Below are 55421 nucleotides of genomic sequence, written 5' to 3' on the forward strand. Positions count from 1 at the left end.
CCCGGCTTCGGCGTTGAGAACGACGTCGAGCTGAGCGAGTTCCGCCTTGCCGGCGCCCGGTCGCACCGACGCGACACCGGGCACCTCTTTCACGGCTTGTGTCACGGCGCCGGCCGCCTTGGCCGCGGTGATGACGGTGACCGGTTCGGTCGTACCGGCGGGGAAGGCAGCGGCCAGCGTTTTCGCGCCTCGGACGGCCTCGGGCTCGGCACGGAACTGCTCGTTCTGAGCCAGTCCGGTGTTCAGCCCCATGATTCCCGCGCTCATGATGCCGAGGGCAAGTATCGAACCGGCCAGTACCGCCACCGGACGCTTCTCCACCGCCCGGCCGAGCCGTCCCCACACCCTGCCCTCGCGCCCGGCCTCGCCCTGGCGTGGAACGAAGGGCCAGAACACGCCGCGGCCGAACAAGCGCAGCCCGGCAGGCAGAATCACGAGCGCTGAGATGACAGCCAGGACGACGCCGATGATGCAGGCGATGGCGATGCCCTGCAGGGTCTCGGTGCTGGCGAGCAGGAGGATCAGTAGGGCCCCGATGACAGTTCCGCCACTGGCCAGGACCGGCTCGGCGATCCGGCGTACGGCGGTCTGGACCGCCAGCCGGGAATCCTCGGTCAGCCGAAGCTGCTCGCGGTAGCGCGCTATCAGCAGCAAGGCATAGTCGGTGGCCGCGCCGAACACGAGGACGCTCGCGATCCCCGTCACCTGGCCGCCGGCGGGGATACCGGTCGCGGCCAGGGCGAACTCCGCGAGTTTCAGTGTCGTCTGCTCAGTGGCGGCCACGATCACCAGCGGGATCGCTACCAGTGCCGGGCTCCGATAGGTGAGCAGGAGAAGGAGCGCGACGACCGCGGCAGTGACGATCAGCAGACGAGTGTCGGCGCCGTCGAACACTCTGGTCAGGTCGGTCGTGAAGCCTGCCGGTCCGGTGACGGCGATCGTCAGCGCGTCGTCGCCCTGCGGCTTGAGAGCGGAGCGGAGGTTGTCGACCGCCGCGATGACGGCGTCGTCGTTCTCAGCGGCCAGGACCACGGTCGCCAAGGCCACCGTCTTGTCGTCGGACAACCTGGCCGGCGGGATCGGGGCGGCGGATTTGAGGGCGTCGAGCTTGGTTGCGAGGGTCCGCTGATCGGCGTCGGTCAAGGCGCCGCCGTCGGTGCGCGAGGCGACCAGCAGTGCGACCGACCGGTCGTTGTCCGCGAGCTGTTGCTGGAGCTTCTCGACCTTGACCGACTCGACCTCTGTGGAGAGCCCGGTCGCCGAGCGCGGGACGGCGGTGGTCGGCGGCGGGGCCAAGAACACCCCGACGGCCACGGCCACCGCCGCGAGTACGATCACCAGCGCGGACCACCGCGACCCGGCGCCCCGCCTGGCCGTCCGCATCGACCCTGACATCTCGACTCCTAGCGACGACAATTAGCTCGATGGTCAATAATCTTGATGATCGAGACAATAAGGCGGCATGATGGATCCACGCAAGCCGGAGCAGGACGACGTCACCCGGCTGCTCCAGCTCCTGGTGGCGGAAGGCCAGCGCATCGGTCACCGGTTCGCGCAGCTGCACGACGCGCACTCGACGGATCTGGAGGCGCTGGTCCGGGTGCTGCAGGCCGGGTCCGACGGCGTTCCGCTGACAGCGGGGGAGCTGGGCAGCGATCTGGGTCTGACCTCCGGCACCGTGACGGCTCTGCTGGATCGTCTCGAGCGAGCAGGTCATGTACGACGCGAGCGCGACCCATCGGACCGTCGTCGCGTGCTGATCCACTACGGCGAGGCCGGCTATCAGCTAGCGCGAGATTTCTTCCTGCCGTTGGGCGAGCTGCACCGCGACGCCACCAGTGACTTCACCGCGGGCGAGGTCGAGACCGTCCGTCGCTACCTCACGGCCACGCTGGACTCCTACCGCCGCTATCGCGAGCAACTCGAGCAGTCCTGAGGAACGCGGTCTCAGAGGGAGATCATCGCGGCGGCCGGGAGGGTCGGGCGGCCCGAACCACCGGCCGGCTCGACGGTGAGACCGAAGGTGATCTTGCCGGTGAGTCCGCCGCTGATCACCCGGGTCACGTCCCGGCCGGAGTCGCCCGGGACAAGGCCGACAGAGTGCGCGAGCTGTGCGTCGTCGACGAGCCACAGTTGCCAGGTCTGATCCGACGGAAGCTTGCGGATCCCGTGCAGTGCCACCACAGCACTGTCCGCTGTGCGTGAGGTCACGACGGTGGCTTGGCCGCCACCGGCGACGGCTGACCGGACGGTCCGCGCGGCGGGATCGGCGAGGACGTCGGCGATCCGATCGGCCGCGCGCTGGGAGGTGGCACTCTTCCGGTACTGGTCAAGGGCGATGCCGCCGCTCGTGACGGCAGCCAAGGCAGCGGCGGCGAGCGTCAGCATCGACCGCCTTCCGAACCTCCGGTACGGCGGGATCACCGACGGCTCGAGCTCGGGAACCAGCGGCGGGAGCTGGCGGACGTGGTCGATCGCAGCCAGCACGCTTGCCCTGAGCGCGGGCGGCGGTGCGGTGGAGACCTGGCCGGCGAGCTTGATCGCGGCCCCTCGCAGCTCATCGATCTCGATGGCACACGACTCGCACTCGGCGAGGTGCAGTTCGAAGCTGACACGTTCGTCGTCCGGGAGCGCGTCGAGAACGTAGGGCCCGGTCAAGGCGTGCACATCAGGCGTTGTCATGGGCATCACGTCTCTGCGATTCCGAGGCCGTGACCGGCCTTGACTGGTCCCGCGCGACCAGCACCCTCCCTTCGCAGCCGATCGGCCTTCGGATAGGTCGATCCGGCGACCACCGTGGACAGCCGGCGTACCCATCCGGCGGTGCGGCGGAAACGAAGTCAGGGTGTCTCATTCGTTTTCGTCCTGGGAGTCTCCCGATGCTCACACTGGCCTTCATCGGATTGGTAGGCGGTCTGATCACCGGGGTCTCTCCCTGTGTCCTGCCGATGCTTCCGATCATCTTCTTCGCCGGCACGGCCGGTAAGAAGGAAACCGTTCCTGCCACGACCGTCCACGCCGACGGCGACGTCCTGGTCGAGGAGGTCGAGATCGCCAAGCCCCGCAGGGATTTCCGGCCGCTGAAGATCATCGGCGGGATCGTGGTCAGCTTCAGTCTGTTCACGCTGACGGGATCGGTGATCTTGTCCGCGCTGGGTCTGCCGGACAGCTTCCTGCGCTGGGGCGGCCTGACCATTTTGACGCTGGTCGGCCTCGGCCTGATCTTCCCCGCACTGGGGCATTGGATCGAGAAGCCGTTCTACCGGTTGCCGAAGATCAACAAGAACAACAACGGGGCCTTCGTTCTGGGTCTTGGGCTCGGCACTTTGTATGTCCCGTGTGCGGGTCCGGTGCTGGCGGCGATCACGGTGGCTGGTGCTACGGGCAACGTGGGTTGGCGGACGGTCGTATTGACGGTGTCGTTCGCGATGGGTGCGGCGTTGCCGCTGCTGATTTTCGCGTCGGCGGGTTCGCGGATCTCGCAGCGGGTGAAGGCTTATCGCGATCACCAGAAGGGTTTCCGGATCGGTGGCGGGATCGTGATGATCCTGCTTGCGATCGCGTTGGCGTTCAATATCACTGACGTGATCCAGCGTTCGCTGCCGTCGTACACGAGTGGTCTGGAGAAGAAGGTCGCGGAGAACAAGACGGTTCAGGGGGTGCTCGCGCCGGCGCTCGGTCAGGGTGGTCAGGAGCTGGTGAAGTGCACGCCGGGTGCGGCCGAGTTGGCGATGTGTGGCGCGGCGCCGGAGTTCACTGGGACGCAGAAGTGGTTCAACACCCCGGGCGACAAGCCGGCGACGCTGGCTGAGCTGAAGGGCAAGGTCGTGCTGGTCGACTTCTGGGCCTACTCCTGCATCAACTGCCAGCGCGCCACACCGCACCTGCTCGCCTGGAACAAGGCCTACCAGTCCCTGGGGCTGCAGATCGTCGGCATCCACTCGCCGGAGTTCGCGTTCGAGAAGAGCGCCGGGAATGTCGAGGCCGCGATCCGCAAGGAGGGCATCACGTATCCGGTCGGGCAGGACAACAACCTGGCGACGTGGACGGAGTACCGCAACCAGTACTGGCCGGCCAAATATCTCATCGACGCCACCGGCACCGTCCGGTCGATCAAGTTCGGCGAGGGCAGCTACGCCCAGACCGAGAACCAGATCCGCCAACTGCTCAAGGACGCGAACCCGAACGTCCAGCTGCCCGCGCCGGTGGACGGCACGGTGAAGGCCGACTCGATCGGTGCTGCCGGGACCACGCCCGAGACCTACCTGGGCTACTCCCGCGCCGCCAACCTGAACGGCAGCGGCAAGCTCACCCCGAACAAGACTGTTGCCTTTGGCCTCAATCCCGAACAGCCCGGTGACACCTACAGCCTCGGCGGTGACTGGAAGGTCGGCACCCAAAGCGTCACCTCCACCCAGGGCTCGCAGAGCCGGCTGAACTTCAACGCCGCCAAGGTCTTCCACGTCCTGTCCGGTGAAGGCACCGTCACCGTGTCGATTCCGGGCCTGCCCGACAAGACCATCAAGGTCTCCGGCACGCCGAACGCCTACCAGCTGGTCGACCTGCCCAGCCAGCAACGCAAGACGATGACGCTGACCTACAGCCCCGGCCTCACCGCCTTCACCTACAGCTTCGGCTGAGCCGGCACTCCTACCAGCAGAATCGGACAGATTCTTATGAGCAACTCCGTGGTTCGTAATGTGATCGTCGTGGGCTCCGGCCCGGCCGGTTACACGGCCGCCGTGTACGCCGCGCGTGCGCAGCTGGAGCCGTTGGTGTTCGAGGGTTCGGTGACCGCGGGTGGTGCGTTGATGAACACGACCGAGGTGGAGAACTTCCCGGGCTTCGCGCAGGGCATCATGGGTCCGGCGTTGATGGACGAGATGCGCACCCAGGCGGAGCGTTTCGGCGCCGAGCTGGTCGCTGACGACATCGTCGCGATGGACCTGACCGGTGAGATCAAGTCGGTCACGGACTCCGCGGGGACCGTGCACCAGGCGCGCTCGGTGATCCTGGCGATGGGCTCGGGGTACCGCAAGCTGGGTGTGGAGCACGAGGACCGGATGTCGGGCCACGGCGTTTCGTGGTGTGCGACCTGTGACGGGTTCTTCTTCCGTCAGCAGGAGATCGCCGTCGTGGGTGGTGGTGACTCCGCGATCGAGGAGGCCACGTTCCTGACCCGGTTCGCGTCGAAGGTGACGCTGGTGCACCGTCGTGGTGAGTTGCGCGCGTCGAAGATCATGGCCGAGCGGGCGTTCGCGAACGACAAGATCGAGTTCGCGTGGAACTCCGAGGTGGCCGAGATCCAGGGCAGCGACAAGCTGACCGGCGTGGTGCTGCGCGACACCGAGACCGGCCAGACGCGTGAGTTGCCGGTCACGGGTTTGTTCATCGCGATCGGGCACGACCCGCGGTCGGAGCTGATCCACGGTCAGATTCGTCTGGACGAGGAAGGGTACGTGCTGACCCGTGAGGGAAGCACCGAGACCAACCAGCCGGGCGTGTTCGCGGCCGGCGATCTGGTCGACCACACCTACCGCCAGGCGATCACGGCGGCCGGCAGCGGCTGCGCCGCGGCCCTGGACGCCGAGCACTTCCTAGCTGCCCTCAATGACCTAGTAACCACTGGAGCGATCGCATCATGAGCAACCACCTGAACGACGTCACCGACGCCGACTTCGACAGCGTCGTCCTGAAGAGTGACAAGCCCGTCGTCGTCGACTTCTGGGCCGAATGGTGCGGTCCCTGCAAGCAGGTCACCCCGATCCTCGAGGCCCTCGCCGCGGAACATGCCGACCAGCTCAGCTTCGTCAAGCTCAACATCGACGAGAACCCGGCAACTCCGGGCATGTACGGCGTGATCAGCATCCCGACCATCAACGTCTACGTGAACGGCGAGCTGGTCAAGTCGATCGTCGGCGCCAAGCCCAAAGCCGCCCTCCTGAAAGACCTGCAGCCCTTCGCCGATCTCAGCTGACGGTCAGCCCCTGCGCCTCGTCGCGCAGTCCCTTGCTCAGAAGACTCGCCACGGTCGCCGCGGAGAAGCCGGTCAGCTCGGCGACCTGGCGGTAGTCCAGCCGGCCGTGGCGAACCAGGGAAATCACCTGGCGCGGTCCGTTGTCACCCTTCGCGGCCAGCGCGCAGGCGCACCTGAGATAGACCTGCCGAGCCAGCTCTTGCCGCACCCCACTCGACTGCCGTCCCGCTCCCGGCCTGGCCGCCGCGGCACAGATCGAACTGGTCACCACGGCTTGCGCTTCGGACGGATCACGCACCAGATCCAGCGCCAGCGAGTGCAGCGCCCCACCGTGCTCGTCACACCAGCCGACCGCGGTGCTCCGCCGGTCGGCAGTACTTGATTCCCGCACGAACCTGACTCCTTCAGGCTCTTACTGCACGAACACCGCCTCAGGGCCGAAACGGTGAGCTGGACCAGCAAGGACCACTGGATGTGGCGATGCTACTACTGTGCGTCCCGGCGCTGGGACCACCCCTCATCGACGGCCTCCTGGCAGGGGCAGCAGCACCGGCGTGCGCGTCCTGTAGCCGGACCAGCCAGGCTTACGCTCGGCGCGGCGTTCCGCGGGAGGTATCCCGGAGACGAACACGATCAGCACTGTCAGGGTGCCCGCGCCGACGAGGCCGATCCAACCGTCCGGGGTCGCTAGCGCCATCACGGCCAGCCCCCACCACAGCGTGAGTTCACCGAGGTAGTTCGGGTGCCGCGAATAGCGCCACAAACCGGTGGTCATCAGTTGGCCCCGGTTCCCGGCGGGCGCCAGGAACGCGGCGAGCTGCCGATCGGCGACGACCTCCAGCGCGAAGCCGATGGCCCACAACGTCAGGCCGGCGTACACCAGCGCGTTGGCATCGGGCTGTGCCTTCAGGAGAGCGATGACGGGTAGCGAGACAACGCACGCGAGCACGGCCTGCACCAGATAGACGCGCAGATACATCTGCAGCGGCAGCCATCGCTGAGACCAGTTCCGGCGGAGTACGACGTAACGCGGATCCTCGTCGGGTGCGCGTAACCAGCGCCTGAAGATGTGGCTCGCGAGGCGGATGCTCCAGCTCGAGACCGCGGCGACAGCGATCCAACCCACCGGCTGGCGGTTCGGCGAGGTGATGAACGAGTAGAGGGCAACCGCCAGGAACAGGAGTCCCCAGCCACTGTCGATCACGTCGTACCGTCTGCCGCGGAGCAACGCGACCACGAAGAACACTGTCACCAAGCCGACGCAGAGCACCACACACTGGACGAACAGCAGTAACAGAGCCATACAGCAGCTTATCCTCGGCGTCCCCGGGCGAGGCGGCCGTTCGGGGTAGGTGCATCTGATCGTGGTGGTCGCGCGGAAGAGTGGATCAAAGCCTGTACCGAGTGGTGCTGGGCGGTCAGGTCGACAGTCGTGAGTTCGGCGTCGTCCGCTGGTCCGGCTGTGGCGGACCCTACGATGCGAAGAGCGGGGGCTATCAGGACAACCTGGTCGTGACCGCCGAACCGATGCCGTGAAGTTGTCGCTGTCCGCCCGGACTGGAGGTTGTTGATCGTGGGTCTGAAGCATTCGAGCGTCGTCGCGGCACCGCGGGCCGAGGTCTACGCGTGGCACGAACGGCCCGGCGCCGTCGTCCGGCTGACGCCGCCGTGGATGCCGGTCACCGTCAAGCAGGAGGCCGACGACCTGTCCGACGGCGTCGCCGTCCTGGGGTTCCCGCTGGGCTTCGACTGGATCGCCCGGCACAGCTCGGCGGAGGTGTCGAAGCAGTTCGTCGACGAGCTGGACACCCCAGTGGTCCGGCAGCTCGTGAGGTGGCGACACACCCATTCCTTCACGGCGGAAGGCGAGTCCGCGACAAGGATCTCGGACGAGATCGACAGCAATGTCCCCGCGTTCCTGCTGCGGTCCATGCTCGACTACCGGCACCGGCAACTGGCCGACGACCTCGCCGCGCGTCAGCGAGCGGTCGACGCGGGCATGCGCCCGCTGACGGTCGCGGTCACCGGGACACACGGCACGATCGGTACGGCGTTGACGGCGCTGCTCAGCACCATGGGGCACACCGTCATCAAGCTGGTACGGCGGCCCGCCGGCAACCCTGATGAACGCCAGTGGGACCCGGCCGATCCCGACCGGGCGCTCCTGAACGGCGTCGACGCCGTGATCCATCTGGCCGGCGCGTCGATCGCGGGCCGGTTCACACCGGCGCACAAGCGCGGACTGCGGGACTCCCGGCTCGGCCCGACGCGAGCTCTGGCCGAGCTTGCCGCCGGCACCGATGACGGCCCCAAGGTCTTCGTCAGTGCGTCCGCCATCGGCTACTACGGTGCCGATCGAGGCGATGAGGTTCTGACGGAGCAGAGCGCGCGGGGAGAAGGTTTCCTGGCCGAGCTCGTGGAGGACTGGGAGGAGGCCACCGAGCCCGCGCAAGCCGGTGGTCTGCGGGTGGTCAAGGTCCGGACCGGGCTGGTGCAGACCCCGGCGGGCGGCATCCTGAAGGCGCAGTACCCTCTGTTCGCCGCCGGTCTCGGCGGCCGTCTGGGATCAGGGGACCAGTGGCAGGCCTGGATCGGGATCGACGATCTGCTCGACATCTACCACCGTGCCCTGTACGACGCGAACCTGTCCGGGCCGGTCAACGCGGCTGCCCCGGAGCCGGTCCGCAACCGCGACTACGCGGCGACCTTGGCCCATGTTCTGCACCGGCCCGCGTTGCTTCCGGTTCCCTCCTTCGGACCCCAGTTGCTCTTGGGCGCGGAAGGCGCGCGCGAAATCGCCGAGGCCTCGCAACGCGTCGTCCCCGCGCGGCTGGAAGAACTCGGGCACACCTTCCGGTACGACGGCCTCGAACCGGCCCTTCGGCACCTGCTGGGCCGGGTCTAGGGAGCGCTGTCCGGGCGGTTCTGCTCCTGGTCGACGACCGCGGGCAGATCCGCCAGGCGGTGCCGTGCCGACAGCGACCGGGCGATGCGGTGGTTGCCCTCCAACCGGGAGGCGTTGCGGTCCAGGAACCACCAGTACCCCGCGGTGAACGGGCAGGCGTCAGGACCGACGCGCTTCTTCGGGTTGTAGCGGCAGCTACCGCAGAAGTCGCTCATCTTGTCGATGTACGCGCCGCCGGCGGCGTACGGCTTGGTGGCCAGCAGGCCGCCGTCCGCATGCTGCGACATGCCCACCACGTTGGGCACCATCACCCAGTCGTACCCGTCGACGAACGATCGGTGGAACCAGTCGGTGACCGCTTCCGGGTTCCACCCGCGCTGCATCGCGTAGTTGCCGAGCACCATCAGCCGCGGGATGTGGTGCACCCAGCCGTTCGTACGGACGCCTCGCAAGGTCTCGGACAGGCAGCGCGCCTGCACCTCACCGTCCTGGTCCAGCTCCGCGAACCAGTCGGGGATCGACTCGTCGGCGGCCAGGGCGTTCTGGTGGCGGTAGTCCGCACCGAAGTGCCAGTAGAGGTGCCAGATGTAGTCCCGCCAGCCGATGATTTGGCGGATGAATCCCTCGACCGACTGCAGCGGCGCGTCACCGCTGCGGTACGCCGCCTCGGCGCGCTCCGCGACTTCGACCGGGTCCAGCAAGCCGAGGTTGATAGGGGCTGACAGCAACGAGTGGGACATCCAGTCGTCCCCGGCGAGCATCGCGTCCTCGTGCGGGCCGAAGCCGGGCAGCCGGTGGTCGACGAAATCGGTCAGTGCCGACAACGCCTCCGCCCGCGTCGCGGCGAATCTCCGGGGCCCGTCGTCGCCGACGAAGCGAACCTGACCGTCGCGTTCCCACCGGTCGAGATCGGCCCGGACCTCCGCGTCGATCTCGTCCTCGACTGGCCACCAGGGTTCGACGGCACCGAGAGTGGGCTGTTTCGGCGGGCTCTCGCGGTTGTCGGCATCGAAGTTCCACCGCCCGCCGGCTGGGACCGAACCGTCCATCAACAGGTCGAGCCGGACCCGCGCCTCGCGGTAGAAGTCCTCGAGCAGCAGCCGTTGCCGGCCGCGCCGAGCGGCCCACTCGCCGAAGACCTCCCGGCTGGAAGCGAATCCCCGCGCAGGCAGCACCTGGACCCGCGGCAGCCCCCGGACGAACCTGTCCGCGGCGTAACTCGTCGGCTGGCAGACGGTCAACGGCCGGTCCGGCAGCGCCTCACGGTAGTTGCCGACCTGCCGGTAGTCGACGCGCGCACCAAGCTCGGCCGCGCGGTGCCGCATGGCGGACAAGACCAGATGCGCCTTCTGCCGGTGGAAACGGCGCCGGGCGAAAACGCTCCGCGACTCGATCATGAGCACCGGTTGCTCCGGATCGTCCACGAAGTGCGGACCCAACTGGTCGCCGAAGAGCCAGCGTTCTGTCATGTTCTCAGCCTCGCACGACGGCACCCGGTCGTGAACAGGGTCAGATGTCCAGAGGACGCAGGACCAGCAGGATGCCGTGCGCGATCTGCTTGTTGCCCTTGTTGAGGTCGAGCGCGCAGGGGTTGAGCAACGGGTCCGAGTCGTTGCGGTCGGCATCGATCAGCCGGATCAGCCGGTAGCGCCTGCTGAGGACGTCGACCTTGATCGTTGCGCCGGGCAGCGCCGTGGTCAGCTTGGCGCCGTCGGAGGCGAGTGCCGCCTTGCTGTCGATGGTCGCGCCCGGGATCACGTGGTACAGCAGCACGGCCTCGATGGTGTCGACGCCGAGCAGACCGGCGAGTCCGGTGAACAGCTGGCTCTCCGAGCGGTACCACTTGCCGGTGAGGTCCTTGGCGAGCAGCTGGAAGGCGCGGTCGGTGGGCAGGAAGGCCGTGAGCGCGACGTTCCCGTCCGCCAGGACCTTCACCGGGCTGTTCGGCTTGGCGGCCAGGACAGCGCCGACCGCCTGGGTCAGTACGTCGTAGTCGTTCCAGTTCCGGTCGAACGTGTCGCCGTCGGACGCGAGTACGGCCGCGAGACTGCGAGTGCCGAGATGACGAGCGGCGGAGGCCTGTGTCGTCGTGGCGATCGTGCTGGCGAGCAGTACGGCCGCGGCGGCGACACCGGTCGTCAAGGTGCGGGTCAGGCGTTTGCGCATCGGACAAGCCTTCCAGGGGCGCGGTCGCTCCGTTGCAACCGCTGTCAGCAACACTTCCGGCGCCGTCAGCGAGTTGGATGCAGACCTGGCCGAGATCAGGTCAGATCCGGACGGTCCGGCCGAGGAGGTTCCGTGATGGGTGCCGCGGGACGATGATGGGTCGTCATGGACGTGCCAACGGGCGACGGTGGTGATCTGGCCGAGGCACGCGAGAACCTGCCCGAAGGGTGCCGATGCTCGCCTGGAGAGCATCGCCGAGATCACCTCCGCAGTCGCGGCAGCCCGCTCGGCCGAGCTCGACGGGTCGGTCTGGTTCGAGAGTGACTTCCGCTTCATGCAAGCCCTGGAGCTCCCAGGTCTGCGATTTCTCATCAAGCTGGCCGACACTGGCGTCGCGATCTTCACTCATCCGGACGGCTCGTGGGCGCGCATAGAGGATGGAACCGTCGCCCAGGCTGGTCCGCAGTGTGTGTGGGACGTCGTGGAAGCCGCGCATCGACGGTGGGACGAGCTGGGGCGACCGACCCGGGACAAGTTCGGCATCGACGTCGCGCCCGGCGTACAGCAGGTGCGTCTCGATGGAAGCGATGCAACCTGGCGACTCCCGGCGATGCCCTAGCAAACTACCTTTCTTCTTTGCGATCTCCAGCCGCGTTCGCGAGCGACTGGAGTTGCTGTGCGAGTCGGCGCCGATCGGTTCCTGGCTGGATGTATCCGCCCGGCTGCATTTGCATCGTCACCGCCGACATGACGAGATCCTGATCAAGCGGTCGGAGTTCGCCCCAGGCACTCACTGCCAGGCGCAACGCCTGGAATTGCTCGAAGGCCGAGCGTGAGCCAGAGATGGCGGCCACGATCGCACCGGCATCGACCAACCTGTGGTTGCCTTGCATCATGCCGAGAGCGGCGATCCGTTCGCCGTCCTGACCAGACCTGAACAACTCCGACACCTCCGCCGCAGTGTGTCGCCCATGCCTTGCCTGATCTCGTGCTTCGGCAACTTTTCGTTCTAGCGTCGCCGTGCGGCTGAGGCCCGCTGCTTCGGTCTGTCGTGCGCGTTCGTACCCCCGTGAGATGGAATCCATCTCGGCGCGAAGATCGGTCAACTTCTGCCGTACTTGACTGAGCTGACGCTCGATGTAGAGGACTGGGACAACCAGCAGCGCTGTCGAACCCAGCTGCAGAAGAAGATCAGCGAGATAGCCACTGTCCTCAACCAGCCATCCAACGAAGATCAGTGCTGCGCCAACGAACACCATCGTGGCGGCCAAGGTGTATCGACGAAACATGTCAGCTGTCCTCTTTCTTGCGGAGGCGGAGGGCTCGCTCGGTGAGTTTGCTGGTCACTGACTTGGCGCGGTCCAATGTCTCGGTGCCGAGGCGTTTCGCGGCGTCGACGCCGTCTGAACCTGTTTCGAGGGCTTTGGCTTTCACGTCAGTGGCTGCGGCGGACCAGGGGCGCGCCTCTAGGGATGGTCGGTCGTGGTCGATGCCAAGACGCGCGTGGAAGTCGGCGACGGCGCTGGCGACGTGGTTGCTGGACTGGACGACCTCTCGGGAGGCAGACGGGTGAAGGAGGACCTTCGCGTTGGCGGTGCCGGCGGAGGCGTCCATGCGCGCCAGAAGTTGTGACGTGCTTTGTGTGATGAGGTGAAGCCGGTTGGTTCGCGCGGTCCGGAGCGCCATCCGGTGCCGGTCGAGTTCGTCGGGCGAGGAATCCAGTACTCGGTCGAGTTCGAGTACGGCGATCGCGTCCTGGAGCTTGACACAGCGGGCGAGGACGGCGAGCCATTCGTGAACCCGTGACTCGGCGGTTTTGGTCAGCGTGGCAAGCTCGCCGACGCTGGACTCGTGCCCCGCTTTTTCGGCGAGCGCGTCGAGTTGGAGCAGCGCGTACGCCTGGGTTCGGGCGAGCGTCATGGTGGTGGCCTGCACCTTCGACCAGGTGACGTCCGAGACCCGACCTACCTGGTCCCGGATGGTGAGGGCCTCTTCGATGACGAGGTCCACGCCCATCACGTCCGCGAAGACAGCGTCTTTCTGGCCTCGGAGGACGTCGTCGACTTTCTGGTCGATCGTGGCCAGGTAGTCGGTGATGTCGTCCATCGCCTGCTGCATGGCGAGTTGAGCCATGATGCCTGCCGCGCCCGCCAGGAGCGCGGGGTTGGCCAGCAGTGTTGATGGGCCTTTGGCGAACTCGACGAACCCTTTGATCTGGCCGTGGTTGCCTTTCAAGGCTCCGGTGTCGAGACCGGTTTTGCCGCTTCCCCGCAGCCCGTGCTTGTGGGCGAGCTGGGCGGACTCCTTGGTCAGCTTCACCCAGCGGCCCGAGTTGGCCGCTAGCTCAGACCCTGCCCGTACGGCGGCAGCCGCCGTACTGAGGGAAGGCTTGAGCCGGTGCAGGCCGAGGTCTTGCGATGTCAGTCCTTCGGACCGGAGGAAGCGGTCGACGGCCGCCGGATCGCCGATGACCGCCAGTCCGTCACCGTCGCTGATCAGCTCAATCTCGTCGGGCATCGATAGCTCCTGAAGGTGTGCGCAGAGAACGCGGGCTCGCACAGACAGAGCGCGGGGATTCGAGCGTGATACGTAGCGCTCCGTAACGAAAGGCCTCTCCGTCACGATGTGGTCGGCAAGGCGAGGGGAAAATACGATGGGGTGGATGGATCGGCTGCGTGGCCGAGGGGGAAGTCGCGAGACTGGGCGGGTGGCTCCGAGTGGGGGACTGCCGGTTCGGATGCTGGCTGGTGACGACGATCTTGAGGTCGTGGGGGAGAGTCACTATCAAGACGCTCTCTGGGGGATCGCCGGCGCGCGCGTGGGTCAGAGTGTGCGGTGCACGGTTGAAGCGGTGCTGGTGCCTGAGCCGCAGAACGCGTACGACCCCAACGCGATTGCCGTTGTGATCCACGGGCACCTCGTCGGCTATCTGGATCGGCAGACGGCAGGACTGTATGCGGCCGGCCTCAACGAGCTCATGCGGTTGCATGGAGCGCATATCGGGCTGTCGGGCGTGATCGTGGGCGGCGGGTATTACGACGATGGGCCGGGCAGGCTCGGGGTTTGGCTCGAGCATCGGCCGAGTGACTTCGGAGTGGTGCGGCGGGCTGCGGGGCCACGCGGGCGGCCCGTGCTCGCCGAGTCGACGATGCGGACCGGGTTCAGCGAGGCCTGGCTGACGGATGCGGAGGACGACTCGTACGACCTGTCCTGGTACGACGAGCTGCCGGAGGGCGACCGGCGTGCGATTGCCATGCTGCAGAACCTGCTGGCACACGATCCCGACCCGATTGATCGGCACTTCCAGTTCGCCGAACTGGAGTCGCGGTTGTACCGATGCCGCGATCTGTACGACTCCGCGCTGGACGAGTTCGACGACGTCTGCAAGCGGCATGACGCCGAGATGGACACGATCTGCCAGGCCTTCATGGCGAAGTGGAGCAAGGTACCGCTGCTCGAGACCTATCGTCAGATGGCGATCCGGCAGCAGAAGAAGCAGGACTGGGCGGAGTGCCTGCGGTGGGCCGAGCGCGGCATCGCCCTGTACGGCGCGGCGCCGGCTCGCGAGGACGCGGTGGAGGATCTGCAGAAGCGGCGGGCTCGAGCGCTGCAAAAGCTGGTAGCGCCGGTGCCCGCGAAGGCCAAGGTAGCTGCAACTGCACGTGCGGTCGCAGCGCACCCGAAGCAGACAGTCGCTCCGGCCGCCGGTGTCGCTCTGGAGATCCTCGTTTGTGGATCCTGCGAGGCTCGCTTCGAGCGGCTGCTGGTGCGCGGTCGCAAACCGAAGCTCTGCCCGACCTGCCGAGCGATCGAAATCTGAGCGCGAGCGGCCGGGGCCGGGTGACGAGTGTGATCAGGTCGCTTGGCTAGTCCTGCGGTGGGTGTCGATCTCGGCCATGTGGGATTCGGCCCAGTTGCGGAGGATGGCTAGGGGTTGGTCGAGGCTGAGGCCTAGTGGGGTTGCGCCGTACCAGACTGCTGGTGGGACGGTTGCTTCTACGCGGCGGGTGAGTAGGCCGTCGGCCACTAGGGCTTGCAGGGTCTGGGACAGCATTTTGGACGAGATGCCGGGGATGCGGCGGCGGAGGTCGGCGAAGCGGACCTCGTCGGGGTGGGCCTGGGCGAGGACCTTTATTGCCATGGCGGTCCACTTGTCGCCGATGCGGTCCAGTAGGTGCCTGGTTGGGCAGTTGGGGTCGAAGAGGTCGCCGCGAGGTGGCGGCGAGGTGGTTACCCGGGGCTCACCACGTGTGGGCAAGGTGCCTCCTTGTTGCGGACAACTTCGGTCACCAAGATAGAGCAGGTATCTATCGGTTACCACGGAAGGAGTCGACGTGGAGTTGTCCACCGCAGTGAACGGAACTGAGCTCAACGTTGCCGTGACCGGCAGCGGCCCGGCCGTTGTGCTGTTGCATGGTTGGCCGCATACGTGGCGGGTGTGGGAAGCGGTCATTGGCCGGCTGGCCGAGCAGTACACCGTGATCGCGCCCGACCTCCGCGGTCTGGGCGACAGCGCCCGGCCGGAATCCGGGTACGACGCCTCGACCATCGCTGACGACATCAACGGTCTGCTCGACAGGTTCGCCGTACCGGATGCGTCCGTCGTCGCCCTGGACGCGTCCGTACCTGCAGCCTTCCTGCTGGCCATGGGTTCTCCCGAGCGTGTACGACGCCTGGTGCTGATGGAGTCGCTGCTCACGCCGCTGCCAGGCGCGGAGGCGTTTGGAACACCGTGGTGGTTCGGTTTTCATGCCGTGCCAGGACTGGCTGAAACGGTTCTTGCCGGGCATGAACGTGAGTACGTCGAGTGGTTCCTCCGCGCCGGAACGCATGATGGGCAAGGCGTCGATCCGGCGACAAGCGATGCATTCGTCAGCGCCTATACCGGCGAGGACTCATTGCGCTGCGGCTTCGAGTACTACCGGGCCTTTCCAACCAATGCCGCCCAGATCCGGGTCGCCACAGCGACGAGTCGGCTGACCGTCCCTACGCTGGCCATCGGGGCCAACTCCGTCGGCGATGCACTCCAGCGGCAGCTCGAGCCGATCACCGACACGCTCACTGGACACGTCATCCCCAACTGCGGACACATCATCCCGCTCGATCAGCCCAACGCGCTGCTGGACCTCCTGATCCCGTTCCTAGCGAGCACCGAGCTAGAAGCGGAATCGGACGATGCGGGTGGACCGCCTCATGCCTGGCAGGAGGTTCAGGAGGCGGTAGATGCGGCGTACGTTCACGGGCGCCTTGGCCATCAGTAGCGGTGAGTCGTTCATCGGCGCCTCGTCGACGTACTGGAGACGTGGATGCCATGCGGCGATGGTTGCCGGGTCATCGAAGCCGCAGTGAAACCGGGTGCCGTACTTGCGCAGCGTGGGATCCCACTTCGAGGTGCGCCAGGCCCAGACCGACACCGTGTCGAACTGTATTTGGCCGGCCGGGAAGCTGTCGACGACGCTGGTGAGCAGTCGATGGAGGTCGGTCTCGCTGAGATAGGGGACCAACCCCTCGGCGATCATCAGGACCGGCCGGTCGTGGGGGACACGGTCCAGCCAGCCGAGGTCGGTGACGCTGGAAGCGATCAGGGTGTGATGCTCTCGCGGCGGCAGGAATTGCTTCCGCAGTTCGATGACGGAGGGATAGTCCAAGTCGTACCAGTCGACCGTGGCCGGTGGGTCGATCCGGTAGACCCGGGCGTCCAGACCGCAGCCGAGGTGGAGCACCACCGCATCGGGGTGCTCGCCGAGGAAGGCCCGGGCCCAGTCGTCGTGAGCCTTCGCCCGTACGACGGCCGCGAGCCCGATCTGGCTGGTACCGAACCGGCCGGTGTCATACCCGGGATCGAGGCGGCGCATGGCCTGCTCGGCGTACTTGTCGCCCAGAATCGGGTCCGGCAACCGGTTGTCCAAGGCCTTCGCCCTGAGGACCGGGCTGAGGGTCTTCTGCGCTCCGACGAGTTCGACGTCATCCACACCACCCAAACTACTCTCAGCCCGGCTGCGGCATGGCGATTCACCAGCCCGCGTGGTACGAACAGACCAAAACCGCAGTCCGGGGGGACGAGCATGAGTGGACAATTGCCGGGCAGGCCGATCGTCACCGACGGCGGCCTGGAGACTGACCTGATCTTTCATCACGGCCAGGACCTGCCGTACTTCGCGGCCTTTCCGCTGCTTGACAGCGCGCAGGGCAGGTCGCTGCTGACCGAGTACTACGACGGGTACGCCGCAATCGCGGAGCAGACCGGGACCGCCTTGATGTTGGAGTCCGCGACGTGGCGGGCCAGCAGCGATTGGGCGCACCTCCTCGGCTACTCCGACGAAGCGTTGGCGCGCACGAACCGGGACGCGATTGCGATGCTCGACGGTCTCCGCGACCGGTACCGCGCCACGGTGAAAGATGTGGTGGTCGGTGGTGCGGTCGGTCCGCGTGGAGACGGGTACAGCCCGGACCGGCAGCTCGATGCCGACGAGGCCGCTGAGTATCACGCTCCGCAGATCGACGCGTTCGCGCAGGCGGGTGCCGACGTCGTGACTGCGTACACGATGACCGGCACCGGTGAGGCGATCGGGATCGTCCGCGCCGCCCGCGCGAGCGGCGTACCGGTGGCGATCTCTTTCACGCTTGAAACCGACGGCCGGCTGCCGTCCGGCGAGTCGCTGAAGGATGCGGTGACTACCGTCGACGAGGCCGGCGGCCCGGACTACTTCCTGATCAATTGCGCGCATCCGACCCACATGAGCCCGGCCTTGGCCGAAGACGGCCCGTGGCGGGAGCGGATTGCCGGCCTGCGGTGCAACGCTTCCACCAGGAGCCACGCGGAACTCGACGAGGCGACAGAGCTGGACGAGGGTGACCTTCAGTTGCTCGCGAACACCCACGAGCAACTGAAGCCGTCACTGCCCAACCTGTCCATCGTCGGCGGCTGCTGCGGCACTGACGCCCGCCACGTGGCCGCCCTCTGGGGAGTCAGCTAGCGGAGTTGCTCGTTCATGATCAGGAAGGCGCCGAGGCCGTGGAAGTCGTTCGTGGCGCGCGTCCGGTCGACGTAGAACTGGTAGTCGCCGACGTTGGTGCCGACGCTGATGTCGTTGAGGTAGGTCCGCCCGTCGTTGCCGAGCGAGATCGTGGCCAGCACGCCTCGATAGCCGCGATCCGCGACGGCCTGGTACGACGGTTCGACGTACCCGCGTTGGACGGCTCGGGAGATGACGAAGGTGTACATCGACGAGCAGGACGTCTCGGTCCAGTTGTCGGTACGGTTGCCTTTGTCAACGACCTGGAACCACCGGCCGGTCTTCGGGTCCTGATACTGCGCATACCCGGCCACGAGCTTCCGCAGTACGTCGATCAGTTCGGCTCGCCGGGGTTGGTTGGTCGGTACCGCTTCGAGGACGTCGATGACCGCCATCCCGTACCAGCCCTCGGCGCGGCACCAGACCTCCGGGGCCAGCCCGGTGGTGGGATCCGCCCAGGTCTGGGCGCGAGCCTCGTCGTACGCGTGTCGTAAAAGGCCGTTGGGCTGTTGCAGGTGGCTGGCGTACGTGAGCAGCTGACTGACGGTCTCGCGAGCCGTGTACGTCGAGTCCCCGAACTCGCGACCGTATTCCGCGAGGAAGGGGTCGACCATGAAGACGCCGTCGCCCCAGAGTTGGTGCTGGCGGTAGGTGGCGGCGTGCCAGAAGCCGCCGTCGGCGGTGCGTGGGTAGGTGTTGAGTCTGGTACGAATCTTGCTGGCGGCAACCTTGTAGCGGTTGTCCCCGGTCTCGTGGTGGAGCGCGACCAGCAGTCGCCCGGAGAGCATGCTGTCGAGGTCGTTGAAGCTGTTGTTGATGTTCCCGGACGAGTCGACGAACCGGTCCACCCAGGTCTTGAGGTAGGTCAGGTACTTGGGGTCATGCGTGCGCTGGTAGACCAGGTACTGCCCGTAGAGGTAGAGGCCGGTCGGATAGGACCAGCCGCCGAGCGTCGATGGGGTGTACCGAGCCATGGTCGAGTCGGCCATCGCTTTCGACCAGTCTGTCGCAGCTCTGGTGACGTCGAGGTAGTCCAGGTTCGCGGTGCCCTCGGCGGTCGTTGCTGTGACGCGGATGGTGTTCGAACCGGCGATGAGATTCGCGGTGGTCTTGCGGGTTTCCCAGATATCCCAGCCACCGGTGGACGGGACCGGGACCTGCTTGGCGACCACGGTGCCGTTGACTGTCACATCCACTGCGCGGATGGCGCTGGTGCCGTTGGCGTGCCCGAAGGCGAGGGTCGCGGGTCCGGCCTGGACGCGGCTGACCGTCCACTCCACATAGCTCCCGACTGCGTTGCGTGTGTTGACGAAACCCGTGCCAGAGAAGCCGGCGTGGTCATGGTCCACCGTGCTGCCGGTCGAGTACGCCGCTGACTCCGCCTCATATCGCGTTGTGGCGCTGGCGTTTGCCGGGGGAAGAGCAACCAAAGGAGTGATCAGGAGGGACAGGAGTGCCGCGAGGGCGCGGCGCGGTGTTTGTGCAGGCATCTCGAGCTCCAAAACCGGGGGCGGTCAGAGTTGGTGCTGGCCAGGCCTCGACTCTGACCGGGTACCGCACACCACGTCAAGAAGCTAATGCGTATTAGTCAAGGCGCCGGTACAAACCAGTGACGGCGCGCGCCGCGCGCTTACCGGCGAAAACGGCCGAAAGTCTTACCCTGAAGGAATCCCCGACGGTAGCGCCATGCTGCCCGCAACAACTCTGCGTGGACACACCGGGGCCGCGTCGGCAGAACGTCGCCGTGACCGGAAGTCACCTCGGGTACAGCCACAACCCCGCCGTACTGTGGCTCGCGGCTGACCGGCTGGCGCAACCGCTAGGCGAATGGCGTCCGTTCGACCCACCGACTGCGCTACAGCGTCACTTCCCAGCAGACCTGTCGAGCGAGCTCACCTGGTAGACCGCGGAGGCGGAACGAGACAGGGGATTCGGGACCTTCGGCCCTGCCGAGGCGGGCGTGAGACAAGGAACCTGGGAGGGCAGGGGAGTCCCCGGCTCGTCGGAGGCGAGATGAACGATCGGGTGAGTCGGTCCCCTGCGACCAGCCGGCGTCATGTCAGATCGAGGACCGACGGGATCATCGGCTCTGGTGCCGTGGCCGCCGTGGGGCGATGATGCAACGAGAGGTGCTGTACGGCGCGGTCCGAGGAGATGGTGGATGACGATCAAGGTGTTCGTGCTCGACGACCACGAGGTGGTGCGGCTGGGGCTGCGTCAGCTGCTCGAGTCGGAGCCCGACATCGAGGTCGTCGGCGACGGCGCCACGGTGGCCGAGGGGATCGCCCGGATTCCGGCGACCCGGCCGGATGTCGCCGTACTGGATGTCCGGCTGCCCGACGGCGACGGGATCTCGGTCTGCCGGGAGGTGCGGTCGATCATGGACGAGCCGCCGGCGTGCCTGATGCTGACGTCGTTCTCCGACGACGAGGCGCTGTTCACCGCGATCATGGCCGGAGCCTCGGGCTATCTGCTGAAGCAGGTGAACGGCGGCGATCTGGTTGGCGCCGTACGGCGGCTGGCGGCCGGTGAGTCGCTGCTCGATCCGGCGATGACCGCGAAGGTGCTCGATCGACTCCGGCATCCGATCGCCGACGAGGACCCGCGCTACGCCACGCTGACCGAGCAGGAGCGCAGGATCCTCGCCGAGATCGCCGAGGGCAAGACCAACCGGCAGATCGCGCAGTCGCTGTTCCTGGCCGAGAAGACGGTGAAGAACTACGTCTCGTCGCTGCTGCGCAAGCTCAATCTCGAGCGCCGTACCGAGGCCGCGGTCTTCGCGATCGAGCACTCGAAGAAGCAGGGCCGCGCCTGAGCCGCTAGGCGTTCACGACGTCGAGCGCCTCCCGGGCGATCTGCCATTCCTCGTTCGTCGGTACGACGAGAACCGCGACCTGACTGTCGTCGGGGGAGATGAACCGGGCGTCTGTGGACGCCGATTGGTTGCGCTCGGCATCGACCGTGATCCCCAACCGCTCGAGCCCGCTCAGCGCGGTGGCCCGCACCTCGGCGGAGTGCTCGCCGACGCCGGCGGTGAACACGACGGCGTCGACCGTGCCCAGTACGGCGTAGTACGCGCCGACGTACTTGCGCAGCCGGTGGCAGTAGACGTCGAACGCCAACCGAGCCCCAGGATCACCGTCGGCCCGGAGCCGACTGACCTCGCGGAAGTCGTTCGCCCCGGCCAGCCCCTTGAGACCGGACGCGGAGTTCAGTTGCCGGTCGACCTCAGTGGTGGTGAATCCGAGCTCCCGCGTCAGATACGCCGGTACGGCGGGATCGAGGTCGCCGGACCGGGTTCCCATCACCAGGCCCTCGAGCGGGGTCAGTCCCATCGACGTCTCGACCGAGCGACCACCCTGAACCGCTGACGCCGAACAACCGTTGCCCAGGTGCAGCACGATCACGTTCACGTCGGCCGCGTCCCGGCCGAGAAGGCGTGCCGCCTCCTGGGAGACGAAGGCGTGTGAGGTTCCGTGGAACCCATACCGACGAACACCGTGGTCGTCTCGCCAAGCCAGCGGTACGGCATACGTGTAGGCGTGCTCGGGAAGGGCCTGGTGGAACGCGGTGTCGAAGACCGCGACCTGCGGGAGGTCGGGGAAGAGCCTGCGTGCCACGGCGATGCCTTCGAGGTTGGCGGGATTGTGCAGCGGCGCGAGCGGGACCAGATCGGTGACCGCGGCAACCAGTTCGTCGTCGATCAGCGCCGGAGCGCCGAACCGGGATCCGCCGTGCACCACCCGATGACCGACAGCCGCGAGGTCGATCCCGTCGAGAGACGGCCCGTGCGACTCGAAGGCATCCAGGGCTCCACGCAACGCGTCTTCGTGGTCGGCGATAGCGCGGGTGACTTCGGAGTCACCGTCCGGACCGTGATGGATGTGACGGCCCTCGTCCTCGCCGATGCGCTCGATGAGTCCGGAGGCGGTGGCCTTGCCGCTTCGTCCGTCGATGAGGCTGTACTTGAGCGAGGAGGAGCCGGCGTTGATCACCAGCACGTGGTCACTCACTACGGACTCCCTGCTCAGCCTGTACGGCGGTGATCGCGACCGTGTTGACGATGTCGCGGACGGTTGCGCCACGGGAGAGGTCGTTGACGGGTTTGCGGAGTCCTTGGAGAACCGGCCCGACCGCGACGGCGTTCGCTGAGCGCTGGACGGCCTTGTAGGTGTTGTTGCCGGTGTTCAGGTCCGGGAAGATGAAGACGGTCGCACGGCCGGCTACCGGTGATCCCGGGAGCTTGGTCCGGGCGACGGCGGCGTCGATCGCGGCGTCGTACTGGATCGGTCCCTCGATCAGCAGATCCGGTGCCCGGTCGCGGACGATGCTGGTTGCCTTGAGCACCTTCTCGACGTCGTCCCCGGTACCCGAGGCGCCGGTCGAGTAGGACAGCATCGCGACCCGCGGTTCGATGCCGAAGGCAACTGCGGTCGCGGCCGACGAGAGCGCGATGTCCGCGAGCTGCTCGGCGGTCGGATCCGGGTTGACGGCACAGTCGCCGTACACGAGGACCTGGTTCTGCAGGCACATGAAGAACACCGAGGAGACGACCGAGACGCCGGATACCGTCTTGACGACCTCGAGGGCCGGCCGGATGGTGTGGGCGGTGGTGTGCACCGAGCCGGAGACCATGCCGTCGGCCAGACCCAGCTGGACCATCATGGTGCCGAAGTACGAGACGTCGCGGACCAGTTCGCGGGCGCGTTCGAGGTCGACACCGCGGTGCCGACGCAGGCGATGTAGTTCGGCGGCCAGTTGCTCGGCCATCGGGTCGTGCTCCGGGTCGATCAGCCGGGCGGCGGTCACGTCGACACCGAGGCTTGCGGCCTTCGCGCTGATCACCACCGGGTTGCCGAGCAGGGTGAGATCGGCGACGCCGCGGCGCAGCAGCGTGTCGGCCGCGCGCAGGATCCGCTCCTCCTCGCCTTCGGGCAGGACGATGTTCTTGCGGTGGGCAACGGCTTCGTCGATCAATTGGTGCTCGAACATCAGCGGTGTGACGGCGCTGCTGCGGGCGACCTCGAGTTGGTCGAGCAAGGCGTTGCTGTCCACGTTGCGCTCGAACAGCGCGAGCGCGGCGTCGATCTTGCGCGGTGAGTTCTTCGCCAGCCGGCCGCGGACCGCGGTGAGCGCGGCCGAGGTGGCTTGGGTGTCGAGGTCGGTGTCGAGGATCGGCAGCGTGACGCCGAGACCGTCGATCAGTCGCTGAACTTGGCTCGGAAGGGTGAAGCCACCATTGAGGACCACCGCGGAGATCTGTGGGAAGTTGAGCGAGGCGTGTGCCATCAGGACGCCGAGGACGACCTCCGGTCGGTCGCCCGCGGTCACTACGGCGGCGCCGTCGGACAGGCGGTCCAGCACGTTCGGCATGGTCATGCCGGCGACGACCAGGCCGGTCACCTCGCGGGTGAGCAAGGCGCGGTCGCCACTGAGGAGACGGCCGTGCACGGCCGGGAGCAGATCGGCGACCGTCGGCTGGGAGAGCACCGGCTCCTCCGGCAGCGCGAAGGCAGGAACGCCGGTGTCGGTCAGTGCGCTCACCGCCTCGGCCAACCCGTCGGGGGCGACTCGGTTGGCGACCACCGCCGCGAGGGTGCCGTGGTTCGCGCGCAGTTCACCGGCGGCCATGTCCGCGATCGCGCGCAGCTCGTGCGTGGTCCGGCCGAATCCGTTCAGGACGAGGAGGACCGGCGTACCGAGGTTGGCGGCGATCTTCGCGTTGAACGCGAACTCCGTGGGCGTCCCGACATCGGTGTAGTCACTCCCAACCACCAGTACGGCGTCCGCTCGCTCGGCCACCTCGTGATAGCGCTGGACGATCGCGCTGAGCGCGGCATCCGGGTCAGCGTGGACGGCGTCGTACGTGACGCCGACGCACTCCTCGTAGGTCAGGTCGACCGCGTCGTGAGCGGTCAGCAGGTCCAGCACGTAGTCGCGGCCGCCGTACAGGGTGGTGTCGGGGCGCACGATCGGCCGGAACACGGCCACCCGCTCGACCCGGCGCGACAGTTGCTGAAGGACACCGAGAGCGACCGTGGACTTACCGGTCGACCCTTCCACCGAGGCGACGTACACGCTGCTGGCCATGAATGAACCCTAACCAGTGGCGCGCGGGACCTGGCGCCGATCCCGAGATGGGGCGTTCGGTCAGTCGGTGGGTGCGCGGAGCTCGATGATCGTGCCGTGGGGCTCGTTGTCGGCGATGCTGACCGTGCCGCCGAGGGGCTCTGCGCGCTCGACGAGGTTGTGCAGGCCGCTGCGCCTGGCCGTGGCAGCGATGCCGACGCCGTTGTCGGTGATGCGGGTGATGACTTGGCCGTCGCTGACCGCAACTTCGACGGTCACCTTCGAGGCCTCGGCGTGGCGGACGATGTTGGACAGCGATTCGCGAATCGTGGCGAGGATCTGCGGGCGGACCACGGCCGGGACCATGGTGTCGATCGGGCCGGTGCAGATCAGCGTCGCCCGGAAGCCGAGCGGTTCGGCGTACTCGGCGACCAGGGCCTGCACATCGCCGCGCAGGGAACGCGCCTCGGGACCCTGCTGCAGCTCGAAGATCGCTGCGCGCAGGTCGCGAATCGTCGTGTCGATGTCGTCGACCGCGCGGCGGAGGCGGTCCTGGTGCTCGGGACGGGCGAGCCGGTGCATGCCTTGCAGTTGGAGGCCGGTGGCGAACAGGCGCTGGATGACCAGGTCGTGCAGGTCGCGAGCGATCCGGTCGCGGTCCTCGAGGACGGCCAGCATGCCGCGGTCGCGTTGTGCCTGGGCCCGCTCGAGGGCCAGCGTGGCCTGGCCGGCGAACATCCGGACCAGATCGGCACCGTCACTGACGCGGGTGTTGACGCCCTGCCGCGCAGCGACAACGAGCAGGCCGCCGGTGCCGGTCGTGCCCGGTGGGAGTGGTGCGATGGTCGTTCGCCCGAGGCCCGCACCCTCGGGGAACTCGACGAGGCCGCCGGTGTCCTTGAGGAGTTCGGCGAGGTCGTCGAGGACGATCTGCTCGCTGCCGGCGGCGGCTTGACCGATGACCGGTAGATCGAAGGGGATGCGGTGGCCGAGATAGTGCTGGAACCCGGCCGGGCCGTCGACGGCGGCGACGACGAGCTGGTCGCCCTCCGCCAGGAGGACGGCAGCGGCCTGAGCGCCGGCGACCTCGCGCGACCGTTCGGCGATGAGCTGCAGGACCTGTTCGGGGTCGAACTCACCGAGCATGAGCTGAGTGATCTCGGCAGTGACTTCGTGCCAACGGCGGCGGCGCTCGGTGTCGGCGTACAGGCGGGCGTTGTCGATGACCACGCCGGCCGCGGCCGCGAGGGCGGTCACCGCACGCTCGTCGTCTTCGGTGAAATCGGCGCCGCCGGTCTTCTCGGTCAGGTACAGGTTGCCGTAGGCGTGCTCGCGGGTCCCGATCGGTACGCCGAGGAAGCTCTTCATCGGAGGGTGGTTCGAGGGGAACCCGTACGAGCGCGGGTGCTCAGCGAGGTCGTGCATACGCAGCGGTTCGGGGTGCTCGATCAGCAGGCCGAGGATGCCGTGGCCCTCGGGGTAGGGGCCGATCGTGGCGATCTCGTCGTCGGTGACGCCGTGGGTGATGAAGCTGACCAGGCGTTTGCCGTCGCGGCCGACCACGCCGAGAGCGCCGTACCGGGCACCGGCCAGTTCGCAGGCGGCGCGGAGCAGGGCATCGAGGCGCACCCGGGAGAGACCGGTGTATTCAAGAGCCCCCTCGTCCCAGGTCCCACGTCCGGAATGCGAAGCGTCGACCACGGGCCAACCGTACGGACAGTCACGACCGATGGGAACCATTGAGATGCGGACGCTGAGCCCAGGGGAGCAGCCGTCGGCCGTGCATCGCCTCGATACCGAGCCGCACGAGCTGCGGCGCGTCGATCGGGAGCCAGGAGTGGAGCGGCAGCGTCTGCCGCAGCTCGGCTGCTTCCGCTCCGGTGACGATCGACAGATGGCCGATCGCGGTCACCGTCCAGCCGGTGTGCATCTCGAGGTCGGCGTCGTCGGCCTCGAACGCGACCACGTCACCGCGTTCGGCGGCGCGGAACTTCTCGCCCTGTCCGGTGCTGAACACCACGGTCTCCTCGTCGAGGACGAAGTTGACCAGACGAATCGCGGGCAGGCCTCCGTGGGTGTACACGAGGCGTCCCAACGGCACGGAACGCAACAGGCGAAGGCAGCTCGACGGACTGAGGATCTCCAGTCGTGAGTGATCGAAGCGCGGTGCGGCGCTCATCATGATCGGTGCACTGTCCGAGGTCACAGAGCTACCATCGCGCGGCGTGCCGATGCCGCAGTAGGGCCGAAAGTCCTTCCCTCAGGGAGACTCCCCAAGCACCCCCACTACTGACAAGGCGACCTCGTCAACAGGTTCTTTCGAGCACGGAAAGTCGGGACCTCTGGCCCTGCAACAGCCCGACGGACTCGTGTGTGATGGCGTTGACCGGGGGAGGCCGACAGCAGCGACGGTGGCAGATCCTCAGCTGTTATCGCCGCCGACGGCCGCCCCCGGTTGCCCGGTTGCGGGACTGGAGGGGTCCGCAACCGGGTCAATGAACCACCCCTGAGCTTCAGGCGACCGGTACGGCGGTGGGCTGCGCCAGGGCGAACAGGCGGTCGAAGACGTTGGCGCGGTCGAACTGGAGGGCGTGGGCTCGGGCGCGTTGTTCGGCTTCTGATCGCTGCGCGGGGGACCAGTCGCAGACCACCTCGTCCATGACGGTGCGGAGGGCGGCGGGGTCGCGCTGGGGGACCAGCTGGGCGGTGTCGCCGACTGCTTCGGGGACGCCGCCGGTGGCACAGGTGATGATGGGGCCGCCGCCGGCCAAGGCCTTCTCTACCAGGGCGATGCCGAAGGTCTCGACGAACTCGGGTTGCTCGCGGGTCGGCAGCACGAAGGCTGCGCTTCCCGCCATCAGCGCCGGCTTCTCGGCGTCGGCGACATCGTTGAGGATGTGCACCCGGTCGGCCAGCCCCGATGCGGTCACTCTTGCGAGCACCTCGGCTTCTTGGGGGCCGCGGCCGGCGAGGACCAGTTGGACGCGCGACGCCGAGCGGGAGCCGACGTACGCGTCGATCAGGTCGTCGACGCCCTTGGCCGAGGCGATGCGGGACAGGAAGAGGATGTAGCCGTTTCGGGTGAGGCCGCGGCGGGTGAGGGTCTCCGCGATCGTGTCCTCGGTGAGGGAGAGGTAGGACCAGGAGTCGACGGCGGGGTACGAGATGGCGATGCGCTCGCGGCACCGCTGCGCGAACGTCGTACCGTGCATGGCGTCGAGGGTCGCTGCCGAGGCCACGATCAGGTCCTTGGTGTACTCCGAGACCGCGACGCACTGGTCGGCTGCGAGGTAGACGGACAGGATGTGTGCGGCTGCGCCGAAGCGGCCGGTGTTGACGCACTCGCGGACCACGTTGGTGATGTCGGAGCCGACCGCCTCGGCGATCGTGGTGACCTGTGCCGGCCCGATCTGGCGCGCGACCTGAACGGCTTCCTGTACGGCGATCGCGTGCGGGCTCAGGTAGAGGGACATCGCGACCGTCGGTACGCCGTCGCTGAACAGCTCGATCAACCGCCCGATGAGGCCGGACAAGTAGCGGCCGTCCGGGACTCGGTAGTCGCCGACGGGGTCGGGGCGCTCCACGGTGATGCCGGGGCTGTAGGGCAGCACGCCGTCGAGAGGCTTCAGCGGGAGTCCGGCCGCCTCGAGTGCGTTGAGCGGCCAGGTGACGATCCGTACGTCGTCGAAGCCGCGGGTGAGGGCCACCTCGGCGAGGCATCGTGCCTCGCCGGAATGTCCGCAGATCACCGGGTCTGCGCGGACAACAAGAACCAGACGGCGGTTGGGTTTCGTTGGGATGTTCATGCCTCACCTCCAGTGGTGTGCAGCCGATCGGATGTGGATGGTGGTCTGACCTGCGTGCCCCAGCCCGAGGGTTTCGGGCCGAGGTCGATGTGCAGGTTGCGGATGTGCCGCAGTTCGCGGCCGGAGATCCAGGGGCGTTCGAGGGCCTTGCCGTTCACCGCGATGGATTGGACGTAGGAGACCGGCCCACCGGCCTCGACCGGTTCGAATCCTGAGGTGGTGATCGACAGGTCGCCGTCCGGCAGGTGGGTCACGGACTCCGCCACGGCCGGTGCGCTCACCAGGAACAGGTTCTGCCCGGCGACCGGGAACAGCCCGAGTGTTGCCCACACGTACCAGGCAGACAGCCCGCCGGAGTCGTCGTTGCCTGGCAACCCGCCGCGGCCGGTGCCGAACTGGTTGGCGATCGCGGCATGCACCACTTCTGCGGTTCGATCGGGCCTTCCCGCGTAGTGATAGGACCAGGGAGCCTCATAGTCCGGTTCGTTGTTCAATCCCTCGAACCGGCACAGGTCGTACCCGGCGGCCATCTCGGTCACGCTCGGGGCCACGCCCGGCTGGTTCACCGGTACGGCGTCGTACCCGAAGAACTTGTCGAGGAGCCCCACGAACGCTTCGTCGCCGCCGGCGAGCGCGATCCGGGCGCGCATGTCGTGGAGCAGCCGGAAGGAGTAGTTCCAGCGACCGCCCTCGTAGAACGTCGAGTCGCGCAGCAGACCGGTGTTCGGGTCGTACGCCGCCCGCCAGCCCTGCGCGTGGTCGCGCATCTGTTGGGCCAGGGGGCGGTCGCGCAGCTTGCGGGCGATCGCCGCGGTGCAGTGGTAGGCGTAGGCCAGGTCGAGCGTGTGGCTGATCGGGTGCGCGACCCCGTGCACGAGGTAGTCCTCGCCGTACGTCCGGCGCAGGTCCATCTCCAGGTGCACCATGGCCCAGTCCCAGTCGATGCCGGGCAGGTCCAGTTGGCACAGGTCGGCGAGGAAGGTGTGCGCGAGGGCACTGCCCTGCCGGGAGAACCGGTCAGCGCCCTTGGCCATCCGGTAGCCGATCGGCAGGTTGCCCTCCTGCTCGCAGATCGACAGCAACGAGTTGGCCAGCGCGACCGAACGCTGCGGGAACAGCGTGGTCATCAGCGGTAGCTGGGTGCGGTAGATGTCCCACATGGTGCAGATGTCGAACGCGTACGGGCCTTCGGTCGTCGTTGACGGGCTCTCGTCGGGAGCGAAGCACGGCTTGACGAGCGAGTGATAGAGCGCCGTACCGAAGACTGTTGCCTGGTCGTCGGACTCGGTCTTGATGTCGATCGTGCCGAGATGGTCGCGCCAGGTGGCCGCCGTACTTTCGTGTCGGCCGGCGAAGGCAGCCTGGCTGCGGTCGATATCCGCGTGCAGGTTGTCGCGGGCGGTCTCACACCCACGCAGGGAGAACCCCAGGCGTACCTCGATGGTCTGCTCAGCGCGCGACTGGCCCATGAACATCAGCCCGAACGGCCGCAGCGTGGTCGGTCGGATGTAGTCGAAGTCGAGGCGGGTGCCGCCGGGCATCAGACGCCGGTCGTACCAGAGCAGCTGTCGCCAGCCGGGCGCATCGACCTCCATGTGGACGGCCAGCGGTACGCCCTCGACGTGGATCTCACCTTGGGCGACTCCCGGCGCCAGCATCGCCAGGTGCGCTTTCAGCGGGACGGTCCGGCTGTGTGGAATGGCCAGGCCGCCGTTCGAGGCGTCGATGACGATCCGGGCCGCGTCGTTGGCCGGAAAGGTATAGCGATGCACGGCGGACTTCGGGCCGACCGTCATCTCGCAGCGGATCCCCGAGCTCAGGGTCGCCGCGTAGTAACCGGGCTCGGCCACCTCGTCCACCAGGTCCCAGGTGGTGCCCAGGTCATCGAGCGGGCCGAGCATCGGCGTGACGCGGAAGTAGTTGTAGTACTTGCGGATCGCACCGGTGCCGGACTGCTGGAAGTGGGTGAAGCCGGACGCGACCGGGCGGTCGTACAAGAGGTCGGGAACGCCCTCGGTGTTGAAGTTGTAGAGCCCGTAGCCGGTCGGGTACGCCCCGGAGTACGGGCAGGCCGACACCATCCCGAACGGGTGCATGGCACCCGGATGGGTATTGCCGACCTGCGGCTTGGGCCACCACCACGTCGCAGCCAGGCCCTTGGGCGTGGGTAGTTCGGTGGCGCCGGTCCCGATGAACGGGTCAACGTGCTCGTACATGGGGGCTCACCCGCCTCGCGCGGCCGACGTGGGCTCTCAAGGTAAGAACCTGATGTTTCAGCCGCGTGACCGAAGGAAACGCGCAGGTTACATCCGGGCGTACACCACACGATCAGTAAGCGGGGCCCCAGTGGTTGGTCAGGGGCCGAGCAGTCCGATGGCGAACGAGACGACCAGGACGGACAGCATCAGGGCCGATACCGACTCGACCGCCATCAGCATCTTCGCCCGGACGCTCAGCGGCATCGTGTCGGTCGGGCTGAAGGCCGAGGAGTTGGTCACCGAGACGTACAGGTAGTCGATGAAACCCGGCGCCCAGCCGGACTTGTCCGACGACCGCTTCGCGACCTCGCTGACCGCGTCGTGATCCTCGTCCTGCGGGAAGCGGAAGTCGGCGTCGGGCAGCCCGGGCCGGGCGATCCGGAAGCGAGTGACGGGTCCGCCGCGGTCGAGCTCCCAATAAGCCAGCGCGAACACCAACACGTTGGTGAGCCACACCTGCCCGGCGGCCGCGAGCAGCTGACCGCCGGCGGTCGCCTCACCGGAGACAAGCGAGCGGATGAGCAACACGAGCGCGGTCGTGTTCGACAACGCGATCAGGAGCACCAGGCCGATCGACAGCCTTCTGAGGAGCCGGTTCTGCCGGCTCATCCGCCGCGGGTTCGCCAGCACGAGCGGGACGAACAGCAGCAGCTCCAGCCCCGGAATCACGAACCTGGGCCCGATCTGCAGCGAGCTGGGGAGAACGGCGTACAGCAGAATCGCCACCAGTACGCCGATCGCAGCCGGCAACCGCGGTTCCCCCGGATGCGCGGGCCCAGCCTCTTCACTGCTCATCCCGCCACCCTGCCACAGACCGGACAGTCGAAGTGCTCCGCGTCACTTCGACACCTGAGCAGCCCCTGCGCCCGGCTAGCGAAGTTTGAGGCGGTGGAGGAGTTGGGCGACGTTGAGGTCGTAGCCCCAGCCGTAGGTCTTGGGGGTGAGAATGCGGGGATCGTCGTCGTTCCAGAGGCGCGATTTGGCGCGTTCGACCGTCGGACGTCGCCAGTCGAACGGCATTCCGAGGAACTTGCCTGCCTTGCTCATACTTCGACGGTACTGCGTTCGGCCCTCAGCAGGCCACGCGTAACGCGGACGGGCGGTTGGGGGATAGTAGGGGTAGAGCGGTACCCATGGTGAGCCGGGAAGCCTGGTCGGCAGCAGACTTCGTCGACCCCGGGAGGCTACCAATGGCCAGCTCTTCAGCGGATGGATCGTGGCTCGGGCGGCTGGTGATGGCCTCGCCGGTAGGGCAGTGGTCGATGGCTGGGCTGATGGTGAGGCTCGTGTGGCTCGCAGGGATGGCGGGTCTTTCGGCTTCCTTCTTGTATGACGACCTGGCGCTGAACGAGCGTGCCGAGCTCGTTCCCGCGGTGGTGGTCCGGACGAACTACGACCAGCGGAGCGAGTCCTTCAACGCGGAACTCCAAGCGCCGTACCAAGGGCTGCGCGTGCTGGTGGAGGACATTCACCAGCGGCCGCTGACGGGTGAGGTGCTGACGCTCGAGGTGGATCCGCAGAAGCCGACGCGGGTTCGGGATCCGCAGTCACTGCACGGGAGTCCGTTGGACTGGTTCCTGATCGCGCTCGTGCCGGTCGGCCTCGTCATCGCCTGGGCCCACGTGCGCCGGCGGCTGCGTAGGAGGGCGTCGCGATAGCCGGGGCAGTTCAGCCGGTACGGCGGGAGAGGAGCGAGTGGGTTCCGTCACAGAGGGGCGCGAGTGCTGACCGCCCGCAGCGGCAGAGGGCGACGGTACGGCGGTCGGTGTCGACCGGCTCACCGTTCTCGTCGAGGAGTTCGAAGTCGCCTCTGATCAGCAGGGGGCCGTTGGGGTAGGCGCGGATCACGGTGGCCGGATCCTCGGCGTTCGTCGTCATGACGGACCGGTACCCAGGTCTCAAGCGGTTTCTGGCCGGGGTACCGGAGCGGCTGTCCGATGGATCGAGGAGAGCTACATGCACGTACCACCCCCGCGGGGTCCACTGAGCGCCTGGCTGATCGACAGGCTCGCGGGACACGACACCGAACCGGTCGAGGTCCGCAGCTCCGCCACCCCCTGGACTGACGAGGATCTCCAGCTCGCGCTCTGGATCGCGTATGAGCTGCACTACCGAGGCTTCGACGATGCTGTCGTCGACGGGCAGTGGGATCCGGAGATCATTGCCTTCCGCACCCAACTGGAGCGCCCGTGGACTACTTGGCTCGAGGCGAACTGCCGGGTCATGCCAACGGACGCACCGGTCGCTGAGCAGCTCCGCGAGCTGGTCGACGGTGATAACGGACCGAAGCTGTCGGCGTACCTACGGCGACACGCGACGCTGGAACAGTTCCGCGAGTTCGTCCTCAACAGGTCCGTCTATCAGCTGAAGGAGGCCGATCCGCACAGCTTCGGCATCCCGCGGCTGGACGGTGCCGCGAAGGCCGCGCTGGTCGAGATCCAGTCCGACGAGTACGGCGCCGGCCGCGCCGAGCGCATGCACGCCGAACTGTTCCGGACCACGATGCGCTGGCTCGGCCTGAATGATGCCTACGGCCACTATCTGCTCGCCGTACCGGCTGTCACGCTGGCGATCTCCAACGTGATGTCGTTGTTCGCGATGCACCAGCGCTGGACGCCGGCTCTGCTCGGTCACCTCGCGGCCCTCGAGATGACCTCGACCCTCCCCAACCGCCAGTACGCCGCCGGCGCGGCCCGCCTCGGCGCGACCGACGCCCAGTCCCGCTACTTCACCGAGCACGTCGAGGCCGACGCGGTCCACGAGCAGATCGCCGCCCACGACCTCTGCGGCAGCTACGTCCGCGACCATCCGGCCGCGATCGGCGAGGTCCTGTTCGGTGCCGGCTGTTCGCTTGCCCTGGACAACTTGTTCGCCGAGCACCTACTGACCACCTGGAACGCACCAGAGAGCGCTCTCCGCGCCGGGTGAGACGCTCACTCAATGATGTCGAGCGGCATCGGGCAGACGGGTTCGGTGGCGACGTCGTCCAGGTCGTAGGCGACCAGGGGGCACTGCCGGCAGTAGAGGAGGCCGTCGACGGGATCGCTCACCAGTTCGTGGCCGTGGACATGACCAGCCGCCGGACATGCCCCCAGGTCCGGATGAGCGAGCGGGGAACCGCAGCGCAGGCAGACCAAGCTGGCGTGGGGACGGCCGGAGGGCGCCGTCTGCACCAGGTCAACCAGTTGGTGGCCGCTGATCTCACCTGTCATCGGATGTCCCAGGTGCCCAGGTGCGGTTCGCTTCATGCACCCGCGGGGCAGGGTGGTGATCAGTGTGGGAGGTGGCGGGTATCAATGAGCTCCTGGGCGACGTCGCGCAGCTTGGTGTTGGTGTCCTGTGAGTAGCGTTTGAGGATGGCGAAGGCGCGGCCGGCGTCGATGTCGTAGCGCTCCATCAGGATGCCCATGGCCTGGCCGACGAGCTTGCGGGCGTCGACGGCGGCAGCCATGCTCGCCTCCTGCCGAGCGTTGGCCACGGCCACCGACGCGTGCCGCGCCAGGATGTGGGCGACCGCCTCCTCATCGGCACCGAAGGCGTTCGGCTGGCTGCTGTAGAGACCCAGTACGCCGAGGGTGCCGCTCGATGTGGTCGTCAGCGGTACGTCGAGGACGCTACGCACCCCGAGGGCACGCACCTTCGCCGCCCAGTCGGCCCAGCGGTCGTCGGATGCGGTGTCGGCGACCAGGACCGTCGTACGGTGTCGCATCGACTCGGCGAGGGGACCGCCGCTGCCAGCGAGCTGCAGCTCGTAGATGTCGGCGACGACCGGGTCAGTGACCGCGGGGATCTCCAGCCGACCACCCCGTACGACGAGCGCGACGCCGGCGTGTGAGCAGTCCAGGGCCTGGAGAGCGAAGTCGACGACCGTCTGAACGGTCTCCTCCACGCCGTCCGAGTCGTGCAGCTCGACGGCCAACTGGGCGAACCGGTCCGCGGTGACGTCACCGATGAGAGCGAGGGAAGGCGTGGACTCCTCAGGTTCTTCGAACCCGGAGGCCATGGCCCGGCCGACGTGATCCATAACGCAATGATCCCTCACTCCCCACCACCCGCAACAGAAGACCGCCGAGGCGGCGAAACCGGGGTCTGGCGCGCCCTTGGGATGCCGTGGCAATCTGGAGGCTGACCTGTTGAGAAGTCAGCAGTCGAAGCGAGTGACATGTTTTGGCTGGAGTCGAGATGACTGTCGGTGGTGTCGACACGTACTACGACTACGACGAGAAGCAGTGGAAGAGCCGCCGGCTCGGAGGCGGCCCCATCCATCGCGGCCCGGTCTGCCCGGTGCCTCAACGCGCGGCCGGCCCGAAGAAGACCCGCCGCCGAAATCCGGCACCCCAACCGGACGCAAAACGTCCGGATTGATCGGTAGCGTCCCGGTCATGACGATCGCGATGTATCCCAGCTTTGTGATGGATTGTCCGGACTCGGCGGTGCTGGCGAGGTTCTACGGCGAGCTGCTCGGGTGGACGGTCAAGGCCGACGACGACTGGGCGGAGGTCCGCCCGGAGGACGGCAGCAACTGCATCTGCTTCCAGGGTGTCAAGGACTACAAGGCCCCGGACTGGCCCGGCCAGGACACCCCGCAGCAGATGCACCTCGACGTGATGGTCCAGGACCTCGACGTCGCCGAGGCCGAGGTCCTGCAGATCGGAGCCACCAAGCCCGACCACCAACCCGGTACGACGTTCCGCGTCTTCCTCGACCCAGCCGGCCACCCCTTCTGCCTCTGCGTCAGTTGACGTCGTTAATCAATTGACGCCGACGGGGCCCGAGGGTTTGCTGGGGTGACGTGCGCCGGGGTGGCCGGTGTGGACCGGGAGGAGGAGAGCAGATGTCTGTCTTGTCCAGTTGCTTTGCTCTGAAAGGTTCTTCGGTTTGGTATTCGCACGTTCGTTCAGCTGTGAACACTGTGGCGTAGAGGTTTCCCTCGACGCCCCTGGCACCACCCATCGCAATCATTGCCCGAGCTGCCTGTGGTCGCGGCATCTCGATCGCAATGTTCCTGGTGATCGCAAGGCCGACTGCGCCGGTGGGATGGAACCGATCGCGGTCACCGTTCGCGGCGAGGGCCGATGGGTCCTCGTTCACCGGTGCACCAACTGTGGTCGCCTGCGCCTCAACAAGACCGCAGGCGACGACAACGTCCTGCTGCTGATGCGGCTGGCGGCCCTTCCACTGACCATGCCGTTCATTCCGTTCGCGGCCGAGCCCGAGTTGAACGGCGACCACTCACCTGCTCGCAAACCGCGAGCACGCAAGGCCAAGGCCTGACCCGGCCGATGCCGGTCCGCCCGGCCGCGGGACTGACGACAATGGTGCGATGAGCATCTTGGAGAAGTTCTCGTTGGCTGGGCGGACGGCGTTGGTGACGGGTGGGTATCGGGGGCTCGGGTTCGCTTTCGCGCGGGGTTTGGCCGAGGCCGGAGCCGACGTAGTGATCGGCGCTCGCGATCGGGAGGCCTCGGAGGCGGCGGCCGGGGTGCTGGCGGGGGAGACCGGGCGGACGGTGGTCGGGGTGGGGCTTGATGTGAATGATCGGGAGTCGGGGCGGGCCGCGGTTGCGGCAGCGGTCGAGGCGACCGGACGATTCGACATCCTGGTGAACAATGCGGGGGCCTGTTTTCATCGGCCGGCGCTTGAGGTGCCCGATGAGGAGTGGGACGAGGTGTTCGCGACCAACGTCAGTGGGTTGTGGAAGCTGAGTCAGTCGGCGGCATCGCACTTCAAGACGGTGGGCGGCGGGACGATCGTGAACGTCGGATCGATCTCGGCGCAGATCGTGAACCGGCCGCAGTGGCAGCCGGCGTACAACGCCTCGAAGGCCGCGGTGCATCAGTTGACGAAGTCGCTGGCGGCGGAGTGGGCGCCGTTGAACATCCGGGTGAACGCGGTGGCGCCGGGCTACACGAAGACGGAGATGGCGCCGGTGGACGAGCCGCGGTTCAAGGCGCGCTGGATCGATGACGCTCCGATGCAGCGATACGCCGTACCGGAGGAGATCGCGCCGACCGTTCTGTTCCTGGCTTCGGACGCTTCGAGCTTCATGACCGGGTCGGTCGTCGTGATCGACGGCGGCTACACCTTGCACTGACTACTTCAGGAAGCGCGAGGGGCCTGCCTGAGGTGACGGCGGTAGCGGCCGGGGGTCTGCCCTGTCGCGGTGTGGAAGGTCCGGGTGAAGGCCGACTCGGAGTGGTAGCCGACGCGGGTGGCGACGGTCGCCACCGTGAGGTCCGGGTCGGCCAGGAGGTCGGTGGCGATCATCATCCGCAGGTGGGTGATGAAGGTTGCCACCGGCATCGCGGTGTGCCGGGTGAAGTGCCGGATAAAGGTTGCCCTGGACATCGATGCGGTCTCGGCCAGGCGTTCCACCGTCCAATCCGCGCCGGGATCATCCAGTACGGCGCTCAGGGTGGCCGCGATGCGGTCGTCGGTCACGGCGGTCCAGGGGGCGGGGGTACCGCCTTGGCGAAGCATCAGCGCGAGGAGCGCCGTACAGAGTGCGTTGAGAATTGCCGTCGTACCCGAAGACTCCGAGCGGGCCTCGGCGCGGAGTAAGGCGGCGAGGCCCTGCACTGCCTCGTCGGCGGCACCGAAGGAGACGACCAGCGGGTCGGGCAATGAGCGGAGCAGGAGGTCGCCGGCCCCGGACGCCACGGTGAAGTGGCCGCAGAAGATGTCGGTGCCGACCTCGCCGGACGGGCTGCGGACAGTGTCGAACGCCGTACCGAGTGTCTCGACGGACGGCCGGTACGGCGCCGGTCCCGAGGTTCGGATGGTGTGCGCCGGACTGGTCGGCAGCAGTACGGCGTCGCCCGCGACCAGGTGGAGGGTACGGCCGGGCAGTTCGACGGTGCACGCGCCCGAGAGGACGACGTGGAAGGCCGCCTCGCGTTCGCCGTACCGGCCGACCTGCATCTCGGTCGCCGCGGCGAACAGGCAGCGCTTGTCGACCGTCCCGGCCGCGCGGGCGAGTTCGATCACGTAGCTCGTAAGATCCATGAGACGTATGAGCATATAACCGACCCAAAATGGGCTATTGCGGGTCACCGGACCGCGCGAGACTCACCGTCATGACCAATACTCTGCAGGCCGACGTCGCGGTGATCGGGTTCGGTAAGGGCGGCAAGGCGGCCGCGGCCGCGCTCGGACGAGCCGGTCGCCGGGTGATCCTGATCGAGCGCTCCGACAGCATGTACGGCGGCACCTGTCCGAACGTCGGGTGTGTACCGACGAAGATGCTGGTCCACCACTCGAGCAAGCGCCGGCCGGACGACTCGCCGCAGGAGTGGTTCGAGCACGCGATCGGGGAGGTGCAGCAGCTGACCTCGACGTTCCGGGCGGGCAACTACGACGCACTGAACAACGCCGACACGATCACCGTCCTGACCGGTACGGCGGCCTTCGTCGACGAGCACACGATTGCCGTGGGCAACGTTCACGTGGTGGCCGACACGATCCTGATCAACACCGGCTCCGAACCGGTGATCCCGGACATCCCGGGGCTGCGGGAGAGCCCGCGCACCGTGACCAACGTCGACCTCGTCCACGGCACGCGGTTGCCGAGCCGGCTGGCGGTGATCGGTGGTGGCTACCTCGGTATCGAGTTCGCGTCGATCTACCGCCGGTTCGGTTCCCAGGTCACCGTGTTCGAGGCGTCCCCGCGCATCCTCGGCCAGGAAGACGACGACATCGCGGCGTCCGCGGCAGGCATCCTGGCGGACGAAGGTGTCGAGATCGTCACCGGTGCGCACATCGTCGAGATCCGCGGCGAGGACACGGTTGTCTACGAGAAGAACGGCCGCGAGCACACTCTCACCGTCGACGCGATCCTGGCAGCCACCGGTCGGACGCCGGCAACGGCCGATCTGGGACTGGAGAACGCGGGCGTCAGGACGACGGACCGTGGTGCGGTCGAGGTCGACGAGTACCTGCGCACGAGCAAGCCCCACATCTTCGCGCTCGGCGACGTCAACGGCGGTCCGCAGTTCACCTACATCTCCCTCGACGACAGCCGGATCGTCCTCGACCAGCTCCTCGGTACCGGGAAGCGCTCGACGGCCGACCGGGTCGCCGTACCGAAGACGCTCTTCATGTCACCGCCGCTGGCCACCATCGGCCTGACCGAGACCGCCGCGCGCGCCGAAGGCCGCCGGATCACCGTCGCGAAGCAGAACGTCGCCGACATCATCGCGATGCCGCGGGCCTACATCGTCGAGGAGACGCGCGGGATGATGAAGTTCGTCATCGACGCCGGGACCGACGAGATCCTCGGTGCCGCCCTGCTCAGCGTCGACGCCCAGGAGCTCATCAACACCGTCGCCCTCGCCATCCGCCACCGCATCACCGCCACCGAACTCCGCGAAGCCATCTACACCCACCCCTCCTCGACCGAAGCATTCAACGACGTCCTCGGCGCCGCATCCGTCAGCGAGTGGTGATACCCAACTGAGCCCCGGTTGTCACACCCGGCGTGTGGTTGTGGTCTTACCTTCAGGAGCGATGGAGGAGACCGCGATGAGTAGCGAGACGGACCTGCGCGTGCGAGCGGCCGGTTGGATCCTGGCCGCCGCCTGCCGGGAAGAGGACCCAGAACTGTTCTTCCCGATCGGCACCACAGGCCCGTCCCTCCTCCAGGCCGAAGCCGCCAAGCGGGTCTGCGCCCGCTGCCCGGTCCAACCCGACTGCCTGGACTGGGCCCTCGAGACCGGCCAAGACGCAGGCATCTGGGGCGGCACCACCGACACCGAACGTCGCCTCCTCAAACGAACCCGAACCGCCCCCACCGACTAACCCTCGTCTCAGCCCACCAAGCACGCGCCGCTGAGCGTGAACCGCACGACCGAACCAGAGTTAGTCAGTGGCCCAGGTCCGCACTTCCCCACTACCGTGACGCTGTGGATCCGACGACCGATGACGGCCTCAGCATTTCGGACGCGGTGTTACGGGAGCATCTGCGGGGCTACCCCGGGGCTGAGCGGATTGCGGTTGGGATGCAGGGGGCGGTGTATCGGGTTGGGGCGGGGAAGGTGGCGAAGGTTTGGCTTCATGCTGGTACGGCGGAACTTCGGCAGCTCGCGGAGTTCTACGCGCAGGTGCATCTCACGATCCGTACGCCGGAGATCCTCGAACTGTATGAGGGTCCGCGGTACCGGGTGACTGTTGAGGTCGAGCTTCCGGGCGTTCCGCTGTACACGGTCGACCCGAGTCTGGAGGCGGCGCGGGGTTGTGTGCTCGACGTACTGGGGGAGTTGGCCGCGGCTGATGTAGTGCCGGACCTGCCGGTGCTGGATGAGACGGCGCCGTTTCGGGCGTCAGGGCAGGGTTGGCCGGAGGCGTTGGCGGGGCTGACCAGGCGACGGGTCGAGCGGTTTCGGGGCAAGCTGGGGCCGGCCATCCATGACCTCGATGCGAAGGTTGAGCGGCTGCTGCAGCAAGTGCCCGACAGCCCGAGCGGGCTGGTCCATGGTGATGTGACCGCGGGCAACATCCTGGTGGATGCGGACTGCCGGCTTACGGCGATCATCGACTTCGGGTTGATGACGATGGCCGGCGATCCGGCGTACGACGCGGCAAGCGCCGGGACGATGTATGCCTTGTGGTCGCCGGAGATCCGGGAGATCGAGAAGGCTTTCGACGCGGCGGTGGTGAGCCGGTTCGGCTATGACCCCGAGCTGCTTCGCACTTACCGCGCCATCCACCTGCTCCTCATCGCGAACGCCCATGATGCTGACCCTTATGGGCGCGATGACGCCGTCGGTCTGGCGGCCGCGTTGCTGAACAGCTGAGGGTCGCCCTGCGGCGGGCGAGGGCAGTTCGCCCGCCGCAGGGAGGTCAGGAGAGGGTGATGAGGCGCGAGCCGTGGGCCGGGACGGAGGGGGCGGTCCAGGACTTGTTGGCGCGGCCGAGGTTGCTTTGGGCAACGAGGTCGCGGACGTGCTTGCTGCCGTGGAGGCCGAGTTGGTCCCAGGTGACGGGGATGTCGGCGGGTGCGGAGCCGAGGTTGTAGACGGCGACGGCGAGTTTGCCGCCGGGCAGGCGCTTCTTCCAGATCTGCAGGGTGCCGTCGGTGACGCGGGTCGGGATGACGCCGGCCTGGTCGACCGCGATCACCTCGCGGTTGGTGAGGATCGCGACCGCCTTGCGGTCGATGTTCGCCAGGTCGCCGCCGATGTAGAGCGGGGACGAGGCCATCGACCAGAACGTCATCACGGACTGACGTTCGGTCTCGTTGATGCCGTCCTGGATGCCGACGCCGGAGTTGTTGTTGATCGGCATCGAGTCGAGATCCGGCCAGTAGTTGGGGCGGACCACATCGAGCCACTGGGGCAGGTCTTCCCAGCGGTTGTCGACCGAGCTCTCCCAGGTCGACACAGTGTTGCAGTAGCACTCGACGTCGGTGTCGACGCGGACGCTGTTCGCCCACGGCTGCAGGCCCTCGCCCGCTTCACGCGGGATCGGCCAGGCGCTCGCGGTCAGCCACATCTTGCGGCCGCTCTGGTCGATCGCCTTCGACCACGCCGTGATGTCGGGGATGTTCTCCTTGAGGACGCCGTCGACCTTCAGGAAGTCGACGCCCCAGGAGGCGAACCGCTTCGCCATCGAGTTGAAGTACGCCTGCGCGCACGGCTTGGTGAAGTCGATCTTCCAGTCGCCGCCCCACATGTTCGTCTTCACCAGCGGGTAGACGGTGATGTCCTGCGTGGTGCAGCTGGTGCCCAGGATCGGCGCGTTCTTGTCGTAGATCGCGGTCTGCAGCCCGGCGCCGCCGTACAGGCCGATCTTGAGGCCCTTGCTGTGCACGTAGCGGGCGAGGCTGGCGATCCCGTTCGGGAAGCGCTCCGGGTCGGCCTCGGGGATGCCGTTGGCGTCGGTCCGGAACTCCCAGTTCCAGTTGGCGTTCCAGCCCGCGTCCAGGTTGATGTTCGTGTACCCGGCGTGCCGCAGGTTCTTCGCCATCGAGTCGGCGGCCGACTTCACATGCGCCTCGGTCAGCCACTTGGTGCCGTAGTCGGGGTTGTTCGACGACTGCACACTCCAGCTGCTCCAGCCCATGAACGGCTTGATGCTGAAGTCGCTCTTGGCCTGCGCAGGAGTCACGGCTGCGGCCAGCAGGACCGGTACGACGGTCGCCAGCGCGACTGCGCGGCGGAGGAAACGAGACACGGGGGACGCCTTTCGTCACAGGGACTGCGGGAGCATCCCCGGTACCGTACGAGTGTTACTTCACCACGTCAAGAATGTAAGGACCTGATTTCCCGCATGGATGGTTTCGGGGCGGGCACCGGGGCGGCCTAGCGGAAACGCGGAAGGAGTGATCATGGGCGTCGGAGACAAGATGAAGAACGCTGCGGATGCGGCCAAGGGCAAGATCAAGGAAGCCACCGGGGACGCGACCGATGATCGCGACCTGCAGGCCGAGGGCCAGGCGGACCAGACGAAGGCCGACCTGAAGCAGGCCGGCGAGAAGGCCAAGGACGCCTTCAAGCACTGAGCGTCACCGCGGCGCCGGTCCCGATGGGGCCGGCGCCGCGTTATGCCGCGGGCAGTTTGCCGGTGACGAGGCGCCAGAGCGTGATCGGCCAGCCGTAGCAGAAGAGCACGGCCAGTACGACGTAACACGCGACCGTGAACCAGGAGAGCGCACCGATCTCGGTGTGCTTACTGATGTTGGTCATGCCGGTGACGATCGTGCCCCACGAGAAGGGGATGCCCCACCAGGCCATCGAGAACTTGAGTCCCTTGCGGAACGCCCACACGAGCATCGCGAGGCAGATCGCGCCCCACAGCAACGTGAAGCCCATCAGCGGCACGCCCCCGACGATCGACAGCGCTTGCAGACCTTCCGCGTACGGCGCCGGCAAGCCCGATCGGACCGATTGATCGCCAAGGTTCCCCAGCGCGTTGACGCCCTGGCCGAACGGCGCGATCACGATGAACAGCGCGGGCGTCGCTGGTAGTGGCAAGGGCCCGTTCACGAACAGGCGCTGCAGAATCAGCGGCAGTACGACGATCGTCATCAGCAGGTCGAGACCGAACATCCCGTAGAGCGCGATGACCAGCAACGCCTTGCCCTGACCGGGATCCAGATGCTCGAGCAGCGGTTTGGCGAAGGCGGCGGAGACCATCGTGCCGGTGGGTGGCAGCAGCCAGGCCGGTCCGGCCGCGGCGATCGCGAGGTCGTGCTTGATGATCATCAGCAGCGTCAGCCCGACCGCGCAGACGATGCCGACGATGGTCCCGATCGTCCACAGTACGGCGCTCAGTCCGATCGCGAAGCCGTCGGGAAGAAACGTGTGGCCGACCGTCCAGGAGATCAGTCCGACGGCCAGGAACGCGAGCGAGACGCAGGCGTAGAACGGCGCGACCGCCGGATCGAGCAGCCCGGCCCGCGCCTGATCGGCGTACGCGAACCAATGGATGCCGCGGGCAACGACCAGGAGTAGCAGCGACAGGAACGCCAGTACGGCGAACACCTGCCAGACGTGCACGGCTCCCGGGAACTGGTGGGGGAGCCCGATCCCCGCGCCCGGGATGATCGCCGTACCCATCACGACGGCGTACCAGTTCGGACCGACGTACCGGAAGCGAGTCACGCGGCCACTCTAGGCAGTTGTGTACCTGAGGGTCAAATATCGAGGGCGGCGTCCAGGATGTGGCCGAGCTGGGCCGGATCGGTGCCGGCCTTGGCCAGTACGGCGGTCCCGATCGCGGCCGCCATCAGGGCTCCCGCGGCGGCGACCGGACCGCGCGAAGATGCGATCTCGCCCGAGACTTGGCCGCGCGCGATCGCGGACCGGAAGATCTCCTGCATCCGCTGGAACAGTTCGGTGGCGATCTCGGCGACGGACTCGTCGGCCATGCCGACCTCGGCGACCGCGTTGACGGTCAGGCAGCCGAGCTGATGCTCGCCGACCCCAGCCAGCGTCGCCAGCGCGTCGCGCAGGCGGGGTTTCAGGGGCCCCGGTCCCTCCAAGCTTGCGGCGAGCTCGGCCATGCGTTGCTGGCTGTAGTGGCGCAGAGCGAGCGTGAAGAGGTGGTGCTTGCTCTTGAAGGTGTTGTAGAGACTGCCCTTGCCGATCCCGAGTTCGTCGACGAGGTTCTGCGGTGTGGTCGCCGCGAATCCCTGCCGCCAGAAGATCCCGACCGCCTGATCGACGACGACGTCCGCATCGAAGGTCATTGGTCTGCCCATGGGGAGCAGTCTATTCTGTACCTGGAAGTCGAGAAAGGGGACCGGTGGCGCTGATCGGTACACATGTCGCGATCGGCGGCGGTTTGGTGAAGGTCGGTCTGGCCGAGGCGATCGAGGTCGGCGCCGAGATCATCCAGCTCTTCGGTGGCAACCCGCGCAGCTGGGCGCCGCGCGCGGGCGATCCCGCGGCGGATGAGGCCTTCCGGGCGGCCTGCAAGGTTCCGGTGGTCGTGCACGCGCCGCACCTGATCAACCTGTGCTCACCCTCGGAGCAGGTCGTGCAGCAGTCCGTCGAGGCGCTCGGACTGACGATGGAACGAGCTGCCGCGATCGGTGCCGGCACAGTCGTGGTCCACGCCGGTTCGATGGTCGACGGATCTCGCCGTACGGCGGTCTTGAACGGCCTGCACGAGGTGATCGCGCCGGTCCTGGACCGCACCGACGTACAGCTGCTGATCGAGCCGACAGCAGGTGGCGGAGAGGCGGCGGCCTCGACGATCGAGAGCACCGGTGACTACCTCCAGGCGGTGAACGACGAGCGCGTCGGCGTCTGTCTCGACACCTGTCACCTGCACGCCGCGGGGGAGGACCTCACCAAGATCACGACCGATCTGCCGGTCGCCCTCCTGCACGTCAACGACAGTCGGGACCTCGTCGGATCCCGTCGCGACCGGCATGAGTCGCTCGGCCGCGGCGAGATCGGTCTCGAAACACTCAAGATCTTCCTCAAACGGTTCCCGGGTGTACCGATGCTGGTCGAGACGCCCACCCACGCCGAGGATGTCGCAATCCTCAAGACGATCAGACGAAGGCGGAGTGGCCGGTGATGGACTTGCCGACGATCAGCGTGTTCATCTCGCGGGTGCCTTCGTAGGAGTAGATCGCTTCGGCGTCGGCGACGAAGCGAGCGACGTTGTGTTCGAGCAGGATCCCGTTCCCACCGAGCAGCTCGCGGGCGTACCCGACCGTCTCGCGCATCCGCACCGTGCAGAACGCCTTAGCGAGCGAGGCATGCTCATCGTCGGCGTGCCCGGCGTCCTGTAGCTGCGACAGCCGCGCGCACAGCGTCGCCGACGCGGTCGTGTTGCCGAGCATCCGCACGAGCAGATCCTGGACGAGCTGGAACGACGCGATCGGCCGCCCGAACTGTTCGCGCTGGCCGGCATAAGCCAGCGCGTGCCGATACGCGCCCCGCGCACATCCGACCGCCATCCACGCGACCCCGGCCCGCGTCATCAGCAGCACCTTCGCCGTGTCCTTGAAGGAGTTGGCCTTGGCCAGCCGGTTGGCCTCGGGAACCCGTACGCCGGACAGCGTGATCTGCGCGTTCTGAACGACGCGCAGCGCCATCTTGTCCTCCATCTTCGTGGTCGTGAACCCGGGCGTGTCCTTCTCGACCACGAACCCCTTCACCTGGCCGTCCTCGACGTCCCGTGCCCAGATCACGGTGAGGTCCGCGAAGGTCGCGTTCCCGATCCACTTCTTCGAGCCGTCGAGGACCCACACGTCACCCTCGCGGCGGGCCGTCGTCTGCAGCCCGCGGGATGCGCCGGAACCCACGTCGGGCTCGGTCAGCCCGAACGCACCGATCAGGTCGAGCCGCGACATCGCCGGCAGCCAGCGACCCTTCTGCTCTTCCGATCCGCACAGGTAGATCGACCCCATCGCCAGCCCGCTGTGGACGCCGAAGAACGTGGCGATCGACGGGTCCGCCGTACTGAGCTCCATCGCGATCAGGCCGTCCATCAGGAAGCTGCGGCCCGGGCAGTTGTAGCCCTGGTACGGCGTTCCGACGACGCCGAGCTCCTTCATCGCCGGAATGAGCTCGAACGGGAACTCGGCCCGGTTCCAGTACTCGTTGATGATCGGGGTGACCTGTTTGTCACCGAAGTCGCGCACCCGGTGCAGCAGCGCGCGGTCGGCGTCGTCGAGCAGGTACTCGAGGCCGTAGAAGTCGATCGGGTCGGTCGTCATGGTTCCCCTCAACGCGATAGCAGGTCGGTCGCGAGTTCCAGGTGCCCGCCACAGTAGATGTGAAGCTCGGTCCCGCGTGGTAAGCATGAGGCGTGGACGCGATCGTGGTGACTTCGGGCGGACAGGTCAAGGGCCGGACGGACGGCGAGGTGACGGCGTTCCTCGGGATTCCGTACGCGGCTGCGCCGGTGGGGGAGAAGGCCTTTCAGGCCCCCGAGCCGGTCAGCTGGGACGGCGTACGGGACGCGACCGAGCTGGGGGCGACCGCGCCGCAGCCGGGTTACGAGCCGCCGTACGACGCGCTGTTGTCGAACCCGGTGATCCCCGGATCCGACTTCCTCAACGTGAACGTGTGGACGCCTGGCGGTAGCGGGCTGCCGGTGCTGGTGTGGTTCCACGGCGGCGCCTTCAGGAACGGTTCCAACGCCGTCCGCGAGTACGACGGTACGGCGTTCGCCCGCGACGGCGTGATCCTGGTCGGCGTGAACTACCGGCTGGGGATCCAGGGCTTCGGCGTGATCCCGGGCTCGCCGAGCAACCGCGGACTACTCGACCAGGTTGCGGCGCTGCGCTGGGTGCAAGAGAACATCGCGGCCTTCGGTGGAGACCCAGCTCGCGTCACGATCGCTGGTGAGTCCGCCGGTGCGATGAGCGTGGCGACGCTGATGTCGATCCCGGCCGCGAAAGGTCTCTTCCGGCGGGCGATCGTGCAGAGCGGCTCGGCTGGTGTCGCTGCCCTCGCCTCCGACGCCGGGACGGTCTCCGCCGAGGTCGCCAAGCGGCTCGGCGTCGAATGCTCGGCCGCGGGACTCGCGTCCGTCAGTGTGGAGGACCTCCTGGCCGCGCAGCGCGTGGTCGCGATCGAGATGCGGCTGAAGCCGGATCCGGCCCGCTGGGGCGTGAGCACGATCGCGGTCGGCGGCGGGATCATGCCGGTGATGCCGGTGATCGACAACGAGCTGATCTTCGACGTACCGATCAATGCCATCGCGGCCGGCGCGGCTGAGGGCGTCGACGTACTGGCGGGCTCGACGAGTGACGAGTTCAGCTTCTTCACCGTTCCGTCCGGGCTCGCGGCCGCGGTGACCGCCGAGATGCTGCCGGTCGCGTTGGCGGGGATGGGCGTTCCGCCCGAGGTTACGGCCGCGTATGTCGCTGGGCGGCCGGATCAGTCGCCGGGTGAGGTGCTGTCCGCAGTGGTGACCGACTCGACCTTCACGATTCCGACGATCAAGCTGGCGGCTGCCCAGCGACCGCATGGGACGCCGTACCTGTATGAGTTCGCGTGGCGGTCACCGCTCGAAGGGCTCGGCGCCTGCCACTCGCTCGAACTCGCCTTCATGTTCGACACGCTCAGCACCGCGACCTCACCCCTGTACGGCGATGCGGCGCCGCAGGAGCTCGCGGACAGCATGCACGCCGTGTGGGTGACGTTCGCGACGACGGGTGATCCCGGCTGGCCGTCGTACGAGGAATCGACGCGTGCGGTGATGACCTTCGACCACCCGACCTCCGCGCTGAAGTCTGCTCCGCGCGCGGCCGAGCTGACGGTCTGGGGAGTCTGACATGTCTTTGGAGACAGCCGATTGGCGCCGCCGGGTGTTCGCGCTCTACGAGTTGGTGCGTGCGCAGGATGACCCGGCCCAGGCGCACAAGGTCTGGCAGACCGGCCGGGACGAGTTGCTCAAGACGCACGCGGCCTCGCCGGTCGAGGAGCCCTCGACGTACAGCGGTCCCGAGATCGGTGCCTACCGCCCCGAACTGCGCTTTGATGTTGCTATCGACAACGATGTTGAGCCGCTCCGGTGGGAGGTGCCTTCGGCAACGGATGGCGTGATCCCGTTCAGCCGGATCGGAGTGGTCCACCTGCCTGAGGTCGGAGACCTCGATCTGTGGTGGCTCGAGTCGTACGGCGGTGGCCTGTTCGTCCCGATCAAGGACGCACTCGCCGGCAAGCTCACGTACGGCGGCGGCCGCTACCTGATCGACACCGTCAAGGGTGCCGACCTCGGCGGCGACTTCCGCGCCGGCCGCCTGGTGATCGACCTCAACTTCGCCTACAACCCGTCCTGCGCCTACAGCGCGCGCTGGACCTGCCCACTGGCCCCGAAGACGAACACGGTCACGGTGGAACTCCCGGTCGGCGAGCTCACGCCTCGGCCCTAGAACGCGGCGGCGAATAGGAGTGGGTACTACGGATACAACGCTGGGTGTGAGGAGTGGTGCCGTGAGTCAGCCACAGGTTGTCCGGACCGTGAGTCAGCCGGTCGATATGAATGGTTCGTTTGTCTGCACCTGGTCCGCCGTGGGCGGCTGCGTGGTGGTGAAGGTTGCGGGGATGGTGGACGCGGTGACGGCGCCCGCGTTCGCCGAGGAGTTGCGGCGGATCATCACGACGAAGTCGTCGACGATCGTGGTCGACGTCCGTCGGGTCCGTGAGCTGGATGACGCCGGTGTCGACGTACTGGCTGCGGCTGAGGCGCTGGCCCGTGAGACCGACGGATGGCTGCGCGTCGCTGGTGGGCAGCCGTGGGTGGACGAGATGCTCGCACCGCGGGGGATTGCGACGTACGGGGAGCTGAAGAAGGCGCTGCCGTCGTACCGGCCCGCACCCTGAACGCCGGCACGCTGTTGAGCGTGCCGGCGTTTCGCTGTGCCTTCAGGACAGCGCGTCGGTGAGCAGTGAGACGAGAGCTTCGAGCTGGACGTCGGCGGAGGAGCCGGTCTCCTCGTCGGAGCCGTCGAGCGCGATGGCGGCCAGACCGGCCTTGGAGTCGATCAGGTCCGCGATGCGGGTGTCGATGGTCTGCGCGGCGATGATCCGCCACGCGGTGACCGGCATCTCCTGACCGATCCGGTGCACCCGGTCGATCGCCTGGGTCTGCTCGGCGTTCGTCCAGGACAGCTCGGCCAGTACGACGTTCGACGCGACCTGGAGGTTGAGGCCGACGCCGGCCGCGAGCAGTGAGCAGACCGCGATCGAGACCTCGGGGTCGTTGGTGAAGGCGTCGATGTTCTTCTGCCGCTTGGTCGACGTCTGGTCACCGCGGATCGAGGCGAACTTGATCCCGCGCTCGGTGAACAGCTCCTCGGCGGTGTCCATCGCCTCGATGTGCCGGGCGAAGAAGACGACCTTGCCGACGCTCTGCGCGAGCTGGGCGGCGTAGTCGGCGGCCAGGCCGGCCTTCGCCAGACCGATCCGGCGGACCAGCGAGAACACGTTCTCGCCGGTCTTCTTGTTGTCCATCTCCTGACGTTCCCAGCCGGCGACGCGGCGGACCAGTTCGTGGTCGATGCCTTCGACGGTGACGCCGGCCGCGCGGGTCTCGAGTGCGGTGTGGTACCTCGCGACCAGACGCTCGGCCAGCTCCCGCTCGGCCGCGTGGATGGAACGGCCGACCGCGCCGTCGAGCTCGACGGGCAGATCGGCGATCCGGCGGGCCGGGATGTCGGCGGCCACGTCGACCTTGCGGCGACGGACGATGCCCATATTGATCACGGCCGACCGGGCGGCGGCGTAGAAGCCGGGGTCGGCGGGGACCAGTTCGGTCTCCTCGAGCGACTCCATCAGGTCCGCGCGCGGACCCTTCTCGTCGATCCAGCCGAGGAACTGCCAGATCGCGGTGAAGTCCTCGATCGAGTTGATCAGCGGCGTCCCGGTCAGGGCCATCAGCAGCGGCCGGGTGCTGCGGCTGCGGATCCGCTCCGACAGCTCCAGTACATTGCGGGAGCGCTGGGACTTCTTGTTCTTGATGAAGTGCGCCTCGTCGACGACCATGCCGCGGAAACCGAGGTCACCGAGCCAGCCGACGTGCCGGTCGAGCACCTCGTAGTTGACCACGACGATATCGGCGAAGCCGTCGATCGAGTCGCCGTCACCATGGATGACGGTCGCCTTCTTCTGCGGCGTCCACAGCTCGGCCTCACGGGCCCAGTTGGTCTTGACGACGTTCGGTACGACGACGAGCAGCGGGTACGCGTCGGCCGCCTTGGCCGCGAGCAGGGCCTGGGCGGTCTTGCCGAGGCCGGGCTCGTCGGCCAGCAGGAAGCTGCGGTGGCCGGCGGCCACGGAGGCGATCAGGCGAGCCTGGTGCGGCATCAGCTCCTGACCGGCCGCGATCCGCAGGTTGGTCGGCTCCGGCAGGGGCATGCTCGCCGAAGGCGCGGCGTACTCGAAGGAGCGGAGCAGGGGAGTGATGAGCTCCCACCCGGCGAGGCGCCGGGCGCGGACCGGCCGGGAGACCGGGGCCGCGCTGAAGTCGGGCGCGAGGAACGGGTTCGCCAGCTGCCGGGCGACGACAGTCTTCGGTACGACGCGACGCGCGGCGGGCTCAGGAGCGGTCTCGGGCTCCGGGGCGGGCGGCTCCTCGGGAGCCTCCATCCCGGCCGCGGTCAGCATCTCGCGACGCAGGGTCGCGGCGGCCTCGGAGATCACGGTGTCTTCGGCCAGCAGTTGGAGCAGCGCAGGCTCGCGAGCCGCGGTCTTGGCCAGAATTGTGGCCACGCCGTCGAGCCGGCGCAGCTGCTCGGCCCGGTACGCGTCAGTGGCGGAGGCGTCGGTGTTGACCCGGGCGCGCTCTTCACGGACGAGCAGCGCGACCACCTGGAACTTCGTCCTGGTAGATGGCTTGATCGCGGCTCGCTCGACGGCACCCTCGACCTCACGGACGGCCTTCGCCAGGACCGGGATCAGGCCCTCGGCGTCCTTGGCCGGGCGACGCTTGCGGTTGGCGGCCGTGGCACCGCCACCGGAACCGCCACTCGAGGCACCACGGCTGCCGGAGCTCTGCTTCCGGGCGTCACCGGACGACCGGCGGGTGTCGCCGGCGTCGCGCCGGGTGTCGCCGGATTGCCGGCGGCCGGAGCCGCTGGCGGCCCCGGACTGGCGCTGACCTCGTCGGGCCAAGGGTCCTCCTCTGTCGTGCTCTTTCTTGACCAGGACCACTGTCCGCTGCAGCAGTACACGGCACCGCGCGTCACCACGCCGAGAGCGACACGTCGCACAGCGGCCCGGTGCGGGCCACCCCAGAAGCGCGCGATCGGCGCTCCGGCCAGCGATCGAGATCGTGGATTCCGGCGGAACTGACGGCGCTGCGCCGATCACTGCAGGCCGATCACCGTGCGGTTCGGCCACAGTCCGGCCGGCGACGGGTAACGATCGGCCCAGAAAGGCGATGCCGATGTTCGGTGTTGCCAGAATACTACGCTCAGCACCCGGTCAGGTCACCCACCCGGCACCGATGTCGGGCAGCCGGTTTCCGGCGGTCCGGGGAGCTGCCGACGCCGGGCGTGATCCCGGCCACTCGGCAGCCGGAGTTGGTGGTGACACCGCCGACGATCAGTAGGGTGTCGCTGTCGCCCGCTTCGGTGACCCCGAACAGGAGAACACGTATCGATGGCGCCCGCCCGCCCTGCCCGGCTCCGGATCCCCGTCGGCGGCACTGGCATCTGCGACCTGGTCGCAGGTAAGGTCGGCGCCGATGAGCGCTGAGCCCGCCCCGGAAGCCGTCCCCGCCGCCAACCGTCAGCCCGCCTGGCTCGAGTCGCGGATCGGGGTGTGGCTGCGGATCGTCATCCAGCGCGGTCTGCTGAAGCCGCTGGTTCGCTCCCTGATCCGTGTTCAGGTGGTCGGCCGTCCGGAGGTGACCGGGCCGGTGGTCGTGGTCGCGAACCACTCCAGCCACCTCGATGCGCCCCTGATGGTGACGTTCCTCCCGTTGGCCCTGACCCGGCGGCTGGCCGTCGGTGCGGCCGCCGACTACTTCTTCGACAGCAAGAAGCGGGCGATCATCACCGGGCTGGTGTTCAACGCCTTCCCGATCGACCGCGGCAAGAACCGGCCGATGCGCGGTACCTCGGGCCGGTTGCTCGACGACGGTTTCAGCCTGCTGGTGTTCCCGGAAGGGACGCGCTCTCGCGACGGACTGATGGGTTCCTTCCAGCCCGGCGCCGCCGCGCTGTGCGTGAGCAAGGGGGTGCCCTGTCTGCCGATCGGCATCACCGGCGCATACGATGCGATGCCGCGGGGACGGAACTGGCCGCGCCCGGGACGGCTCCCGGTCCGGTTCGCGATCGGCGCCCCGCTGACTCCCCGGCCAGGGGAGTCGGTCGCCGCCTTCGCCGCCCGGATGCAGGCCGCAGTGACCGCCCTTCACGACCAAGGAGTTCGCGATGCCGGCTGACAAGCCGTTCCGTTTCACGGTGCAGTGTTCCTCGCCGTCCGAGGTGACCGCGGCGTCGTGGGCCACGCTGGCCCGGAAGGTCGAGGACCTCGGCTACTACAGCCTGACCGTGTCCGACCACCTGGACGAGCAGATCGCGCCGATCGCCGCCCTGATGGCTGCCGCGAACGCGACCACGACGCTCCGGATCGGGTCGATGCTGTTCTGCAACGACTACCGGCACCCGGTCGTGCTCGCCAAGGAGGCCGCGACGCTGGACGCGCTCTCCGGCGGCCGCTTCGACCTGGGGCTGGGCGCGGGTTGGCTGCACACCGACTACGAGCGGGCCGGGATCCAGCTGGACCCGCCGGGGGTACGGATCGACCGGCTGGAGGAGGCGCTCGCCGTACTGAAGGGGCTGTTCGCGGACGAGCCGTGCCACTTCGAGGGCAAGCACTACCAGGTGCGGGGTCTCCAGGGGACGCCGAAGCCGTTGCAGCGTCCGCACCCGCCGATCGTGATCGGCGGCGGTGGCAAGCGGGTGCTCTCGCTGGCCGGCCGGGAGGCGGACGTCGTCGCGATCAACATGAACATGCAGAAGGGCTTGATCGACTCCTCGGTCGGCCCGAACGCGACCGTCGCGGCCACCGACCAGAAGATCGCCTGGATCCGCGAGGCCGCGGGGGAGCGCTTCCCCGACCTCGTCCTGCAGTCCCGGATCCACCTCGCGCTGCCCGGCTCGGACCGGACCGAGATGGCGAACAACCTCGCCGCCGGCTTCGGGCTCAGCCCCGAGGAGGCGCTCGGTACGCCGCACGCCCTGTTCGGCTCGGTCGACGAGATCATCGAGGACCTGCTGGTCCGGCGGGAGCGGTTCGGCATCTCGTCGATCGGCATCGCCGTGGACGCGCTGGACTCGATGGCTCCCGTCGTCGCCAAGCTCGCCGGCTCCTGACCCGTTTCTGAGAGGACTGACCATGACTGTGGAACACATGAAGTGGTGGGGTTGGGGCGTCGACGGTGTCGCGTTCTCCCATGACGACAAGCCGTCGCTGGCACCGTTCGTGCAGAAGGTCATCGATGTCGATCTGAATGCACCGGCCGAGCCCCCGCTGGCCTTCGACGAGCTCGACGTCCCGGCGTCGCAGCTCGGTGAAGATCTGGAGAAAGCGCTCTCTGGCGTTCTCGGCGCCGAGTACGTCGTGACCACCGACCTCGACCGCGTGGTGCATGCCTTCGGCAAGAGTCTGCGCGACCTGGTCCGGATCCGGGCGAGCGATCTGCGCCGCATCCCCGACGTGGTCGTCTACCCGGCCGACGAGGCTCAGGTGGTGGCCGTGCTCGACGCGGTGGTCGCGGCGGACGCCGTACTGATCCCGTTCGGTGGCGGTAGCAACATCGCCGGCAGCCTGGAGGCGCCGGCCGACGAGACCCGTCAGGTCGTGTCGCTCGACATGGGCCGGCTGAACAAGGTGCTCGCGATCGACGAGGAGTCCGGGCTGGCCCGGATCGAGGCCGGTGCCCTTGGCCCGGATCTCGAGAAGCAGCTCGGCGAGCGTGGCTGGACGATGGGTCATTTTCCGGACAGCTTCACGCACAGCTCGCTCGGTGGCTGGATCGCGACCCGTTCGTCGGGCATGCAGTCCGACAAGTTCGGCGACATCGCGGACATCACTCGCGCGCTGCGCGTCGTCCAGCCGGGCGGGACGCTCGCGACTCGCGCCGTACCGGTCACGTCGACCGGGCCGAGCGTGCGCGAGATGATCCTGGGCAGCGAGGGCCGGCTCGGCATCATCACCGAGGCCACGGTTCAGGTACACCGCAAGCCGGAGAAGCGCGTCGTTCTGGGCTATTTCTTCCCGGACTGGAAGCGTGGCGTGGCCGCGATGCAGGCGATCTCGGCCAGTGACGCGACGCCGTCGATCACCCGGATCTCGGACTCGCGAGAGACCGCTTTCTCGTTCGCGACCCGCAAGACCAGCAAGGGTGTCTCGAAGCTGATGAGCTCGGCGCTGATCGCCGTCCTCAAGAAGCGGGGCTGGGATCTGGAGCAGATGTGCCTGTCCTTCATCGGGTACGAAGGCAGCGCGGAGCACGTCGCGCGGCAGCGCAAGCTGGTCAAGAAGATCGTCTCCGCACACGGCGGCATCGTCGTCGGCGCCGGCCCGGGAGCGCTCTACGACCAGAAGAAGTTCGATACGCCGTACATCCGGGACTTCCTGCTGGACCGCGGCGCGCTCGCGGACGTGTCGGAGACGGCGGCCTCGTGGTCACACCTGATGCCGCTCTACGACACGACGGTCGAGCAGGTCAACAAGGCCTTCGCGCAGCTGGGGGTGAAGGGGTGGGTGATGTGCCACCTCTCGCACTCGTACCACACCGGCGCCTGCCTGTACTTCACCTTCGCGTTCAAGCCGTCCGAGGGTGACCCGATCGCGCAGTACGACGCCGTGAAGTCGGCCGCGCAGCAGGCGTTCATCGATGCCGGCGGCACCTTGTCGCACCACCACGCGGTCGGTACGGAGCACTCGCGCTGGCTCGGTGACGACATCTCCGAGCCGGGCGTCCAGATGGTGCAGGGAATCTTCGGCGTCGTCGACCCGGGCCGCAACCTCAACCCGGGCAAGATCACCAGCTGATCAGCGCGCTGAGGCCGTCGCCAGCAGGAACCACGCGGTGTGTGGGATCCACTGCTCGGCCCAGCGCCACTCGTCGCCGTCGGGGGCGTCGGGCGGGAGGAACGCAATGTCCTGCTCGTCGCTCCAGCCGGCGGTGATCCCGTTGACGATGCCGCCGGGAAAGTTCGGGAAGTCCGACGCATAGTCGGGGTTGTTCCGTCCGCGGCCCTGCAGCATGCAGACGTCGAACGGGTTCCGCCCGGTCACCCACGCCAGCTGGTCGTCGGCGAAGGTGGTCAGTCGCTCGCGGGTTGTTGGGTCTTCGGTGATCCGGGCGCAGGCGCTGGCCGCGGTCGACAGGGATGCGATCGCGGCGTTCTCGCCCTGCCACCAGTAGCCGGTCTCGTTGGCGTGCGGAAAGAAGAACGACTCGCGCGGTTCCTCGTCGAGGGGCTGGACGAGCGTGCGCGGATAGCCGAACGGATTCGGTACGGCGTCGGTCCGCTCGATGATGTCGAGCATCGCCCGGAGAGCGGTCTCTCGTGCTCTTGCATCGTTCAGTACGTCGGCGTAGCGCAGCAGGGCGAGGATCGGGAGCCCCGGTTCGGCGGCATGGAAGAACGGTCTCCCCAGCTCGTCCGCGCGAAACCACCCGGGACCGGTCTCGGGGCGCACGTACCGGGTAATGAGTGAAGTTGCTCGGCGGCGGGCAGCGGGGGCGACATCGATGCCGGCAGCAACCAGTTCGGTAGCGGCCAGAAGCGCGGCGTAGTCGTCCAGGACCGACTCGGTGCCGTCGAACAGGTACTCCAGGTTGTGCTCTTCCAGGTGCGCGAAACCCTCTTGCGCTGCCTGCAGGTACTCCGCTCGGGTGAACTCGCCGTCATCGTCGACCGTCGACGCCCGCGCCAACGCGGCGATCGCAAGGCCGCCGCCTTGGCGATAGCCGGCCTGGTACCGGCTGGTGCGCACGCTGTTCTGCAGCGGCGCGGTGATCACGCGCTCTTCGAGCTGCTTCGTGAGCGCGTCGAAGATGCCGGTGTAGAAGTACCCCTCCGGCGACCGGAACCGCATCAGGAAGTCGGCACCCCACAACGCCTCGTCCCGCAACCGCGCGCTCAGCATCCGTGTCAAGTCTGGGTGCAGCGCGTCGCGGGCAGCCAGCATTGCCCAAGCACACAAGGGGATCTGCTGCGGACTCATCGTCGACGTGTACGTCAGATGCGACAGAAACTTGCTTGTGTCCCCACTCGCATCCAGCCACCCACCGCGC

58 protein-coding genes (2 of these 58 cut by a window edge) are annotated in these 55421 nt (G+C 67.6%); 29 read left to right on the plus strand and 29 right to left on the minus strand.

Annotated elements, in window-relative coordinates:
* Positions 1–1338: the 5' portion of an MMPL family transporter gene (locus tag ACIA49_RS37250; protein WP_396382987.1), read on the minus strand. Its footprint begins 639 nt before the window's first position; 1338 of the gene's 1977 nt are visible here — the first part of the coding sequence; it begins with the start codon at positions 1336–1338; its stop codon lies beyond the left edge, outside the window.
* A 124-nt stretch (positions 1339–1462) separates the two neighbouring features.
* Here ACIA49_RS37250 and ACIA49_RS37255 point away from each other — a divergent pair, with 124 nt between their 5' ends.
* On the plus strand, positions 1463–1936 hold the full coding sequence (locus ACIA49_RS37255) for a MarR family winged helix-turn-helix transcriptional regulator (RefSeq protein WP_396382988.1): 474 nt from the start codon (positions 1463–1465) through the stop codon (positions 1934–1936).
* An 11-nt stretch (positions 1937–1947) separates the two neighbouring features.
* Here ACIA49_RS37255 and ACIA49_RS37260 read toward each other — a convergent pair whose 3' ends face one another.
* Positions 1948–2682, minus strand: coding sequence for an anti-sigma factor domain-containing protein (locus ACIA49_RS37260; protein WP_396382989.1), 735 nt, complete (start codon positions 2680–2682; stop codon positions 1948–1950).
* A gap of 197 nt (positions 2683–2879) precedes the next feature.
* Here ACIA49_RS37260 and ACIA49_RS37265 point away from each other — a divergent pair, with 197 nt between their 5' ends.
* Genes ACIA49_RS37265 through trxA form a run of 3 tightly spaced genes read left to right on the plus strand, consistent with a single transcriptional unit; the run spans position 2880 to position 5977 of the window.
* Complete coding sequence (locus ACIA49_RS37265; RefSeq protein ID WP_396382990.1) at positions 2880–4640, plus strand: cytochrome c biogenesis protein CcdA; 1761 nt, start codon at positions 2880–2882, stop codon at positions 4638–4640.
* A 36-nt stretch (positions 4641–4676) separates the two neighbouring features.
* Positions 4677–5645, plus strand: coding sequence for a thioredoxin-disulfide reductase (trxB, locus tag ACIA49_RS37270; protein WP_396382991.1), 969 nt, complete (start codon positions 4677–4679; stop codon positions 5643–5645).
* Positions 5642–5977 carry a thioredoxin gene (gene trxA / locus ACIA49_RS37275; protein WP_396382992.1) on the plus strand — a complete coding sequence of 112 codons (336 nt, stop codon included), beginning with the start codon at positions 5642–5644 and terminating at the stop codon, positions 5975–5977. The genes trxB and trxA overlap by 4 nt, the downstream gene beginning before the upstream one ends.
* Here trxA and ACIA49_RS37280 read toward each other — a convergent pair.
* Positions 5970–6368, minus strand: a complete 399-nt coding sequence (locus ACIA49_RS37280) for a hypothetical protein (protein ID WP_396382993.1) — start codon at positions 6366–6368, stop codon at positions 5970–5972. The two genes, trxA and ACIA49_RS37280, sit on opposite strands and share 8 nt — an antisense overlap.
* A gap of 126 nt (positions 6369–6494) precedes the next feature.
* The gene (locus ACIA49_RS37285; protein ID WP_396382994.1) at positions 6495–7280 is read right to left on the minus strand and encodes a DUF1295 domain-containing protein; all 786 of its coding nucleotides are present in this window, start codon (positions 7278–7280) and stop codon (positions 6495–6497) included.
* A gap of 80 nt (positions 7281–7360) precedes the next feature.
* Here ACIA49_RS37285 and ACIA49_RS37290 point away from each other — a divergent pair, with 80 nt between their 5' ends.
* Together ACIA49_RS37290 and ACIA49_RS37295 are read left to right on the plus strand one after the other, a co-directional pair.
* Positions 7361–7513, plus strand: a complete 153-nt coding sequence (locus ACIA49_RS37290; RefSeq protein WP_396382995.1) for a hypothetical protein — start codon at positions 7361–7363, stop codon at positions 7511–7513.
* Positions 7514–7550: 37 nt separating this feature from the next.
* Positions 7551–8882: a TIGR01777 family oxidoreductase gene (locus tag ACIA49_RS37295; RefSeq protein ID WP_396382996.1), complete on the plus strand. Its 1332-nt coding sequence runs from the start codon at positions 7551–7553 to the stop codon at positions 8880–8882.
* Here ACIA49_RS37295 and ACIA49_RS37300 read toward each other — a convergent pair.
* Both ACIA49_RS37300 and ACIA49_RS37305 read right to left on the minus strand, forming a co-directional pair.
* Complete coding sequence (locus ACIA49_RS37300; RefSeq protein ID WP_396382997.1) at positions 8879–10351, minus strand: cryptochrome/photolyase family protein; 1473 nt, start codon at positions 10349–10351, stop codon at positions 8879–8881. The genes ACIA49_RS37295 and ACIA49_RS37300 overlap by 4 nt on opposite strands.
* Positions 10352–10391: 40 nt before the next feature.
* Positions 10392–11048 (minus strand): fasciclin domain-containing protein, encoded by a 657-nt coding sequence (locus tag ACIA49_RS37305; RefSeq protein ID WP_396382998.1) that lies wholly within the window; start codon positions 11046–11048, stop codon positions 10392–10394.
* Positions 11049–11238: 190 nt separating this feature from the next.
* Between ACIA49_RS37305 and ACIA49_RS37310 the strand changes: the two genes are divergently transcribed.
* Positions 11239–11667 carry a hypothetical protein gene (locus ACIA49_RS37310; RefSeq protein WP_396382999.1) on the plus strand — a complete coding sequence of 143 codons (429 nt, stop codon included), beginning with the start codon at positions 11239–11241 and terminating at the stop codon, positions 11665–11667.
* A gap of 4 nt (positions 11668–11671) precedes the next feature.
* On the opposite strand, the gene ACIA49_RS37315 is transcribed toward ACIA49_RS37310, so the two are convergent.
* Both ACIA49_RS37315 and ACIA49_RS37320 read right to left on the minus strand, forming a co-directional pair.
* Positions 11672–12337, minus strand: coding sequence for a hypothetical protein (locus tag ACIA49_RS37315; protein ID WP_396383000.1), 666 nt, complete (start codon positions 12335–12337; stop codon positions 11672–11674).
* Position 12338: 1 nt separating this feature from the next.
* On the minus strand, positions 12339–13565 hold the full coding sequence (locus ACIA49_RS37320; RefSeq protein ID WP_396383001.1) for a hypothetical protein: 1227 nt from the start codon (positions 13563–13565) through the stop codon (positions 12339–12341).
* A gap of 145 nt (positions 13566–13710) precedes the next feature.
* On the opposite strand from ACIA49_RS37320, the gene ACIA49_RS37325 reads away from it, so the two are divergent.
* The gene (locus tag ACIA49_RS37325) at positions 13711–14868 is read left to right on the plus strand and encodes an HIRAN domain-containing protein (RefSeq protein WP_396383002.1); all 1158 of its coding nucleotides are present in this window, start codon (positions 13711–13713) and stop codon (positions 14866–14868) included.
* A 33-nt stretch (positions 14869–14901) separates the two neighbouring features.
* Here ACIA49_RS37325 and ACIA49_RS37330 read toward each other — a convergent pair whose 3' ends face one another.
* Positions 14902–15306 (minus strand): winged helix-turn-helix transcriptional regulator, encoded by a 405-nt coding sequence (locus ACIA49_RS37330; RefSeq protein ID WP_396383003.1) that lies wholly within the window; start codon positions 15304–15306, stop codon positions 14902–14904.
* Between the two features lie 76 nt (positions 15307–15382).
* Between ACIA49_RS37330 and ACIA49_RS37335 the strand changes: the two genes are divergently transcribed.
* Positions 15383–16309 (plus strand): alpha/beta fold hydrolase, encoded by a 927-nt coding sequence (locus ACIA49_RS37335; RefSeq protein WP_396383004.1) that lies wholly within the window; start codon positions 15383–15385, stop codon positions 16307–16309.
* Here ACIA49_RS37335 and ACIA49_RS37340 read toward each other — a convergent pair.
* Complete coding sequence (locus ACIA49_RS37340) at positions 16205–17020, minus strand: class I SAM-dependent methyltransferase (protein WP_396383005.1); 816 nt, start codon at positions 17018–17020, stop codon at positions 16205–16207. The two genes, ACIA49_RS37335 and ACIA49_RS37340, sit on opposite strands and share 105 nt — an antisense overlap.
* Before the next feature lie 93 nt (positions 17021–17113).
* On the opposite strand from ACIA49_RS37340, the gene ACIA49_RS37345 reads away from it, so the two are divergent.
* Positions 17114–18025, plus strand: a complete 912-nt coding sequence (locus ACIA49_RS37345; RefSeq protein WP_396383006.1) for a homocysteine S-methyltransferase family protein — start codon at positions 17114–17116, stop codon at positions 18023–18025.
* Here ACIA49_RS37345 and ACIA49_RS37350 read toward each other — a convergent pair.
* The gene (locus ACIA49_RS37350) at positions 18022–19554 is read right to left on the minus strand and encodes a glycoside hydrolase family 88 protein (protein WP_396383007.1); all 1533 of its coding nucleotides are present in this window, start codon (positions 19552–19554) and stop codon (positions 18022–18024) included. The two genes, ACIA49_RS37345 and ACIA49_RS37350, sit on opposite strands and share 4 nt — an antisense overlap.
* A 254-nt stretch (positions 19555–19808) precedes the next feature.
* Here ACIA49_RS37350 and ACIA49_RS37355 point away from each other — a divergent pair, with 254 nt between their 5' ends.
* Positions 19809–19967, plus strand: coding sequence for a hypothetical protein (locus ACIA49_RS37355; RefSeq protein WP_396383008.1), 159 nt, complete (start codon positions 19809–19811; stop codon positions 19965–19967).
* Positions 19968–20225: 258 nt separating this feature from the next.
* The gene (locus ACIA49_RS37360) at positions 20226–20879 is read left to right on the plus strand and encodes a response regulator (protein ID WP_396383009.1); all 654 of its coding nucleotides are present in this window, start codon (positions 20226–20228) and stop codon (positions 20877–20879) included.
* Positions 20880–20883: 4 nt separating this feature from the next.
* Here the strand turns inward: ACIA49_RS37360 and ACIA49_RS37365 are convergent, their stop codons facing one another.
* From ACIA49_RS37365 to ACIA49_RS37400, 8 genes are all read right to left on the minus strand, one after another.
* Positions 20884–22077: an acetate/propionate family kinase gene (locus ACIA49_RS37365; RefSeq protein ID WP_396383010.1), complete on the minus strand. Its 1194-nt coding sequence runs from the start codon at positions 22075–22077 to the stop codon at positions 20884–20886.
* Entirely contained in the window at positions 22070–24154 is a 2085-nt protein-coding gene (pta, locus tag ACIA49_RS37370) for a phosphate acetyltransferase (protein ID WP_396383011.1), read from the minus strand. The genes ACIA49_RS37365 and pta overlap by 8 nt, the downstream gene beginning before the upstream one ends.
* Before the next feature lie 60 nt (positions 24155–24214).
* Positions 24215–25834: a GAF domain-containing protein gene (locus ACIA49_RS37375; protein WP_396383012.1), complete on the minus strand. Its 1620-nt coding sequence runs from the start codon at positions 25832–25834 to the stop codon at positions 24215–24217.
* Positions 25835–25853: 19 nt separating this feature from the next.
* A complete protein-coding gene (locus tag ACIA49_RS37380; protein ID WP_396383013.1) occupies positions 25854–26339 on the minus strand; it encodes a pyridoxamine 5'-phosphate oxidase family protein in 486 nt (161 codons plus the stop codon).
* Between the two features lie 307 nt (positions 26340–26646).
* Positions 26647–27939, minus strand: a complete 1293-nt coding sequence (locus tag ACIA49_RS37385; protein ID WP_396383014.1) for a glycosyltransferase — start codon at positions 27937–27939, stop codon at positions 26647–26649.
* Positions 27936–30155, minus strand: coding sequence for a glycoside hydrolase domain-containing protein (locus ACIA49_RS37390; RefSeq protein WP_396383015.1), 2220 nt, complete (start codon positions 30153–30155; stop codon positions 27936–27938). The genes ACIA49_RS37385 and ACIA49_RS37390 overlap by 4 nt, the downstream gene beginning before the upstream one ends.
* A 138-nt stretch (positions 30156–30293) precedes the next feature.
* Entirely contained in the window at positions 30294–30992 is a 699-nt protein-coding gene (locus ACIA49_RS37395) for a hypothetical protein (RefSeq protein ID WP_396383016.1), read from the minus strand.
* Between the two features lie 75 nt (positions 30993–31067).
* Complete coding sequence (locus ACIA49_RS37400) at positions 31068–31244, minus strand: DUF5808 domain-containing protein (RefSeq protein ID WP_396383017.1); 177 nt, start codon at positions 31242–31244, stop codon at positions 31068–31070.
* A gap of 143 nt (positions 31245–31387) precedes the next feature.
* On the opposite strand from ACIA49_RS37400, the gene ACIA49_RS37405 reads away from it, so the two are divergent.
* Positions 31388–31855, plus strand: a complete 468-nt coding sequence (locus tag ACIA49_RS37405) for a hypothetical protein (protein ID WP_396383018.1) — start codon at positions 31388–31390, stop codon at positions 31853–31855.
* Positions 31856–31865: 10 nt separating this feature from the next.
* Here ACIA49_RS37405 and ACIA49_RS37410 read toward each other — a convergent pair whose 3' ends face one another.
* Positions 31866–32075 (minus strand): CDGSH iron-sulfur domain-containing protein, encoded by a 210-nt coding sequence (locus ACIA49_RS37410; RefSeq protein ID WP_396383019.1) that lies wholly within the window; start codon positions 32073–32075, stop codon positions 31866–31868.
* Between the two features lie 78 nt (positions 32076–32153).
* On the opposite strand from ACIA49_RS37410, the gene ACIA49_RS37415 reads away from it, so the two are divergent.
* The gene (locus ACIA49_RS37415) at positions 32154–33125 is read left to right on the plus strand and encodes an iron-containing redox enzyme family protein (RefSeq protein WP_396383020.1); all 972 of its coding nucleotides are present in this window, start codon (positions 32154–32156) and stop codon (positions 33123–33125) included.
* A 5-nt stretch (positions 33126–33130) separates the two neighbouring features.
* Here ACIA49_RS37415 and ACIA49_RS37420 read toward each other — a convergent pair whose 3' ends face one another.
* Both ACIA49_RS37420 and ACIA49_RS37425 read right to left on the minus strand, forming a co-directional pair.
* Positions 33131–33409 (minus strand): hypothetical protein, encoded by a 279-nt coding sequence (locus ACIA49_RS37420; RefSeq protein WP_396383021.1) that lies wholly within the window; start codon positions 33407–33409, stop codon positions 33131–33133.
* 59 nt (positions 33410–33468) lie between these two features.
* A complete protein-coding gene (locus ACIA49_RS37425; RefSeq protein WP_396383022.1) occupies positions 33469–34221 on the minus strand; it encodes a GAF and ANTAR domain-containing protein in 753 nt (250 codons plus the stop codon).
* 158 nt (positions 34222–34379) lie between these two features.
* Between ACIA49_RS37425 and ACIA49_RS37430 the strand changes: the two genes are divergently transcribed.
* The 4 genes from ACIA49_RS37430 to ACIA49_RS37445 all read left to right on the plus strand — a co-directional run bounded on the left by ACIA49_RS37430 (position 34380) and on the right by ACIA49_RS37445 (position 36291).
* Entirely contained in the window at positions 34380–34562 is a 183-nt protein-coding gene (locus ACIA49_RS37430) for a hypothetical protein (protein WP_396383023.1), read from the plus strand.
* A 17-nt stretch (positions 34563–34579) separates the two neighbouring features.
* Positions 34580–34939, plus strand: a complete 360-nt coding sequence (locus tag ACIA49_RS37435) for a VOC family protein (protein ID WP_396383024.1) — start codon at positions 34580–34582, stop codon at positions 34937–34939.
* A 67-nt stretch (positions 34940–35006) separates the two neighbouring features.
* The gene (locus ACIA49_RS37440; protein WP_396383025.1) at positions 35007–35471 is read left to right on the plus strand and encodes an RNHCP domain-containing protein; all 465 of its coding nucleotides are present in this window, start codon (positions 35007–35009) and stop codon (positions 35469–35471) included.
* Between the two features lie 49 nt (positions 35472–35520).
* Entirely contained in the window at positions 35521–36291 is a 771-nt protein-coding gene (locus tag ACIA49_RS37445) for an SDR family NAD(P)-dependent oxidoreductase (RefSeq protein ID WP_396383026.1), read from the plus strand.
* Positions 36292–36296: 5 nt separating this feature from the next.
* Here the strand turns inward: ACIA49_RS37445 and ACIA49_RS37450 are convergent, their stop codons facing one another.
* Positions 36297–37202: a cupin domain-containing protein gene (locus tag ACIA49_RS37450; RefSeq protein ID WP_396383027.1), complete on the minus strand. Its 906-nt coding sequence runs from the start codon at positions 37200–37202 to the stop codon at positions 36297–36299.
* Positions 37203–37273: 71 nt separating this feature from the next.
* Between ACIA49_RS37450 and ACIA49_RS37455 the strand changes: the two genes are divergently transcribed.
* From ACIA49_RS37455 to ACIA49_RS37465, 3 genes are all read left to right on the plus strand, one after another.
* Complete coding sequence (locus ACIA49_RS37455; protein ID WP_396383028.1) at positions 37274–38641, plus strand: FAD-dependent oxidoreductase; 1368 nt, start codon at positions 37274–37276, stop codon at positions 38639–38641.
* Positions 38642–38717: 76 nt separating this feature from the next.
* On the plus strand, positions 38718–38993 hold the full coding sequence (locus ACIA49_RS37460; protein WP_396383029.1) for a WhiB family transcriptional regulator: 276 nt from the start codon (positions 38718–38720) through the stop codon (positions 38991–38993).
* A 104-nt stretch (positions 38994–39097) separates the two neighbouring features.
* A complete protein-coding gene (locus ACIA49_RS37465; protein WP_396383030.1) occupies positions 39098–39988 on the plus strand; it encodes a phosphotransferase family protein in 891 nt (296 codons plus the stop codon).
* Positions 39989–40034: 46 nt separating this feature from the next.
* Here ACIA49_RS37465 and ACIA49_RS37470 read toward each other — a convergent pair whose 3' ends face one another.
* The gene (locus tag ACIA49_RS37470; protein ID WP_396383031.1) at positions 40035–41366 is read right to left on the minus strand and encodes a glycoside hydrolase family 27 protein; all 1332 of its coding nucleotides are present in this window, start codon (positions 41364–41366) and stop codon (positions 40035–40037) included.
* Between the two features lie 154 nt (positions 41367–41520).
* Here ACIA49_RS37470 and ACIA49_RS37475 point away from each other — a divergent pair, with 154 nt between their 5' ends.
* Complete coding sequence (locus ACIA49_RS37475) at positions 41521–41694, plus strand: CsbD family protein (protein WP_396383032.1); 174 nt, start codon at positions 41521–41523, stop codon at positions 41692–41694.
* 40 nt (positions 41695–41734) lie between these two features.
* Here the strand turns inward: ACIA49_RS37475 and ACIA49_RS37480 are convergent, their stop codons facing one another.
* Complete coding sequence (locus tag ACIA49_RS37480) at positions 41735–42796, minus strand: hypothetical protein (protein WP_396383033.1); 1062 nt, start codon at positions 42794–42796, stop codon at positions 41735–41737.
* A gap of 32 nt (positions 42797–42828) precedes the next feature.
* Complete coding sequence (locus ACIA49_RS37485; RefSeq protein WP_396383034.1) at positions 42829–43395, minus strand: TetR/AcrR family transcriptional regulator; 567 nt, start codon at positions 43393–43395, stop codon at positions 42829–42831.
* A 44-nt stretch (positions 43396–43439) separates the two neighbouring features.
* On the opposite strand from ACIA49_RS37485, the gene ACIA49_RS37490 reads away from it, so the two are divergent.
* Complete coding sequence (locus ACIA49_RS37490; RefSeq protein WP_396383035.1) at positions 43440–44222, plus strand: deoxyribonuclease IV; 783 nt, start codon at positions 43440–43442, stop codon at positions 44220–44222.
* On the opposite strand, the gene ACIA49_RS37495 is transcribed toward ACIA49_RS37490, so the two are convergent.
* Positions 44197–45369 carry an acyl-CoA dehydrogenase family protein gene (locus ACIA49_RS37495; RefSeq protein ID WP_396383036.1) on the minus strand — a complete coding sequence of 391 codons (1173 nt, stop codon included), beginning with the start codon at positions 45367–45369 and terminating at the stop codon, positions 44197–44199. The genes ACIA49_RS37490 and ACIA49_RS37495 overlap by 26 nt on opposite strands.
* A gap of 92 nt (positions 45370–45461) precedes the next feature.
* Between ACIA49_RS37495 and ACIA49_RS37500 the strand changes: the two genes are divergently transcribed.
* From ACIA49_RS37500 to ACIA49_RS37510, 3 genes are all read left to right on the plus strand, one after another.
* Positions 45462–46934 (plus strand): carboxylesterase/lipase family protein, encoded by a 1473-nt coding sequence (locus ACIA49_RS37500; protein ID WP_396383037.1) that lies wholly within the window; start codon positions 45462–45464, stop codon positions 46932–46934.
* 1 nt (position 46935) lies between these two features.
* Positions 46936–47535 (plus strand): DUF1684 domain-containing protein, encoded by a 600-nt coding sequence (locus ACIA49_RS37505; RefSeq protein WP_396383038.1) that lies wholly within the window; start codon positions 46936–46938, stop codon positions 47533–47535.
* A 61-nt stretch (positions 47536–47596) separates the two neighbouring features.
* Positions 47597–47986, plus strand: a complete 390-nt coding sequence (locus ACIA49_RS37510) for an STAS domain-containing protein (RefSeq protein ID WP_396383039.1) — start codon at positions 47597–47599, stop codon at positions 47984–47986.
* 42 nt (positions 47987–48028) lie between these two features.
* On the opposite strand, the gene ACIA49_RS37515 is transcribed toward ACIA49_RS37510, so the two are convergent.
* The gene (locus ACIA49_RS37515) at positions 48029–50275 is read right to left on the minus strand and encodes a DEAD/DEAH box helicase (RefSeq protein ID WP_396383040.1); all 2247 of its coding nucleotides are present in this window, start codon (positions 50273–50275) and stop codon (positions 48029–48031) included.
* A 574-nt stretch (positions 50276–50849) separates the two neighbouring features.
* Here ACIA49_RS37515 and ACIA49_RS37520 point away from each other — a divergent pair.
* Genes ACIA49_RS37520 through ACIA49_RS37530 form a run of 3 tightly spaced genes read left to right on the plus strand, consistent with a single transcriptional unit; the run spans position 50850 to position 54169 of the window.
* The gene (locus tag ACIA49_RS37520; protein ID WP_396383041.1) at positions 50850–51551 is read left to right on the plus strand and encodes a lysophospholipid acyltransferase family protein; all 702 of its coding nucleotides are present in this window, start codon (positions 50850–50852) and stop codon (positions 51549–51551) included.
* Complete coding sequence (locus ACIA49_RS37525) at positions 51541–52485, plus strand: TIGR03621 family F420-dependent LLM class oxidoreductase (RefSeq protein ID WP_396383042.1); 945 nt, start codon at positions 51541–51543, stop codon at positions 52483–52485. Before ACIA49_RS37520 ends, ACIA49_RS37525 begins: the two co-directional genes overlap by 11 nt.
* A gap of 22 nt (positions 52486–52507) precedes the next feature.
* Positions 52508–54169 carry an FAD-binding oxidoreductase gene (locus ACIA49_RS37530; RefSeq protein ID WP_396383043.1) on the plus strand — a complete coding sequence of 554 codons (1662 nt, stop codon included), beginning with the start codon at positions 52508–52510 and terminating at the stop codon, positions 54167–54169.
* Here the strand turns inward: ACIA49_RS37530 and ACIA49_RS37535 are convergent, their stop codons facing one another.
* Positions 54170–55421 carry the 3' portion of a glycoside hydrolase family 9 protein gene (locus ACIA49_RS37535; RefSeq protein WP_396383044.1) on the minus strand. 425 nt of this gene lie beyond the right edge of the window, so only the last 1252 of its 1677 coding nucleotides appear in the window; the start codon falls outside the window, past its right edge; the stop codon is at positions 54170–54172.

It is taken from the genome of Kribbella sp. NPDC051587, from assembly GCF_044453945.1.
GTDB lineage: Bacteria > Actinomycetota > Actinomycetes > Propionibacteriales > Kribbellaceae > Kribbella.

Bases quoted from the DNA above. Each gene is read 5' to 3' on its own strand.
- trxB (WP_396382991.1), top strand. From the start codon at position 4,677: ATGAGCAACTCCGTGGTTCGTAATGTGATCGTCGTGGGCTCCGGCCCG.
- ACIA49_RS37475 (WP_396383032.1), top strand. From the start codon at position 41,521: ATGGGCGTCGGAGACAAGATGAAGAACGCTGCGGATGCGGCCAAGGGC.
- ACIA49_RS37460 (WP_396383029.1), top strand. From the start codon at position 38,718: ATGAGTAGCGAGACGGACCTGCGCGTGCGAGCGGCCGGTTGGATCCTG.
- ACIA49_RS37385 (WP_396383014.1), bottom strand. From the start codon at position 27,939: ATGAACATCCCAACGAAACCCAACCGCCGTCTGGTTCTTGTTGTCCGC.
- ACIA49_RS37430 (WP_396383023.1), top strand. From the start codon at position 34,380: ATGACTGTCGGTGGTGTCGACACGTACTACGACTACGACGAGAAGCAG.
- trxA (WP_396382992.1), top strand. From the start codon at position 5,642: ATGAGCAACCACCTGAACGACGTCACCGACGCCGACTTCGACAGCGTC.
- ACIA49_RS37420 (WP_396383021.1), bottom strand. From the start codon at position 33,409: ATGACAGGTGAGATCAGCGGCCACCAACTGGTTGACCTGGTGCAGACG.
- ACIA49_RS37400 (WP_396383017.1), bottom strand. From the start codon at position 31,244: ATGAGCAAGGCAGGCAAGTTCCTCGGAATGCCGTTCGACTGGCGACGT.
- ACIA49_RS37325 (WP_396383002.1), top strand. From the start codon at position 13,711: ATGGATCGGCTGCGTGGCCGAGGGGGAAGTCGCGAGACTGGGCGGGTG.
- ACIA49_RS37445 (WP_396383026.1), top strand. From the start codon at position 35,521: ATGAGCATCTTGGAGAAGTTCTCGTTGGCTGGGCGGACGGCGTTGGTG.
- ACIA49_RS37425 (WP_396383022.1), bottom strand. From the start codon at position 34,221: ATGGATCACGTCGGCCGGGCCATGGCCTCCGGGTTCGAAGAACCTGAG.
- ACIA49_RS37455 (WP_396383028.1), top strand. From the start codon at position 37,274: ATGACCAATACTCTGCAGGCCGACGTCGCGGTGATCGGGTTCGGTAAG.
- ACIA49_RS37265 (WP_396382990.1), top strand. From the start codon at position 2,880: ATGCTCACACTGGCCTTCATCGGATTGGTAGGCGGTCTGATCACCGGG.
- ACIA49_RS37260 (WP_396382989.1), bottom strand. From the start codon at position 2,682: ATGACAACGCCTGATGTGCACGCCTTGACCGGGCCCTACGTTCTCGAC.
- ACIA49_RS37435 (WP_396383024.1), top strand. From the start codon at position 34,580: ATGACGATCGCGATGTATCCCAGCTTTGTGATGGATTGTCCGGACTCG.
- ACIA49_RS37315 (WP_396383000.1), bottom strand. From the start codon at position 12,337: ATGTTTCGTCGATACACCTTGGCCGCCACGATGGTGTTCGTTGGCGCA.
- ACIA49_RS37255 (WP_396382988.1), top strand. From the start codon at position 1,463: ATGATGGATCCACGCAAGCCGGAGCAGGACGACGTCACCCGGCTGCTC.
- ACIA49_RS37320 (WP_396383001.1), bottom strand. From the start codon at position 13,565: ATGCCCGACGAGATTGAGCTGATCAGCGACGGTGACGGACTGGCGGTC.
- ACIA49_RS37305 (WP_396382998.1), bottom strand. From the start codon at position 11,048: ATGCGCAAACGCCTGACCCGCACCTTGACGACCGGTGTCGCCGCCGCG.
- ACIA49_RS37530 (WP_396383043.1), top strand. From the start codon at position 52,508: ATGACTGTGGAACACATGAAGTGGTGGGGTTGGGGCGTCGACGGTGTC.
- ACIA49_RS37390 (WP_396383015.1), bottom strand. From the start codon at position 30,155: ATGTACGAGCACGTTGACCCGTTCATCGGGACCGGCGCCACCGAACTA.
- ACIA49_RS37350 (WP_396383007.1), bottom strand. From the start codon at position 19,554: ATGCCTGCACAAACACCGCGCCGCGCCCTCGCGGCACTCCTGTCCCTC.
- pta (WP_396383011.1), bottom strand. From the start codon at position 24,154: ATGGCCAGCAGCGTGTACGTCGCCTCGGTGGAAGGGTCGACCGGTAAG.
- ACIA49_RS37505 (WP_396383038.1), top strand. From the start codon at position 46,936: ATGTCTTTGGAGACAGCCGATTGGCGCCGCCGGGTGTTCGCGCTCTAC.
- ACIA49_RS37345 (WP_396383006.1), top strand. From the start codon at position 17,114: ATGAGTGGACAATTGCCGGGCAGGCCGATCGTCACCGACGGCGGCCTG.
- ACIA49_RS37450 (WP_396383027.1), bottom strand. From the start codon at position 37,202: ATGGATCTTACGAGCTACGTGATCGAACTCGCCCGCGCGGCCGGGACG.
- ACIA49_RS37520 (WP_396383041.1), top strand. From the start codon at position 50,850: ATGAGCGCTGAGCCCGCCCCGGAAGCCGTCCCCGCCGCCAACCGTCAG.
- ACIA49_RS37300 (WP_396382997.1), bottom strand. From the start codon at position 10,351: ATGACAGAACGCTGGCTCTTCGGCGACCAGTTGGGTCCGCACTTCGTG.
- ACIA49_RS37495 (WP_396383036.1), bottom strand. From the start codon at position 45,369: ATGACGACCGACCCGATCGACTTCTACGGCCTCGAGTACCTGCTCGAC.
- ACIA49_RS37525 (WP_396383042.1), top strand. From the start codon at position 51,541: ATGCCGGCTGACAAGCCGTTCCGTTTCACGGTGCAGTGTTCCTCGCCG.
- ACIA49_RS37410 (WP_396383019.1), bottom strand. From the start codon at position 32,075: ATGACGACGAACGCCGAGGATCCGGCCACCGTGATCCGCGCCTACCCC.
- ACIA49_RS37285 (WP_396382994.1), bottom strand. From the start codon at position 7,280: ATGGCTCTGTTACTGCTGTTCGTCCAGTGTGTGGTGCTCTGCGTCGGC.
- ACIA49_RS37395 (WP_396383016.1), bottom strand. From the start codon at position 30,992: ATGAGCAGTGAAGAGGCTGGGCCCGCGCATCCGGGGGAACCGCGGTTG.
- ACIA49_RS37405 (WP_396383018.1), top strand. From the start codon at position 31,388: ATGGCCAGCTCTTCAGCGGATGGATCGTGGCTCGGGCGGCTGGTGATG.
- ACIA49_RS37360 (WP_396383009.1), top strand. From the start codon at position 20,226: ATGACGATCAAGGTGTTCGTGCTCGACGACCACGAGGTGGTGCGGCTG.
- ACIA49_RS37485 (WP_396383034.1), bottom strand. From the start codon at position 43,395: ATGGGCAGACCAATGACCTTCGATGCGGACGTCGTCGTCGATCAGGCG.
- ACIA49_RS37415 (WP_396383020.1), top strand. From the start codon at position 32,154: ATGCACGTACCACCCCCGCGGGGTCCACTGAGCGCCTGGCTGATCGAC.